We start from the raw sequence: 56,950 nt of genomic DNA on the forward strand, positions 1-56,950 counted from the left end.
ACGAACTGCGTTGGCAAATGGAAGAGCAGGAGCGGGGCACGGGTTCTTGGAGGACGCCCCACTATGCCAAACGGAATGGAAACTTGTACCCGACCCACGGTTTGGGTCCTGTTGCCCAATATATGAGCTTGGCGAGACAAGAAGATACCTTTGGCAGTTTGGTTTCTTTCTCTACGCCCGCAAGAGGACGCGAGCTGTATGCAGAAAAAAATTATCCAGCCGATCATAAATGGAACAAACTCGATTTTAAAGGAGGAGATTTGAATACGTCCATAATTAAAACCTCCCTTGGGAAAACCATTATGGTGCAATGGGACGAGACCAGCCCAAGGCCCTATTCCCGATTGAACTTGGTGCAGGGAACCAAAGGTGCGTTGGCAGGATTTCCGACCCGCGTAGCGCTGGAAGGTGGCGTGGAAGGGCTCACCAAGGACCATCACTCTTGGGTACAAGGAGAACAATTGGAAAAATTATACGAAAAATACGACCACCCACTCTACAAAAGATTGAACGAAGCAGCCAAAGGAAGTGGACACGGCGGAATGGACGGCATTATGGTATATCGAATTGTGGAATGCCTGCAACAAGGACTTCCGTTGGACCAAAATGTGTACGAAGGATGTTTGTGGAGTGCCGTTTCTCCTTTAAGCGAGCGTTCAGTGGCAAGTGGGGGAGCACCGCAACCCTTTCCAGATTTTACCAGAGGCAACTGGAAAGAAACAGCGCCTTTGGAGATTATAAGCTAAGTAGACCAAGATTAATGATTGAAATAAAAGTCCCGGCCCGAATCTGTTTTTACGGAGACCATCAAGATTATTTGGGATTGCCCGTCATTGCAGGTACCATTGACCGCTTCATCAATTTAAAGGCGAACCCGAATTCTGATAGGAAATACCTTTTGAAGTTGTTGGATTTAAAGGACGAGTTGTCCATTTCTTTGGATGATGGTTTGAAACAAGTGCAAGCCGATGATTACTTCAGGTCGGTAATGGTAGTTTTAAAAGAGCAAGGTTTCCAACTTGACCAAGGTTACGACATCGAAATTTCAGGAAACATTCCCGTGAATGCAGGATTATCCAGTTCTTCGGCCTTGGTAGTGGCCTGGATCCGTTTTTTGGTGGCGACACAGGGGAAATCGGAAGATATCAGTGATTATCAAATTGGGAGATGGGCGTATGAGGCCGAAGTGTTGTTTTTTGATCAACCCGGAGGTTTGATGGATCAGTACACCATCGCACAAAAAGGACTTATTTATATCGACACCCAAAGTGGGGAAAGCACACGTTTGAATGCTGATTTGGGCAAACTGTTGGTTGCTGAATCGGGCGTTCCAAAAAAAACCTTGGAAGTGCTCAAAAATGCACGAGTGTACGCACAAGAAGCGGTGGATGCCGTTAAAAAGGTACATCCTGAATTTGTTTTGGAAGAATCATGTTTGAGTGATTATGAAAAATACATCGACTTGGTGCCAGAGGAGTTTCAGGGGTATTGGTATGCCACGATTTACAACTATCACATCACTTTGGAAGCAAAAAAAGAGCTGTTGAAGCCAAACCCAAATATTTCAGCTTTGGGAGATTTAATGAACCAGCACCAAATCATTCTTCAAAATCAAATCAAGAATACACCATCGGAAATGGTGGAAATGATGGATGTTGCCCGTGAGATGGGTGCATTGGGAACAAAAATAATCGGTTCGGGAGGTGGAGGTTGTATGGTGGCCATGGTAACTGATGCTGTCGAGGAACAGGTAAAACAGGCGTTTTTGGACAAAGGCGCCAAAGCGGTGTATGCTGTAGAATTAACAAGTTAATGCAAATGGAGAATACAAGTTTGATCATTATGGTGGGAGGGGAGTCTTCCCGAATGAAGCGGAGTTTAAAAACTAAGGAGGGCCAAAAAGGGATCATGGACAATATCCCCCATAAAAGTTTGATTCCCGTAGGGAAAAATGGAAGGCCCTTCTTGTACTACTTGGTACAGAATGCCGTGGAAGCAGGTTACGCCAAACTGTATTTGATCACTAGTCCCGAGAACCAAGCATTTCAAAGTTTGATTGATAATAAGGATCTTCCTGTCGGGTTGGAAGTGTTTTTGGCAGTGCAAAGTGTGCCCGAGGGAAGAAAAAAACCATTGGGTACCGCCGATGCCCTTCAACAATGTTTGGACCAATACCCAGAGTTGAAACAGACCATTTTTACCGTTTGCAATGGGGATAACCTATACTCTGTGGGTGCTTTAAAAGATTTGAGACAAGACAGAACAGCACCACATGCCTTGATCAGTTATGGCAGTTCAGGCTTTGACTATACCGAAGAGCGCATTGCCAAATTTGCCGTGATGGACATTTCTTCGGATGGATTTCTACAGCAGATCATTGAAAAACCAAATGTATGGGATGTGCCCAAATATAAAGATGCCTCAGGCGAGCTTCGGGTGAGCATGAACATTTTTAGTTTTTCCGGAGAAACCATATATCCGTATTTAAAAAATTGCCCTGTAGACCCTGTCCGAGATGAAAAGGAACTCCCCAAAGCAGTAGCTATTTTGGTTGGCGAACAACCACGGAGCGTACTTTGTATACCCCGCTCCGAACACATTCCAGATTTAACGGATGCCAATGATATTCAATTATTTAAAAATTTAGAGTAACTTAAAGGCATATAATCCCATTCTTGCATCGAGCAAAGTTTAATTTTTGGAAATGGAATCGTATGCAACGGCATTGTTATATGCTACACCATTTTTTATTGGCCTAGTACTTTTTGAGATACTTTACGGCCGATTTGTAAAAGATCAGAAACACAATCTCATGGATACCGTGAGTAGCCTTAGCTCGGGTTTGACCAATGTGGTGAAAGATTCTTTGGGGCTTGTGCTCATTCTGGTCAGTTATCCTTTTTTATTGGAGCATTTGGCGCTTATTGAAATTAAGGCAACTTGGTTGGTTTGGGTGGTGGCCTTTATTGCTTTGGACTTTGCGGGCTACTGGAATCACAGGTTAAGCCATCATATCAACTTTTTTTGGAACCAACATGTGATTCATCACAGTAGCGAGGAATTTAATTTAGCGTGTGCGCTTCGGCAGCCTATTTCCAATTTGTTGGGCTATTATGCGCTATTATTGGTTCCGGCCGCTCTTTTGGGTGTTCCCCACCAAGTTATTGCTGTACTGGCACCTATTCATCTTTTTGCTCAGTTTTGGTATCATACCCAGTATATTGGAAAAATGGGCTTTTTGGAATACGTGATTGTTACTCCCTCGCAACATCGGGTGCATCATGCCATCAATAAAGAGTACATTGATAAAAACCTCGGACAGATTTTTTGTGTTTGGGACCGAATGTTCGGGACTTTTCAAGAGGAATTGGATGAGGTTCCACCGCAATACGGAGTGCTGAAACCCGCCAACACATGGAATCCCATCATTATTAACTTTCAACATTTATGGCGATTGACCCAAGATGCATGGCGAACCAAAAACTATTGGGATAAGTTACGAATCTGGTTTATGCCTACGGGTTGGCGGCCACAGGATGTAAAAGAGAAATATCCTGTTGCCATTATTGAGAATGTATATAATTTCAGGAAGTATAAACCTCAAGCATCCTCTTCCCTTAAAGGATATTCACTCTTTCAACTGGCCATTACCACCATTTTGATGCTTTTTATGTTCTACAACTACTCAGATATTGGTTTTGAGGGACTCTTGTTGTTCGGTGCGTTTATTTTTGTGGGTATTTATGGATACACTACCTTGATGGATCGTAAAAATTATGCAGTTTGGATTGAAGTGATTCGAGGAGTAGGGGGATTGGTCTTGATTTATTTTACTAGGGACTGGTTCGGAATCAATGCGTATCTTTCCATGGGAAGCTATTTTGTGGCTTTTTATTTTTTGATCACCATTTTTGGAGGTATCTACTTTACCTACTTTGAGAAGTCGTTTATTGCTACAGATTTGGCTTCTTAGAGTATTTTTAGTTCTTTCTCCACTAGTTCCACATATTTTTCCATGGCCTCCTCTACACTGATTCTTTTGGCTTGAAACAGCGCGTTGGCCTTAAATGCATTAATGAGTGGGGTTCTGCTCCCTGGATTGTCGAAATTTTTGTTCGCTATCTTAAAATAGGCGTACAGTTTTAATAACAGGTCCGCTGGTAGTGGGTCTGTGTAGTCGTTAACAAAGTCAACGGCATCGTTGAACCTTTTATGTAGCTCTTTGTCAATCATCCAAAGGTCTTACGGAAGCAATACAGGTACGTGCCCCAACTACTTTTTGGTTTAGTTTAACAGTGATGTCACAATCAAGGGGCAATAAAAGGTCAACCCGAGAACCAAATTTTATAAAACCTGAATCTTCCCCTTGGGTTACTTGTTCGCCTTCTTCGGCATAGTTTACAATTCTACGTGCCATGGCACCGGCAATCTGCCTGTATCCTATTTCGCCAAATTTAGGGGTGTGCAGTATTATGGTGGTACGTTCGTTATCGGTACTGGATTTTGGGTGCCAGGCCACCAAATATTTTCCAGGGTGGTATTTGGAATAGGTCACCGTGCCACTGGCAGGGTATCGGGTTACATGTACATTGGTTGGCGACATAAATATGGATACCTGTTTTCTTCTTTCTTTGAAGTATTCGGGTTCATCAACTTCTTCGATAACAACGACCTTACCATCAACGGGGGCCAGGATTTCATCAAAATTGGGGGAGACCAATCTTTTCGGGTTTCTAAAAAACTGCAGAATTGCAATCAAAAGAAACAATGCGGCTATTTGAACGGCAAAACGAATCCATTCCACATCAATATAATACTGTGCGACCAATACGGCAGCTACCACTAGAAAAAAAGTGGTGATAATAATTTTTTGCCCCTCTTTATGAAACATAGGAGAATATATTTAAAATCAAATAAGCAAAAGGCGCAGCGAACACCAAGCTATCCAGTCGATCCCAAATTCCGCCATGCCCGGGTAAAATAGCTCCGCTATCCTTTACCCCGGCCATTCGTTTGAATTTTGATTCCAATAAATCGCCCAAACTCCCTGCGACCACTATTAAACAGGCCATTGCCATCCACTCTGTTACAGAAAGCTTTGTTTCGTACCAGGATAAAAAGTAAGCGGCCACCAGTGCAAAAATAAGACCTCCTACAGAACCTTCAATAGTTTTTTTGGGTGAAACTGCAGGAAATAATTTTGAGCGGCCCAAAGTTCTTCCGACCAAATAGGCAAATGTGTCGTTTACCCATATTAAAATAAAGATGCCCATGATCAAAAATTGTGCAAACTCATCATGTTTATATGGTATCATGGTCAAAAAAATACATCCGCCCCCGATGTAAAAAAGGCCGATGGTAAATTTTTGAAGGTTATTGAATTTTCTCGGTTTTTTCGAAAACAGGAACATTAACAGTGCTAGGTCCACTGCTATGGTGCAAAGCATCAACAAGTTTACCGCTGTGCTATCGTTGGTCAAGTAGATAAAAACCCACCAAAGTGCCAAATATGCTGCAAACATATAATACCCCTTAAGGCGAACTATACGCTTATATTCATAGAGGCAGGCCAAACCAAATGCCATAAAAAGAAAGTCGAAAGCGTCCGAACTTAAAAATACCGCGCCTAGCAGAAGTACCACATAAATCACCCCTGTTATGGAGCGTCTTAAAATTTCTCTCATGTATTTAGAAATCTTCTAGGAGTAAAAGATATACATTTTTTGAGGCACTTCCGTAGGAAAGAAAGTCATCTTTGTTTTCCTCGGTAGCTTGAAAGTGCTTTAATGTGGTAATATTATTGGGAATATTATTTTGATAACGTTCTTTAATTATTTTAAGTGCTTCGCTTATGGAATCCACCAATTGACTGGTAGTGGCGAACACCACCAAATTGGAAGGGAGTTCATTTAATTTTTTTTCCTTGATTTGATTGGAGCATACCAAAATGGAACCATTGTGCGCAACAAGGTGTTCACAGGTGGTGAAGAAAATCTCACTTTCGTTACGGTTGTTCGTGAAATCTATATTTTCTGAAGCAAAACGGGTTTCCAATCTTGGATCCATAGAATAGAAAAGATGGTTTTGCCAATCGTTTTCGGAAACAATATTTTTGAGAGCTTCGGAGATTTCGGCAAAGTCTTCACAGTAAATAAATTTTCCTCCATTTTTTTTAAAGTAGATGGTAAATTTCTCATCTACGGGAATTTTTAAATCGGGCATGTGGTCGCCACGGGTTTCCGCAGTTTCCTTGGAAACCTTTTTTCCTCCTCCGAATAGTTTTTTAAAAACTCCCATTTATGGCATTGTGTTCTTTGCTACTGAATCAATATAATTCTTTTGATTAAACTTTTATATCAAGGGTTTATTCTGCGGGTTCAAGTTTTTCTTCCTCTTTTTCAAAAGGCCTCCTACCAAATATTTTTTCCAGATCGTCTTTAAAAATAACTTCTTTGTCCAAAAGTCTTTCGGCAAGTTCGGTAAGCTTGTCCTTGTTGTCGGCCAACAATTTAATAGCTCTTTTGTATTGCTCTTCAATCATTTTGGAAATTTCCTGATCAATTTTTTGAGCAGTCTGCTCACTATATGGTTTGGTAAATCCATATTCGTTCTGGCCAGATGAGTCATAATAGGTGATATTCCCCAATTGATCATTTAGCCCATAAATAGTGACCATGGCGCGAGCTTGTTTGGTTACTTTTTCCAAATCGCTTAACGCACCTGTGGATATTTTATCAAACATTACTTTTTCTGCTGCTCTACCGCCCATAGTGGCGCACATTTCGTCCAACATTTGCTCTGGACGTACAATTAAACGTTCTTCGGGCAAATACCATGCAGCTCCCAAGGATTGTCCACGGGGAACAATGGTGACTTTTACCAAAGGCGCAGCGTGTTCCAACATCCAGCTTACCGTTGCGTGTCCAGCTTCGTGGTATGCGATGGTTTTCTTTTCCTCAGGGGTAATGATTTTGTTTTTCTTTTCCAGACCTCCAACAATTCTATCCACGGCATCCAAGAAATCTTGCTTGGTCACTGCTTTTTTCTCTTTACGGGCTGCGATAAGGGCAGCTTCGTTGCAAACGTTGGCAATATCGGCTCCGGAGAACCCAGGGGTTTGCTTGGCCAAAAAGTCCAAGTCCAAGGTTTCAGCGGTCTTGATCGGGCGAAGGTGTACTTCAAAAATTTCTTTTCTTTCGTTCAGGTCGGGCAGGTCAACATAAATTTGACGGTCAAAACGTCCTGCGCGCATTAAAGCTTTGTCCAATACATCGGCACGGTTGGTTGCGGCAAGTACGATTACGTTGGTATTGGTGCCAAAACCATCCATCTCGGTCAATAACTGGTTCAAGGTGTTTTCACGCTCATCGTTGGAACCTGTAAAGTTGTTTTTTCCTCTTGCACGTCCAATGGCATCAATCTCATCAATAAAAATAATGGCTGGAGATTTGTCCTTTGCTTGTTTGAACAAATCGCGCACTCTTGATGCCCCAACGCCTACGAACATTTCAACAAAATCGGAACCTGATAGCGAGAAGAAAGGTACTTTGGCCTCACCTGCCACGGCTTTTGCCAATAATGTTTTACCGGTTCCGGGTGGACCTACCAACAGGGCTCCCTTTGGTATTTTACCACCTAAAGAGGTGTATTTGTCAGGATTTTTAAGGAATTCTACGATTTCCTGTACTTCTTCTTTGGCTCCTTCGAGACCTGCCACATCTTTAAAAGAGGTGCGGGTATCTGTTTTTTCATCGAACAATTTGGCTTTGGATTTTCCAATGTTGAAAATCTGTCCGCCTGCGCCACCACCTGCACCGCCAGACATTCTGCGCATAAGGTAGATCCAAATACCAATAATAAGGGCAAATGGAAGCAGGGTTAAGAATATTTCGCCGATTACGTTGGATTCCGTGTCAAACTCAACAATAGTGTCGAGGTTGTTCTCTTTTTTGATTTCCGTGATTTCGTTTTGGAAAATCTGTAAATCACCATAATCCAGCACATACTGGGGTACCAATCCTGTGGAAGGGAACAAAGGTTTTTCGGCCACGCCTTTATGGACATCTTTGTTCAGTGCTTCCTCGGTAAGGAAAACCTTGGCCTGACGTGTATTTGTAATGATGACGATTTTGGAAATATCACCATTGCGCAAAAATTCCTGTAATTCGGAGGTTGTGGTTTTTTCGGTGCTTGAAAAACTGCTTCCTCCAAAAAATTGGAAGCCAATGATCAAGGCGATTACCACACCATAAATCCACCACGAACTTAAACGTGGCTTCTTTGGAGTATTATTATTTGGGTTGTTTTCTTTTGCCATTTTTTCTTAAGAATTGTAACTGCTTTCCACCATAGTGACTTTGGCATCTCCCCAAAGTCCCTCAATGTCATAAAATTCCCTAATATGTTTTTGAAATACATGTACCACAACGTTAACATAGTCCATCAGCACCCATTCTGCGTTTTCAGAGCCTTCGACATGCCAAGGCTTGTCGTGTATGGCCTTGCTAACTTTTTTTTGGACGGAGGATACAATTGCGTTTACATGTGTGTTGGAAGTACCGTTACAGATGATAAAGTAGTCGCAAACTGTATTTTCGATTTCCCTAAGGTCAAGTAGGTTTATATCAACTCCTTTAACGTCTTCTATTCCTTCTAGGATCAAGGCAATCAATTCATCTGCGCTAGCTTTCGTTTTCTGCATTCAAAAATTTTAGTTTTTACAAAGTTATGTTTTTTTTGTTTTCTTAGCCCTAGTTTTTAACAAATCATAAAGGCTTGCTACATTGGGACAACATTTTCAAATACTCAAACTTGATGCCACGGACTCCACAAATTTGTATTTGAAGGATTTACTGCGCTCGGAAAACCCTTCGGATTATACCGTTGTTGTTACGGATAAACAACTTAAAGGGAGAGGACAAATGGGGGCTGTATGGCAATCTTGTGGGGGTAAAAACCTTACTTTCAGTGTGTTGAAAAAATTTGATTCTTTGAGCGTTCAACACCAATTTGTTTTAAACATTGCGATTTCCTTGGCGGTTTTTGATGCCGTAACGGAACTCTCTGTGCCCAATGTTAAGGTGAAATGGCCCAACGACATTATGTCAGGTTCCATGAAAATATGTGGTATTTTGATAGAAAATATACTTAAGGGGGCCAAGGTGGGGCATTCGATCATCGGAATAGGGCTAAATGTGAACCAAACGGATTTTGAGGGGTTGGACAAAGCATCATCATTAAAGTCGACAACGGGCCGTAACTTTGATTTGGAGGAGCTCCTTCACATAATTTTGGAGCGTATCGGGTTTCATTTGGAGAAAATAGAAACAAAAACTGTTTCTCAACTATTGCCTGCATACGAGAAGGTGCTTTTTAGAAAGGATAAGCCCTCTACCTTTGCCAATGCCCAGGGAAAAATGTTCATAGGATATATCCGCAGGGTGTCACCTTCGGGCAAATTAGTGCTCGAATTGGAGGATAGGGTATTTAAAGCATTTGATTTAAAGGAGGTAAGCCTGCTTTACTGACCTATTTTATCCAGATTATTGGACAAAGTTCCCATAAAATTGGTAATCGGCGCCTTGATCATCATGGCCATCATGGCATTGAACTCACCTTCAAAATTTAATGCTACCTCGCTTTCATTTTCTCCTAAGGATTCAATGTCGGCAGTTAGTGTAAAAGGAAGTTTGTCGCTTGCCGCACCCAAAACAACTTTGTCATGCGGGTTTTGCTCCTTCAGCCTAAGTACAATTTCCGGCATGCCTTTCAACGCAAATTTGAATGTGTTTTCGTCCAATACTTCAAATTTGTCAATATTCTCAGGCATCAAGGTTTCAAAGTTTTTGATGTCCGTCAAGAACTCAAATACTTCTTTATCGCTTTTGGCTACTTTCTTTTTTGAGGCTTCAATGTGCATGGTAAAATATTATTTCCATTCTTGTGGATTGGATCTCCACTCCAATAGGGTTTGTAGTTGTGTTTCTTGGATGTAGTTGGTATCCGAAGCTTGCTCGATCAGGTTTTCGTAATCGGACAAGGTATGGAGTTCCACGCCTTCTTTTTTAAAATTCTCAACGGATACAGGGAAACCATAGGTAAAAATGGCGATCATTCCCTTGATGTCGGCTTGTTGTTCCTTCAAAGCCTGTACGGCATTAAGGCTGCTGTTTCCAGTACTGATCAAATCTTCGATGACCACAACGCTCTGGCCGGGTTCAAAATATCCTTCAATCTGGTTTTGCCTACCGTGTTCTTTGGGTTTTGGCCTTACATAAACAAAGGGAAGTCCCAAAGCTTCTGCGACCAAAATGCCAATTCCGATGGCTCCTGTGGCCACACCGGCAATCACATCCGGCTTTCCGTAAAGCTCTTCAACTTGCTTTGCAATTTCTTCCCTGACAAAGCTTCTTACCTCGGGGTAGGAGAGCATAATTCTATTGTCGCAATAAATAGGAGATTTCCAACCTGAAGCCCATGTAAAAGGATTTTCAGGTTCCAACTTAATTGCATTAATTTGTAATAACAGTTCAGCTGTTTTTTTTGCGATTTGTTTATCTAAAACCATTGCGCAAATGTATGAAGTTTTTGTTAATGAGGCCCCACTGATTTTAACAAACGAGCGCCCTCAGGATTCCAATGGTAATTTGTTCTCTTTGGATGGTGATTCTATTGTTGAGGCAATTCGGTTATTGTCCAAAAAGAAGTTGAAAAAAGCGTATCTCTACCATCCTGATGATAAAAAAATCCTAAAGCTTTTTATGCACAAGATTCCAGTAGTGGTTGCCGGCGGTGGATTTGTAATTAATAAAAAGGGCAAGGTTCTTTTTATTTACAGAAACGGAAAGTGGGATTTGCCAAAGGGAAAAGTGGACAAGGGAGAATCCATAGAAAATGCTGCGATCAGGGAAGTTGAGGAGGAAACCGGTGTAAAAAATCTTGTGATTGAAAGATTTCTTCACACAACGTTCCACATATTTAAAAGAAACGGGGAATACCGATTGAAGCAGACGCATTGGTTTATTATGTCGACCGATTACACCGGAAAATTGGTGGCCGAAAAAGCCGAAGGCATCAAAAAGGTAAAGTGGAAAGGCCCCAAAAAAACCAAAAAGGCATTAAAGAACTCTTACCATAACATTAAGGTGTTGTTTGATGATTGGCCTTTTAATTAGTTAACAAACCTGCGGCTTCACTGTTTTTTGCTATTCTGAAAATAGGGTAGGTGAGGTAGGCTTCTTCAAAATGTACAGAACGTTCAAAAATCCAATTCAATTGTGCGTACCAATTGTTGGCAAAATTAAGGTCGTTTTCTTTTTTCATTTCAAACCCCCGAAGTAACAAAGAGTCTTTTTGCAGCATTTCCAAAGCTACATCTTCAAAAACGTAAGGGGAGAACCCTTCTTTGCGTTGCAGTACGGTATCAAAAAAGTTCCAGTTAAAGAATGAGTCGGCTCCCTGCGGTTCCAATGTCTCCAAAAGAAATCTGATTCCTGGTTGACGGGTGGGCACCAACAGATCACCTTCCCTAAAATGAACTTTTTTAATGATTTTTTCCACTTGGGTGTCGGAGTGCAGGTAATGACCTTCATAAGGTTCATTTCTGGTATTGTAATCCACTATTTTGTAAACTTCTACGGAAAGGGTGGTATCTTTTGCTATGGATGAATATTGAATTTTGTTGGCATCCAACCGCTCTATGACCTTTTTCCAACTCTTTTTTACGATATAGGCTTCTGGAACCTTAACTGTGTCCACTGGATAAAAGTAATCTTGGTATACCGTCTCTTTGGTGAACGGCTTATCTCGGTTGTACTTTAATCTTGGAAGTCCGGTTACTTCGCTAGTGATCTGTTCAGCTTCAAACCCTTTAAAATTTAGGGCACTGGTTTTTGTGGTGTCCACTTGCCAGTTAAAATAATATTCGGCAAGGTCCAGGTTTTTTTCCAAAGTTTCTTTTCGGAGGGATTTTATGTCCTCGTGCTCAACTTCTACTACATCAATAAGACTCTGCATTAGGGCATAAGTACCTTCAACACGTTGTTTGTAGGGTTTTAACATGTGTGTTTCTACCATTAAACCCAAGGTGCTCCATAGTGTTGTATATCCTGTAGAGTATCGGGGGTGATCCATAAATTGGGTAAATCCCATTTCGGGAGGGACATTGAATACATTTACATAAGGGGTAATGTCCCATTCCTTTTCCGCTAAAGAATTTTCAAGAGCTGGCATTAAAGTATTGTGCAGGTATTTGCCCATTTCACCGCCCAATTTATTGTGTTGGGTAAAAAGGTGGGTCAAGGTGTATTGGTAATCTGCTCCATTGCTTACATGGTTATCTATAAAAACATCGGGTTTTACCCTATGGAATATCTGCGCAAAGGTCTTGGCGTTTTGGGTATCCATTTTGATGAAATCCCGATTAAGGTCGTAATTGCGGGCATTTCCCCGAAACCCATATTCAAAAGGTCCATTTTGATTGGCCCTGGTGGTGGAGTTGCGATTAAGTGAGCCACCCACGTTATAGATGGGAATGGTGACCAATACCGTATTTTTGGGTGTGGGCAGTTTACCGGTGGCCAAGTCCCTGTAAAGCATCATGGTGGCATCTATACCATCACTTTCGCCCGGGTGTATTCCATTGTTTATTAGGATAATGGTTTTTTCCTTGCGAATATTTTCATAATTAAAATCCCCATCTGGGTTAAATGTTACCGTGTGCAGCGGGTAACCGCTATCCGTTTTCCCAATGGTATGAATGTTTATCTCGGGAAATTCACGGGCAAGGGCAATGTAATAGTCAATGGTTTGTTTATAAGTGGCCGTTTCCTTTCCGTCCGATGATTCATAATGGGTCGGATACGAGGGCTTTTCATCCTGCGTTTCAGATTCGCAGGAGATCAAAAGAAAAAGAGCCGTTAAGAAAATTATATACTTCAAAATATTATGGGAACTTTGGTTCGCACAAAAACCTGTTTGGCGGTACCAAAAATACAGAATATTATAATTTAAGAAGCTACGTTGATACAAACAAGGTCGGTTGGCTCAATTTTAAAAATAGGTTTGTTCTTAAAATTGAGGACATGTGGACACTTGTCTTTGAAACTATTCCATTTTTTGTAGTCTGCAGGATCAATGGAAGATGTAATCATATTGATTACGACATGCCCATCAACATCCAAAGCGATAAATTCATCAAGAAACCCCCAACCGTCCATAATGGGCATATTGATGTCGAGAAAAATGACATCTGGAATGTTTTCTCCTTTCTCTTGTCTTTCCTTTATGGCTTCATAAGCTTCGTGCCCGTTTTGAAATATTTGAACATCATCACAATGAGTAACCGATCGTAACATTTTTTTAATGCCAAATACGGTAATGGGATCATCGTCCACAATAAAAATACAACTAACTTTCTTCATTAAAATAAACATTGAACGTAGTGCCCTTGTCAACTTCGCTTTGCACTGTTATACTTCCGCCCATGGCCTCAATTTGGTTCCTTACAAGGTATAGGCCAAAGCCTTTGGCATCTTTTCTGTTGTGGAATGTTTTGTACATTCCAAAAATTTTGTCACCGTATTTGTCTAAATTTATTCCCAGTCCATTGTCGGAAACGCTCAACTCTATCCCTTCGTTGGACTTTATGGCATTTATGGTAATCAATGGTTCTCTATTGGGACTTTTATATTTGATTGCGTTGGAAACAAGGTTCAATACAATGCTGTCCAAATAGGCAGGTACGCAGTTCACCTCAATATTTTCCGATATATTGTTTATAACTTGAGATTTATTTTCTTCCAAAAGGGCAGAAAGGTTTTCTAGTACCTTTGTGACATTATTTTTTAGATTGAGCGGTTTTTTTGTTACCGATGTTTTGGTGTTGACGTCTACCACTTGGTTTAAGTTTTCCAAGGTTTCCAACAAGTTGTCCGAAGCCTGTGAGAGCATTTTTAAAATACGTTTACGTTCTTCAGCATCCTTTTCCGAGTTTAAAAAGCCCAGAAGCATGGAGAAATTAGCGGAATGTGACCTCAAATTATGGGAAACAATATGTGCAAAACTGATAAGTTTTTGGTTTTGCATAGAGGTGATATTGATTAAATTCCGCAACTGTTCCTCTTTCTTTTTTATATTGGTAATGTCCAAACTCATTCCAATGAGTCCACAAACTTTCCCATCTAGGTCAAAATATGGAATTTTAGATGTAAGAAAATAAATGGTTTTTCCATGCACAGTACTAGCGGTCTCTTTCCCTATTATTGGAGTTAGGTGCTTCATCACCTGAAGATCTTCTTCCCTGAAAATTTTGGCCGTTTCTTCGCTGTATAGGTCAAAATCGGTTTTACCAATGACTTGTTCTGGTTTTTTATTGAGAAACTGGCACTCCCCCTTGTTGACCAACACTTTTCTGGATTCCAAATCTTTCACATACACATTCAATGGAAGGCTATCTACCAATGTGGAGAGCAATTGTTGGTGTTCCTTTACTTTGGTTTCGGCCGTTACCTGATCATGTATGTCCTTTATAGTGCCAAAAACCTTAACTGCTTTTCCGTTTTCTATAATCGGTTTTCCTGTTATACGGACCCATCTTTCTTCACCATGGAATGTAACAATCATTAACTTGACATCATAAGATTGATGGCTTAGGGCAATTTTATGGAAAAGCATGGATGCTTTATTTCGGCTATACCCTGGTTTATAGAAATTTATGGCCTCTATTATGGTTGGTTCGAAGCACTCGGGTACTTGGTGAATTCGTTTTGTTTCCTTGCACCAAGTAAGTTTCTCTTCATCAATTTCATACTCCCACCAACCTGTTTTGGATACTTCGACCTTTGTTTCCAGAATATTGTTCAACCAATCTATCTGTTGTTCTTTTTCAACTTCGGAGGTAATATCGTCAGTTTGGACAATGGTCCCGATCACATTCTCCTTTTCATCGAACCATGGGGCAAAATAGCTTTTCAAATGGCGGGTGCCCTTGCTGCTTTTTATTTTATGTTTAAGGGAAAAGGGGGTATGCTCCTTGAGCTTTTTCTCTAGATCTAAAATCTCTGGATATAATGGAAAAATTTTGGTTTGGTGGTTCTTGTCTTGTAAGGATTGACCAAAAATTTCGAGCCATGAACAGGAGGCATCCTGTACGATGCCTTTCTTGCAAAGGAGAGCGGTTGCCTTTGGCAACTGTTTTAGTAAATAAAATTGGTCAACTCTTTCAACTGCTTTCAAAACTCGGGGGATGTTTAAAAACGTTCTACCGCTAAGAAATTTCTGACCAAATGTATAATTATTGAATTGTCAGGTAGATTTATTGTTGTGAAAGCATGGATAAATGTTGTATTCGATGGGTTAGTTATGGTTTGAAAAATTCACAAAAGAAAGAATTTACCTACGGTCAATTATTGAAAAAGGAAATGATTTTATTTTTTTACCACAACAGTGTCAGGTACTAAGCCAGTATAGTCGCCGCCATTTCTAATAACATCGCGAACTATGGAAGAGCTGATGTAAGATTTGCCGGAAGATGTCAATAAAAAAACTGTTTCGATTTCCGACAGTTTACGGTTGGTGTGGGCAATGGCTTTTTCAAACTCAAAATCTGCTGGATTGCGCAATCCTCTTAATATAAAATTGGCTTCTATTTTTTTACAAAAATCTACGGTCATTCCCTTGTAGGTGGTCACTTTGATTTTTGGTTCGTCTTTAAACGCTTCTTCTATAAATTTAACGCGTTCTTCCAGCGAAAACATATATGTTTTATCCGCGTTGATCCCGATGGCAATCACCAATTCATCGAACAGGGTGACCCCTCTTTTAATAATATCGTAATGCCCTAAAGTAAGTGGGTCAAAGGAACCAGGAAACAATGCGCGTCTCATGTTATGGAATAAAGTTTTTTAAAAATAAGGTTTCTATCGCAAAGCTTCAACAATAGCGCTATCAAAAAGTGCCTCAAGGGAAATTCCTGCTGTTTTGGCCTGCTGTGGCAGAAGGCTTTCCTCGGTAAGTCCCGGGGTTGTGTTTATTTCGAGCAGATGTGGTACATCACCAATAAAAATAAACTCACTTCGAGTGTAGCCTTTTAAACCCAAGGTCTTGTAGATATATTCCGCCAATTCCCTCACATTGGCCTCCTGTGTATTGGAAATCCTTGCGGGTGTAATCTCTTGCGATTTGCCCATGTATTTGGCCTCAAAATCAAAAAAATCGTTTTCAGAAATAATCTCGGTCGCTGGGAGCACTGTTACTTCGTTCCGATAGGTAATCACACCGACTGATACTTCGGTGCCATCCAAAAAAGATTCTATAATAATTTGTGTGTCTTCTTTAAATGCATTTGCTATGGCCGTGTTCAAATCCTCCTTTTTATGCACTTTGGATATTCCGTAGCTGCTGCCCGCCCTGTTGGCCTTAACAAAGCAAGGAAGCCCTACTTTTCTCACAATGGCGTCCTCGTCCACCGATTGCCCTTTGTTCAAATAATAGGAAGTTGCACAAGGCACTCCATAGGGCTTTAGCGTACTCAGCAAATCCCGTTTGTTAAAAGTCAGCGCAGCTTCGTAATGGTTGCAAGAGGTTTGTGGAATGCCCAAAAGTTCAAAGTAAGCCTGCATTAGGCCATCTTCGCCCGGTGTTCCGTGGATGGCGTTGAAAACACAATCAAAATTAACCTTGTCCCTGTTGACCTTGATACTGAAATCTGATTTATCAATAGGTATCTCATTATCGGATGCATCCAAATAAAACCATTTCTCTTTGGTAATCACGATTCGGTACGCATTGTACTTTTTTTTATCCAGATATTTGTACACCACATTTCCACTTTTAATGGAAATATGGTACTCGCTGGAATAGCCGCCCATAATTATGGCAATGTTCTTTTTCATTGACTTGTAAAATATCACAAAGCCAAAATAAAGAAAAAAGGGTTGGCTTTCCTATATTTGTTCCGTTAAGGTGAACTACATGAAGAATTTTTTCAAATTTTTAAAAAGCAAGACTTTTTTGATTCAGCTTGGATTGGCAGCTTTGGCCGTTGTGGTCTTGGTGTTTCTTACTTTGCAATGGCTAAAGAACACCACCAACCATGGTGAATTTGTAGAAGTGCCCGATTTTTCCAAAATGTCGGTTATGGAGATGCGAAAAGCAGTCGAGGAAGCGGGACTCAGATATCAAGTGTTGGATTCTTCCAACTTTAACCCCGATTATCCCAGATTTTCCATTTTGGATCAAAATCCGCCCGCAGGGAACAAGGTTAAATCCAACCGAAAAATATATTTTACGGTAAACCCTTCTGGATACAAAAAGGTGACCGTCCCGGATATCATCCAAGTTACCCAACGGAATGCCGCTTCCATGCTCAAGGCCGTAGGTTTGGATGTGGAGCGCGTTACCTATATTGATGAGTTGGGGAAGGATATGGTGTACAACATGAAATACAAAGGAAAATACATAAAACCGGGAGATAAACTGCCCAAAACCTCCAAAGTGGAGTTGATTTGCGGAAATGGCACCATACCCGGTAGTGCTAGGGTACAGGCAGATTCCCAATAAACATGAATACTCCGGACAATCAAGATGAACTATCTCAAGATGAGCTGTACGAGCATCATGGTTTTGTGGCCTCCAAAGGTCAGGAACCTTTGCGCGTGGATAAATTCCTGATGAACTTTATCGAAAACGCTACGCGGAACAAAATTCAGCAAGCGGCCAAAAAAGGCCATATTTGGGTGAACGGTACCATTGTAAAACAAAATTACAAAGTAAAAGCGGGTGATGAGGTAAAAGTGATGTTCGAACATCCGCCCTATGAGTTTTTGTTAACGCCAGAAGACATTCCTTTGGACATTGTTTATGAGGATGATGTGCTTTTGGTGGTGAACAAGCCTGCCGGTATGGTGGTGCATCCTGGTCATGGTAATTACTCGGGCACATTGATTAATGCGCTTGTATACCATTTTGAAAACTTGCCGAACAATAGTTCCGATAGGCCCGGATTGGTACATCGCATCGATAAGGATACTTCTGGATTGCTGGTCATCGCCAAAACAGAATCCGCAATGACCCATTTGGCCCAGCAGTTTTTTGACAAGAGCAGTGAGCGTGAATACGTGGCCTTGGTTTGGGGCAATGTGGAAGAAGATGAAGGCACCGTAGAAGGTCATATAGCTCGAAACCCTAAAAACCGCCTGCAAATGATGGTTTTTCCAGAAGGTGACGAGGGTAAAGATGCCGTAACTCATTATAAGGTATTGGAACGTTTTGGCTACGTTACTTTGATTTCCTGCAAGCTGGAAACGGGAAGAACACATCAAATTAGGGTGCACATGAAATATATTGGGCATACCCTGTTCAACGATGAACGCTATGGGGGCGACAAAATTTTAAAGGGAACTACCTTTACCAAGTACAAACAATTTGTGGATAATACCTTTAAGGTGCTGCCCAGACAGGCCTTGCACGCCAAAACACTTGGCTTTGAACATCCTGTAACGGGTGAGTTTATGCGTTTTGATTCCGAACTGCCCGAGGATATGGTAAATTGTATTGAAAAGTGGCGTGGCTATGCCAAGCATCACGAATCATAGGTTTCTTCAATCTTAAGATTGAAAACACCATTGGAATACCCTTCCAAATAAATAAAATCCTCGCTATTTTTACTAAAAATTAGAACAAGATGAAGATTGTGATATCTCCTGCAAAGTCACTTGATTACGATACGGCTTTGCCCACATCAAAATATAGTCAACCCCAATTCTTGGAACAAGCAAAAAAATTGAATGCAGTTTTAAAGAAGAAAAAACCAAAAGCATTGTCGAGGTTGATGTCCATTTCCGATAAGCTGGCGGACTTGAACTGGGAACGCAATCAACAATTTTCACTGCCCTTTACAGTTGATAATGCACGACCTGCCGTTTATGCTTTTAATGGCGATGTGTACCAAGGTTTGGATGCCTACACCATCTCTGAAGATAAATTAGGTCGTTTGCAGGATACTTTAAGAATTTTGTCCGGTTTATACGGCGTACTTAAACCTTTGGATTTGATTCAGCCCTACCGATTGGAAATGGGCACACAATTAAAGGTGGGCCGCAAAAAGAATTTGTACGAATTTTGGAAAAAACAGCTCACCGATTACCTGAACAATGAATTGGCCGAGGATGAGTTGTTCGTGAACTTGGCGAGCAACGAATACTTTAGTGCTGTGGACGATAAGAACCTTAAGGTTCCCGTGATTGCACCTGTCTTTAAAGATTGGAAAAATGATAAGCTGAAAGTCATTAGTTTTTTCGCCAAAAAAGCGCGTGGTTCCATGGTCCGTTATATCTTGGACACAGGAGCCGAAACGCTGGACGATATCAAGAATTTTGACTACGACGGCTATCTTTACAGTGAGGAGCACACGGTAAAGAAAAACGAACCCGTGTTCATCCGATAAAAAACTTTGGTAAAATCCGAAGTAATCTTTAAGTTATAGTCGATTCAGGGCATGTTGTTACGATTGAATTGCACATGCCTTAAATTGTGATACACTTAAATTTAACCCAGAGGTTACACATTATTCACGACCTTTGGGTGTTTGTCTATTTTTAACACTAACATAAACCAAATTCATGCAGCAGACTAAACGGTTAGAAGAGTTTAAAAAATCGGTAACCAATAAGTTTAATATCTATAATAGCCTTTTCCTTAGCTTGCCATACAAGAACGTAGAAAATGTGGGAATTCTTATCCCTCTTTTGCTCGATCAGTGCGAGAAAGGGCTAAAGGCAGGCAAGGAACCCCAAGAGATTCTGGATGTATTCTTTTCCAACTTCGTGGATATTCAAGACGAACGGGAACGATTGGATTTTATGTTCCGTATCATTCAATACGTAGAGCGCCAAGTGGTGCTGTACGATAGTGTTGAGGATTCCGCATTTCCCAAACTTCAGGAGTACAGTAGTTCGTTGACCATTAAGGATTATTTTGAGTTGGTAAACCGTACCAAAAACTGGGACAAGGTCTCCAAAAAATTATCAACCTTTAGTGCGCGTATTGTTTTAACGGCACATCCCACGCAGTTTTACACCCCGGCCGTTTTGGACATCATTGCAGAGCTTCGTTCGTTGATTGATGAAGATAGGATTCATGATATTGATGTAACCCTGCAACAATTGGGTTTGACCTCTTTGATCAATGCTAAAAAACCTACGCCCTTGGATGAGGCGAAAAATATCATCTATATTCTTCGTAACACCTATTATGATGCTGTTGGAGAACTCTACCAATATGTAAAAGGCAACATTAAGGATGAAAAGTTTGAGAACTACAACCTTATGAAGCTTGGATTTTGGCCAGGGGGTGACCGAGATGGAAACCCATTTGTAACGGCCGATATCACCAAACAAGTGGCCGACGAACTCAGGCTCACCTTAATGAAGTGCTATTACAACGAATTGAAGGACCTCCGTAAAAAATTGACCTTTAAAGGAATGCAAGGGCATCTTAATGAGTTGAGCGGTAAAATGTACCAGGCCATGTTCGATCCCAATGCGGCAATTTCCTACGAAGGCATTATTGAACATTTAAGTGCAGTGAGAGAAGAGCTGATCGAACATTATCACGGCTTATATTTGAATGAGTTGGATCAGTTTATAGATAAGGTCCACATCTTTAAAACACATTTTGCAACCTTGGATATCCGTCAAGATCACAGCAAACATAAATTGGTGGTGGAAACCGTGCTTAAAAAGCAAGGGGCCATCAAGGAAAGTTTGGATGAACTCAAGGAAAAGGAGTTGGTGGATTTATTGCTCCAAGGTGATTACAAACTTAATCCAAAGGATTTTGATGATGACATTGTAAAAGATACCATTCTCAATATTCAAAACTTGAAAGCAATTCAGGATAAAAACGGTGAAGATGGATGTAACCGTTATATCATCAGTAATTCCGAAGATATTTTTTCCGTGTTGTTCGTATTTGGATTGTTCAGATGGTGCGGTTGGGACGAGAAAGAAATCACTTTTGATATTGTTCCATTGTTCGAAACAATGAACGGTATGGATGCTTCCGAGGAAGTGATGCAAACCTTGTTCGATATTCCACAATATAGAAAGCACCTGGAACGAAGAAGAGATATCCATACGATCATGCTCGGATTTTCCGATGGTACCAAAGATGGAGGTTACTTAAAAGCCAACTGGTCTATTTTGAAGACCAAGGAAACCTTGAGTAAAGTCTGCAAGAAAAACGGGATCAATGCCATTTTCTTTGATGGTAGGGGAGGGCCACCGGCAAGGGGTGGAGGTAAGACCCATAGGTTCTACGCCGCCCAGACCAAGGATGTGGCCAATCACGAGATTCAGCTTACCATTCAAGGGCAGACCATTACCAGTACCTACGGAACCAAGGAGCAGTTTATTCATAATTCTGAGCAAATGCTCACAGCCGGGATAAGCAACAACCTTTTTGGTAAAGAGCACACCATTTCTGCAGCGCAACGTAAACTTATTGAAGAACTTTCCGAACTAAGTTTTGGAAAGTATGATTCGTTGAAGCAACACGAAAAATTTATTCCGTATTTAGAGAATAGGAGTACTTTAAAATATTATACCAAAGCCAATATAGGTAGTAGGCCTGGTAAACGTGGGAACAAAAAGCAGTTGACACTATCCGACCTACGCGCCATTTCGTTTGTAGGTTCTTGGAGCCAGTTAAAACAGAATGTCCCGGGGTATTTTGGGTTAGGTTCCGCCCTTATGCAGTTAAAAGAAGAAGGGCGATTGAACGAGGTTAAAAAACTTTACAAAGAGGTTCCTTTCTTTAAAGCGTTAATGCTGAACAGTATGATGTCCCTGGCCAAAACCAATTTTGATTTGACCAGTTATATGAAGGATGATCCCGAATTTGGGGACTTCTGGAACATTTTACACGATGAATTCCAATTGTCAAAAAAGATGTTGCTACAGATTTCCGGTCTTAAAATTTTGATGGAAGACGAAGCCGTATCAAGAGAATCGGTGAAAATCAGGGAAAAGATTGTATTGCCATTGTTGGTGATTCAGCAAAATGCCTTGTATCACATTACCCAAAATTCAGAATACAAAGAACTCTACGAAAAAATTGTAACGCGTTCGTTGTACGGAAACATTAATGCAAGTAGGAACTCGGCTTAGTTTCTGATTTGTTCTCAAATCTAATAGTAGCAATCAGTATGGTGTAAAATTTAAAAGCATCATACTGATTGTTTATTTTTACCCAAATACGGAATACTTTCAATTTTGAGCTCACAACTTTTTAAGCATACCCATCCCTATGACCCCTTTTTATTGTCAGAGGCGACCAAACTGATTGTAGGTACCCTGCCGCCACCTCGTTTTACCACAGGAGAACTTAAGGCACAAGATGTTGATTTCTGTTATGGCAGTTGCAATGGACAACTTTGGCCCATTCTTGATAGAATCTTCGATTTGGGGCTGAAATATGAAACCTCAAATGAAGCCGTTGAGCAACGCAAGCGTTTTCTGATTGAAAATAAAATTGGGGTCTGCGATATTGTAGAAAGTGCCGAACGCGAAAAAATTGATGCCTCCGATTTGGGTATGCAAAATGTGGTTCTTCGGGATTTGGTCGGGTATTTGCAAGCGTACCCCAACATTCAAACAGTGTTGTTCATGGGTGGCAACAGCAAAAATGGTCCGGAATATTTCTTTCGCAGACAGTTGAAAGCGCATGGTCTTAAACTGAAAGTAGTATCCAATGAGGTGCCTCGAATCCATCATTTGAAACTTTCAAGTCCAATGTCAGTTCAAGCAGAGTCGAGAATGGTTAAGACCGTCTCATTGACGGCACCTTCGGGAGCTGCCAACCGAGCCGTTGGAAGTTTACAGGCCTACAAAGATTTAAAAAACAAAAACCCTGATTTCAATACCCTTGATTTTAGGGTGATGCAATATCGGGAGTTTTTTATTGATTAGGGATAGTACCTAAGACCCATCCCAAAATCTATTCGTCCACTTCCTTGGGGGCGTTGGTTTTTTGGCAATTCAATTTCTTCAGTAGAGGTTCCATCATCAAAGGTGACTTTCTTCACCCTTCCCGCTGTTATTCCTATTTGCAGTCCCAACGACCAATTTTCGGCAATACCAATGTCATATCCCACTTCAGAAACAAATCCTATGGCATTTCCTGTGATTTTGACTGGATTGGAATAATCTTGCTCATTTTTGTAAGATAGGTAGCCTATAGAGGAATTTAGAAAGAAAGCATTCTTTTTGGATTGATTTAAAAATCTCAAACTGAACTGAGGTCCTATAAAATTGACAGTTATATCATCTCTGTAGACTATTGATGGGTCTTCGAACGCACCAATTAATTCATTGTTGGCATTGTAATAGCTATATCTGACACCTAATCCAAAATATTCATCGAACAAATAAATAGTGCTACCCTCTATATGATACCCTGACCTTAGTTTGTCAAAATAGTTGTTCAGTTCAGAAGATCCTGAATCATAATCTTTTCCCGGGTCATAACTATACCCCGCATTGACTCCGATTCTAAAACCTGAATTTTTATTGGACCCGGGTATTTCATCTTTAGAAATATTGGGTTCCTCATAAAAATCATATCTATATGATGCCACATTCTTTAAAGGAATCAATGTACTTTGTACTTCGCTATTCTTTTTGAAGACAAAAAAAATTTGATCCCTTTTTACTTTGGTGATTTTACAATTGATTGAATCGTTGGATGTAGTAACTATTAAATCTTGGGAAAAGCCAAATTGGCACACAAAGGGAATAATTAAAATTATGTAGAGGTTTTTCATGGATATGGTGATATATTATTCAGATAATCTTAAAATAAGTGCGTCAATTCTATGGCAAGTGCTCCAAAAATTGGGCTTTTTGTGTTTTGTGATTCTAATGCCATTGCCGCCAGCCTTTCTAGCTTCCAGTTTGGCCTTGTCCAAAACAGTTTCATAGTTACATTTTGTACTAAACCCAGTATCTCCTACTTTCACAATTCCAAGTACTTCAGCATCATCAGGTTGTTTGTCATTGATTTGAAGCACAACTACCTCTTCTTCATAGTTAAGCGTTTCGTACTCCTTTCTAATAGAGGTAGATATTTTTGGGCTGCATGAGCCTAGACAAAAAGCAATTCCCAAAACCAGTTTTGTAATATTTTTCACATTTCGGTTTTCTAGAAAACGATTAAATGTCTAATCTGGTATATTTTTATTCATTTTAGAAGAAAGAATCCCATAAAACGCCTTAATACCATAGGCCAACTGACCAATTTTGATATTCTCGTTTGGGCTATGTTGGTTGTTATCAGGGTTCACTACAGGTACAATAAAGGCAGGAATTTTCAATTCGTTGATAAAAGGCGAGATTGGCACTGTGCCACCCATGGTACGGATTTGAATGACCTCTTCCTCAAAACTTTTGTTTAAAGTGTTTACGATAAACTTGCCATAAGGATTATCCAGATCGGTGCGGAAAGCATCGGTTACGCTTCCTTCGGCTACGGTTATAATTTTATCAAACTGCATACGCTCCTCTTTGGAAGGTATATGGTCCAATACTTTGTATCCCTGTTTAGTGATATGGTCCTTTACTAAGTTTTTAAGACGATCTCCATCACTCTCTACTACCAACCTCAAATCCAGTTCAGCGGTAGCGCTTTCAGGAACAATGGTTCGTGCCTTGTCGCCAACCCAGCCCGAGCCCAATCCACGAATGTTCAAGGATGGGTATTGCAGGGCTTCTTGATAATAACTGCCCACTTTTTCGGCAGTTTTAAACTGAAGTTTCTCTGCAATGGCCTCGTCACTATCAGGAACACTTTTTAATATGGAATCAGTTTTTTCGTCAATGGAAATACCATCGTAATAGCCGGGAATGGTCACTCTACCTTCGGTATCTTTCATGGTGGCCAGTAATTGTGCCAATTGGAACCCTGGATTTGGAGCGTAATTACCATAATGTCCACTATGCTGTGGTTTTATGGGCCCATAGGTGGTAAGTGTCAAGGTGGTGATGCCACGGCACCCATAAACCACCGTTGGATTTTCCGAAGCATGAACAGGTCCGTCTACGATCATCAAAAAATCGGATTCCAAAAGTTCGCGGTACTGCTTCACGGCAGCGGGCAAGGGTTTGCTGCTCTTCTCCTCTTCACTGTCCAAAATCACTTTTATGTTAAAAGGAATTTCTTTGCCATCTTTCTTTAATAAATCCATGGCGTTCAAGAGCATCACAATAGGTGATTTATCATCCGAAGTAGATCGCCCAAATAAACGCCAATCGTAGTTGATATCGTCACCCAGTTCATCAAAGGAAACCGTTTCAAACCCACCATCTTTCGGTGCTTTCAAAACCACCTGGTAAGGATTGGGTTGATCCCATTTGGATGGGTCTACGGATTGCCCATCAAAATGCATATAAATAAGTACCGTAGGTTTTTCACCGCTCACAGGCGTGGCCGCAAAAAACAGAGGAAGCCCCTCTGTATCCAAAACGGCAGTATTGAAGCCCCTGTCCCCGAACTTTCGTTTTAGCCACATAATGTTTCGGTCAATATCCGCAGCATCCAGCGCATCGTTGGGAATGGCTATAAATTCACGAATCTCGTTAATGGCATGTGCCACCTGTGATTTTACGGCAACATCATCTTGCGCCGAAAGGGAAAAAGTTAACAACAGGGAAACTAGGGATAGTATTTTTTTCATGAGACAAATCAGCATTGATTTTAAAAGCTGAAATTTAACCAATTTGCCTCACAAAGTCACCAATACCGTCCACTCCATTTTCTGTTAAATGTTTGATGAAGGCCGAACCAATGATAGCTCCTTTGGCTTTTTCCGTTGCTTGAACAAAAGTTTCCGCATTACTAATGCCAAACCCAACAATTTGAGGGTTTTTCAACTGCATGTTGGCAATACGCTCAAAATAGGCTGATTGTTCCGTTCCAAAACCTTGTTTGGCTCCCGTAGTACTCGCGGAACTTACCATATAAATAAAACCCTCGGAGGCTTCATCAATAGCTTTGATACGTTCATCGCTAGTTTGTGGGGTAATTAAAAAGACGTTGATCAGTCCGTGTTTTTTGAAAATGGCTTCGTATTCCTCGTTGTAAACATCTAAAGGAAGGTCTGGTAGAATGAGTCCATCAATACCAATTTCTTCACATTTAGTGCAAAACTCCTCCACACCATATTGAAGTACTGGATTAAAATAACCCATTAGGATCAAAGGAATGGAAACCGTTTTGCGAATGTCTTTTAATTGCTCAAAGAGCAAAGCCGTGTTCATTCCATTTTTTAACGCAGCGGTGGAGCTTTCCTGAATGGTTGGGCCATCGGCCAAAGGGTCACTGAACGGAAGCCCTATTTCGATGAGGTCGACCCCACTTTTTTCCAAATCTTCGATGATTTTAACGGTGTCGTTCAAATTGGGATAACCAGCCGAAAAGTATATGGAGAGGATTTTTTTGTCCTCTTGTAGTTTTTGTTTGATTCTGTTCATTTTAATTTTTTTCGATTATACACAATTGTACCAGAGGTCAATCCAAATGTCATATCGAGCGCAGTCGAGATGTTTTTGTCTGCCTTTCGACTGCGCTCAAGAGGACAAAAACAAAGCATAGGTACAAATCTTAAAGGCCACTGGTACAATTACGGATATACAATTAATTTTTCATTGGATTCCTGCTTTCTCAGGAATGACATAAAATTATAATTTAAAATAATCAATATAGTTCTGTAAATCTTTGTCGCCACGTCCGGATAGGTTTACCACCACCACATCATCTGGATTGAATTTCCTGTCCTCAAAAATGGCGAGGGCATGGGAAGATTCAATAGCTGGGATAATACCTTCCAGTTTGCAAAGCTCCAAACCAGCCTTCATAGCGTCATCATCGGTAATGGAAATAAACTCACCCCTGCCAGACGTGTACAAATGTGCGTGCATGGGCCCTACACCCGGGTAATCCAATCCTGCCGAAATGGAGTAGGGTTCGGTAATCTGTCCATCTTGGGTCTGCATCAACAAGGTTTTGCTACCATGGATAATGCCTACTTTGCCTAAGGCGGAGGTGGCAGCACTTTCACCCGAATGAATGCCTTTTCCTGCGGCTTCCACGGCAATGATGCCTACGTCCGGAGTATCAAGATAATGGTAGAACGCTCCCGCAGCATTACTTCCGCCACCTACACAGGCTACCACATAATCAGGTTTTTCGCGTCCTTCTTTTTCTTGAAGTTGACTTTTGATTTCTTCGGAAATTACAGATTGAAATCGTGCTACCATATCCGGGTATGGGTGGGGACCGACCACGGAACCAATAATGTAATGCGTATCCACGGGATTGTTAATCCAATCCCTGATAGCTTCGTTGGTGGCATCTTTTAAGGTTTTACTGCCCGATGTTGCGGGCCTGACCTCTGCGCCCAACATTTTCATACGGGCAACGTTAGGTGCTTGGCGGGCAATATCTATTTCACCCATATAAACTATGCATTCAATCCCCATAAGAGCACAGACCGTAGCAGTGGCCACACCATGTTGTCCAGCACCAGTTTCTGCAATGATTCGGTTTTTGCCCAACTTTTTGGCCATCAGTATTTGCCCAATGGTGTTGTTGACTTTATGGGCTCCGGTATGGCACAAATCTTCGCGTTTCAGATAGATTTTTGTGTTGTATTTTTCGGATAGACGGTTGGCGAAATAAAGCGGTGTGGGCCTGCCCACATAATCTTTCAGCAATTGATGGAATTCTTCTTTGAACGAAGGTTCTTCCATAATACTGAGGTAGTTCTGCCGAAGCTCTTCGCAATTGGGATACAGCATTTCCGGGATAAATGCTCCCCCGAACTCACCATAATACCCCCGTTCATCCGCATGATAGCTCTTCATAGGTTTCTTTTTTTAGTTGCGACCGCTCTCTAGCGATTCGATGAATATTTTTAAATCTTCTATATTTTTTAATCCAGGCGCTCGTTCAAATTTACTGTTCACATCTATGGCGAAGCAGTTTTTGGAAGCTGGACTGTTTAAAAACTCTTGTAATTTTTCTTTGGAATCCAATCCAATGCCACCACTTAAAAAGTAGGGTTTGTTGGATGGGTAGTTTTGCAAAACGGACCAGTCAAACGCATAGCCATTGCCGCCAGGTAATTTTCCTTTGGTGTCAAAAAGAAAATAATCGCAGACCTCTTCATAATCTTTCAATAGATCAAAATCAAAATCATCCTTGATGGAAAATACTTTAATGATTTCTAGCTTTGTCAGGTCGAGCGCAGTCGAGACCTTATTCTCCTGGGATTCTTTCTGGTTTCTCGACTGCGCTCGAAATGACAGAAAGCTCTTTTTTAGTTTTTGGCAATAATCGGCACTTTCCTTACCATGGAGTTGTACCGCGTTTAATTGATATTGCTCAACTTTTTGGATGACTTCATCCAAAGGTGCGTCTACAAAAACTCCCACTTTTTGGATGGAACTGGGCAATTCGGGCATTTCTCCCGAAAAATATCGAGAGGATGGCTCCCAGAAAATAAAACCCAAATAATCGGGTTGCAATTTTGCTACCTCGATGGGGTTGTGGTTCATGCCGCAGATTTTTAGTCTCATAGTGCTGTTCTTTGTCATTTTGAAATGTCAGATTGAGCCCTTCGACTATGCTCAGGATAAACTAAAGTCGAAATCGAAGTGAGAAATCTAGTGTGAGATTTCTCAATCGCTACGCTCATTTCGAAATGACGTTATTTTTTTAATTCATCAATAAATTTTTTTGCATTTTCACCCGGATTGTCCGTCTTCATAAAATTTTCCCCGATTAAAAAACCTTTATAGCCAAACGCTTTTAAATCCCGAATGGCCTTAACCGAACTAATGCCGCTCTCGGAAACTTTCACAAAATCATCAGGTATTTTAACCGATAATGATTTGCTGATGTCCAAATCAACTTCAAAAGTTTTAAGGTTGCGGTTGTTTACTCCCAACATATCCAAACTTGGCATTAGGGATTTTTCGAGTTCTTCTTCATTATGTACCTCAAGCAATACATCCAGTCCCAAACCTTTGGCCAGTTCGGACAAGGTTTTTATCTCTTCTTTGGACAGAATAGCGGCAATCAATAAAATTACGTCTGCACCATAAGCTTTGGCTTCTATAATTTGATATTCATCTATGATGAACTCTTTTCGCAAAATGGGAATGTTGGTGGATGCCCTTGCGAGCACCAGATCATCCAACGAGCCGCCAAAGTACTTGCCATCAGTGAGTACGGATATTCCGCAGGCACCTGCATTGGTATAACCCTTGGCCACATCCTGTATACTTAAACTTTGATTGATTACAGATTTGGATGGGGAACGGCGTTTGTGCTCCGCAATAATCCCCGAGTTGCTCTTGCGCAATACTTCTGCCAAGGAGACGGAGGTGCGTTCCATCATTACCGAGGCCTCCAATTGGGGCAGGGTTATCAGAGATTTTTTTAAATCGACTTCTTGGCGTTTATCGGCTACTATTTTGTCTAGTATGTTCATGCTGTTTTTGTCATTCCACCCTGATGTGGAATCTAATTTTTTTATTTCTGTTGGATTCCTGCTTTCGCAGGAACGACATTTGTTTTTTTGTCATTCTGAACGCAGTGAAGAATCTCATATAATGACACTATTCATTACTCAATTCTTGCAACTTTCTCAAAGCTTCCAATCCTTTGCCGCTAAGCAACGATTCTTTTGCTTTTTCAAACCCTTCCTTGGGTGTGATGCCTTGTGTAGTGGCAATGGCCACCCCTGCATTGGCGCAAACCACGTTATTTTGGGCCTCGGTGCCCTTTCCTTGCAAAATACTCATGAATATCTGGGCGGATTCAGCTACATCTTCACCTCCGGTTATTTCCTGTTGTGAAATTTTTTCTACTCCAAAGTCAGCGGGCTTCAATATGGCTTCGGTATTGTTGGAAATGGTCTTGGTGTCACCCGTCAACGAGATTTCATCATACCCATCCAACGCGTTTAAAACGGTGAATTTTTTATCCGTATTCTGATAAAGGTAACCATACATTCGCGCCAATTCCAGATTGTACACACCTACCATTTGGTTTTTCGGGAATGCTGGGTTCACCATAGGTCCCAACATATTGAAAAATGTTTTCACGGCCAATTCCCTTCGGATGGGTGCCACATTTTTCATGGCGGGGTGGAAGAGTGGAGCGTGGAGCACGCAGATACCTGCCTCTTCAATGGTTTTCTTTAAAAAATCAGCATCATTACTGAATTTGATGCCCAAAAACTCCATCACATTGCTACTCCCACATTTGGAAGAAACTCCATAGTTTCCGTGTTTGGTCACGTGGATTCCCGCACCAGCCGTTACAAAAGAAGCCAAAGTGGAAATGTTGAAGGTGTCTTTTCCATCCCCGCCGGTTCCGCAAAGGTCGATTGGGTCGTATTCGGCAAGGTCAACAGCCAAGCAAAGTTCCAATAGGGCATCACGGAAGCCTTCCAGTTCCTCAATGGTTACGCTCCGCATCATATAAACGGTTAAAAAAGCGGCTATTTGTGAGGTGTTGTATTCTCCATTGGCAATGTTCACCAAAATTTGCTTGGCTTCCTCCTTGGGGAGTATTTCGTGATTTATTAATTTATTTAATGTCTCTTTCATTTTAGTATTTTATCATTCCACTTGGATGCTGAGCGGAGTCGAAGCATGATGTGGAATCTTTCATTTAATTAGGTTTGTTTGAATTCCTGTTTTCCCTTCGACTCCGCTCAGGGTTCCGTAGGAATGACATGGAATTAGCTTTCCAACCAATTTTTTAGCATTTGTTTTCCTTCGGGCGTTAAAACCGATTCTGGATGAAACTGTACAGCGGTCACGTCGTATTCTTTATGTCGAAGTGACATAATTTGTCCGTTCTCATCTACCGCGGTGATTTCCAGTGTATCGGGTAAATTCGGGTCTACTACCCAAGAGTGGTACCGCCCTACCTGAAGCGTTTTGGGCATATCCTTATAAATAGGATCGTCTTTGGTGATGGTTATGGTGGTGTCAACCCCATGGTAGACTTGGTCTAAATTGATTAAGGTACCTCCAAAGACCTCACTGATGGCTTGTAGGCCCAGACAAACGCCAAAAATACGTTTAGTTGGTGCGTAGGTTTTTATGATTTCCTTTAGCAATCCTGCTTCATCGGGAATTCCTGGTCCAGGAGACAAAACCACATAGTCAAACGGTTCTACCTCGTCCAAAGTAAGTTGGTCGTTTCGTTTTACGGTCACCTCGCAATCCAAATCTTCTAGATAGTGCACCAAGTTGTAGGTGAAGCTATCGTAATTGTCTATCATTAAAATCTTTCTTCCCATGTTTAGATAGTTTCGGCAATTTCCAGCGCTTTGTTCAATGCGCCCAATTTGTTGTAGGTTTCTTGGAGTTCATCGTCCGGGTTGGATGCTGCCACCAAACCTGCCCCTGCTTGGTAATACAGTTCGTGGTCCTTGCTCAAGAATGTCCGGATCATAATGGCGTGGTTAAAGTTGCCATCAAAATCCATGAACCCGATGGCCCCACCGTAATAAGACCTACTGGTTTTCTCGTATTTTTCAATAAGCTGCATGGCCATGTGTTTTGGGGCGCCGCTCAAGGTCCCAGCAGGGAACGTATCGGCGACCACTTTCATGGTAGTGCTGTCCTTTTTCTTTTGCCCGGTCACTTTTGAGACTAAGTGGATAACGTGGGAGAAATATTGTACTTCTCGATAAGTTTCCACTTTTACGGTATTTCCGTTGCGGCTGAGGTCGTTTCGAGCCAAATCCACCAACATTACGTGCTCGCTGTTCTCTTTTTCGTCCTGTGCCAATTTTTTTGCCAGTTCGGCGTCCTTTTCATCGTTACCGGTACGTTTGTAAGTTCCGGCAATGGGATGTATTTCAGCTTTGCCATCTTTTACGATAAGTTGTGCTTCGGGAGAGCTTCCAAATATTTTAAAGTTGCCGTAATCAAAATAGAACAGGTAAGGGGAGGGGTTAATGGAACGTAATGCCCGGTAAACATTAAATTCATCTCCTTTAAACCTTTGTTTGAACCTTCTGGAAAGCACCAATTGAAATACATCGCCACGTTGGCAATGCTTTTTGGCCAAGGCTACCTGGTCTTTGTAATCTTCATCCTTTAGGTTTGATTCTGGCTCACCTTCTTTATTAAAGTTATAGGATGAAAAAGTGCGGACATTGAAAAGTTGTTCAATCTCATCTACATTGCTCTCGGTGTTGTAACAATGTGCGAACAAATAAGCCTCGTTCTTAAAATGATTGATGGCAATGATGTTCTGATACACCGCGTAATAAATATCCGGAATGTTCACCGAATCTTCTTTTTTGGAAATCGCTACGTCTTCAAAATAGCGAACGGCATCGTAGGCCATATACCCGAACAGTCCGTTGTATATAAACTTGAAGTCCTGCCCGCCGGCAGGCAAGGTGTTCTGAGTGGTTTTGAATAGCTTTCCAAAGTTGTGGATGACCTCGGTCACATCGGTTTCAGGTGTAATTTCCGCTACTTCTTTGGTTCCATCTGGAAACCTTTGTGTGATGGTTTCGTTCTCAACCTTGATAGATGCAATGGGATTGCAGCAGATGTACGAAAAGCTGTTGTCGTTAGCGTGGTAATCGCTACTTTCCAAAAGGATGCTGTTTGGAAATTTGTCCCGAATTTTGAGGTAAACACTCACGGGCGTAATGGTGTCCGCAAGAATTTTTTTGTAGTGTGTTGTTAATGAATAAGTCATTTCGTTTCTATTTCCACGCAGGTGGAAATCTTTTTTTGGTTAATCAAAGAAATAGGTTAAATCCTTCCAATCTGGATTGAAATCGTTTATCAGGTTTATTTTCCAGCTCCTATTCCATTTTTTTAATTGTTTCTCTCTTCGAATGGCTGGCATTGGGAAATTAAATTTTTCATAATAGACTAATGTTTTAAGATTATATCTACTGGCAAATTTGCTGCCCACGCCATGTTTGTGCCTGTACATTCTCTTTTTCAAATCGTTTGTATAGCCTATATAAATGGTTCCCATTTTCTTGTTTGATATGATATAGACATAAAAACTCATTTTCAACATTTAGGATTTCCGCCTTCGCGGAAATTATAACTAAAGCCGTAAAAAAGAAAAAGGCCTGTCGTGATGACAAGCCTCTTATATGATAATAATGGGGACTTAGCTCACGACGTTCGACGTAAGTTTATCCACCACCAGTTATTTGCTATTCTGTTAATCATTGCATCAAATATAGGGATGAAATTTTAACGGCACAACATTGTTTTGTTTAAAATTAAAAATCGCGTCCGAGAATTTATCGGACGCGATTTTTTACACACTAAACAGGTGTTGATTACATCTGTAGATCAACTACCAAATCAAATTCGTCATAGATCAATTTATCCTTGGCCGTTCCAATGATTCCTGATCCGTATTTTACATCGTATTTAGTCCTGTCAACCTTCAAAGTCGCAGTTGCTTTGTCTCCATAAACAGAAACGTCGAAAGTGATAGGCTCAGTTGTGCCCTTAATAGTGAGGTCACCTTGTACTTCGTAAGAATTTTTCCCAGTGGATTTGACCTTAGTGAAAGTCAATGAAGCAGTGGGATGATCGGCAGTTCCAAAAAAGTCATCAGACTTAAGATGTCCGTCCAATTTGTCTTTGTACTCACCTTCCAAATCTTGGGTGTTGATACTTGACATATCCACTACAAAGTTACCGCCAACCAATTTCTCACCATCAAATTCCAAGGCACCAGACTCTAGGCTGATAGTTCCATTGTGGGAACCACCTACTTTATAACCTTTCCAGGTTACGGTACTCTCGGTAGTCTTCACTTCTTTGGTTTCTTTTTCGATTGGGTTTGCGATGGCAGAAGCACTAAATAGGGTAACCAATGTTAAACTTAAAATTGTCTTTTTCATGATTGTGTTAAATTTCTGTTTTTAATTGTAAAGGGTTAAAATTTATATAAGCGTAAATAATTCTTCTTTTGATTTTCTCACTTTGGGCAAATGTTGGGTCTCATCTTCTTCGGAACGATAACCCACGGCCAAAACAACTGCTGCGTTGAGGTTTTTACCCTCTAGTCCTAAAATCTCATTGTATTTGTCAGATTCAAAGCCTTCCATAGGGCAGGTGTCTATTTTAAGTTCTGCCGCGGCCTGCATCAAATTGCCGAAAGCAATATATGCCTGTCTAGCGGTCCAATTACTTTTGGTCTCTGTTGGCAGATCTATCAATTTGGATTTCATAAAGTCGGAATATCCTTTTAGTCCTTCTTCGGGGATATTTCTGGTTTCACTCACATTGGCCAAAAAATCGTCGACCAATTCCTCCCCGAATTCAGTGGCATTTGCAAATACGATAACGTGAGATGCATCTGTAATTTGTGATTGATTCCACGAAGCAGGTTTCAATTGTTCCTTTACTTTTTGGTCAGATATGACAAGAACGTGATAGGGTTGCAGTCCATAAGAGGAAGCACTTAAGCGTGTAGCTTCCAAAAGAGTTTCCAAATCTTCGTCCGATACCTTTTTTGTGGCATCGAATTTTTTGGTGGCGTAGCGCCATGTTCTATGTTCTAAAATGTTGCTCATTATGTCTAAAATTTATTTAATAGATGGTTTAACTGTTCCAATTCTTTTTTGTTGAAGTTTTTTAAGATAATGCTATGTGCTTTTTCCAGAGCTTCGTCCATTTGAGAAAGTGCCTTCAATCCTGAGTCTGTAATATAAATTTCTACCTTGCGCCTGTTAGATGGACACACACAACGGTTCACATAACCCTTAGTGATTAGTTTGTCCACCAAACGGGTGGTATTGCTCATTTTGGTCACCATCCTTTCGTTGATGGTAGACAGGTTTGCCGGATTGCCTTGTTGACCTCTTAAAATCCGTAAAACGTTAAATTGTTGCATGGAAACTTCAAAAGGTTTCAAAGTTCCCGTCATAACCTCATTGATCTTGTTTTGAACCAACGACATGTGGATAATCGTCCTAGGTTCCAAGGGAATCTTTTTTGAGGTTTTTATAATTTCTTCAACATTCATGTACAAACAATATTTGTATATACAAATGTATGTCGATTTTTTGTGCCCATCCAAATATTCGACCGATAAATTTTTGTTAAAGAATGGAAAAAAGAACTTACAGTACGTATTTTTAAGCATGTAAAATTCACATAATGAACAAGTTATTTGCTTTAGGGTTGATGGTTTTTATTTTTTTTGGATGTGCCGAAAAGAAAAAGGAAGATAAAGAAGTAGCAGAAACAGCTGATACAGCAACTGTTACGCAGGAAGATAATACGACCGCAGCTGTAAAGTTCCCCGTTTATGACTTTGAAGGGCTAGAACCTTTGTTGCACAAGGAGGACGACAAAACCTACATAATTAATTTTTGGGCTACATGGTGCAAACCCTGTATTAAGGAAATGCCCTATTTTGAAAGGGTGCATGCTGAGCAAAAGGACAATAATGTAGAAGTGATTTTGGTAAGTTTGGATATGCCCAATATGTGGAAGACCCGTTTGGAACCTTATGTGGAAAACAAGGGAATCCAATCCGAAGTGATTATCTTGGACGACCCCAAGCAAAATGATTGGATACCTAAAGTTTCCGAAGGGTGGGGCGGGGCTATTCCCGCTACCTTAATATATAATAAGGATAAGCGAACTTTTTACGAGCGTGGTTTCACGTACGAAGAACTGAACGAAGAGTTGAATACATTCATAAACTAATCGATTATGAAAAAAACAAAGATTTTAGGATGGTCGGCACTGGCGTTGATTTTTGTGGCAGCCTTTGCCATGGGATTCAAGGCTGCGACCGAACATAATTTTGATGCTGGTTATGAAGTTGGTGATATGGCCGCCGATTTCTCATTGAAAAACGTGGACGGAACCATGGTGTCCTTGTCAGATTTTGATAGTGCCAAAGGCTTTTTGGTCATCTTTACCTGTAATACCTGCCCTTATGCACAAGCTTATGAGGACAGGATAATTGCACTGGATGCCAAGTACAAGCCCCAAGGTGTGCCCGTAATTGCCATCAACCCGAACAACCCAAGTGCCAAACCGGGCGACAGTTTTGCAAAAATGAAAGAGCGCGCAGCCGAAAAAGGCTTCACTTTTCCATACTTGTTCGATGAAGGGCAAAAGATATATCCCCAATACGGAGCAACTCGAACCCCACATGTTTTTTTGTTGGAAAAAAAAGATTCAGGAAATATGGTAAAATATATTGGAGCCATTGATGATAATTACCAAGATGCCTCACAAGTAGATGAAAAATTTGTTGAAAATGCTGTGGATGCCATGTTGGCAGGTAATGAAATCAATCCTAAAACAACAAAAGCCATTGGATGCGGTATAAGATAAGCCGCGATAAAAATAAAACAACCAGAAATCCGAAGTAATGCTTCGGATTTTTATTTTTGTACCAATTTAAATTGAAAAAAATGTCAGATTTATCACAAGAAGAATGGGCGGAGCAACTGGAAAATGATGATAACGCCTTTATTTTGGATGTACGTACCCCCGAAGAAGTGGAAGAAGGATACATTCCCGGAGCAACGAACATCGATATTTATTTGGGCCAAGAATTTTTGGACGAAGTAGAAAAACTGGACAAGTCCAAAAACTTTTATGTCTACTGCCGATCCGGAAACCGTAGCGGGCAAGCCTGCGCCATAATGAACAGTATCGGGATTGAAAATGCATATAACTTGGAAGGTGGCTTTATGGAGTGGGAAGGCGAAGTAGTAGAGTAACCCTCCATTTATCCCAAATCAATGCGAGAAGACCTACTATATTTTATTTGGAAGCACAACAAGCTTCCAGCAAAACAGCTATGTACCGGTAACGGCGAAGCCATCGCAATCAAGGCAACGGGGATCCAAAACAGGTTTGCAGGCCCCGATTTTTTCAATGCCAAGGTTGAAATCGGTGGACAGCTTTGGGCCGGTAATGTGGAGATGCACTTGAAATCTTCCGATTGGTATATGCATCATCATGAAACAGATGAAAACTACGACAATGTCATTCTCCATGTAGTTTGGGAGGATGACATTGCTGTTTTTAGGAAAGATGGTTCCCAAATTCCCACCTTAGAAGTGCAACAATATGTTTCCGACCAACTTTTGAGTGGCTACCAAAACCTACTGGAAAATTCACGAAAGAGTTTCATTAACTGCGAAAAGGATTTAGAAGATCTTGATTCCTTTTTGGTGGAAAATTGGTTGCATCGATTGTACATTGAACGGTTGGAGCATAAGTCCAAATTGATACTGAAACTGTTGGAAGCGTCCAAGAATGATTGGGAGGCTGTACTTTTTATGCTCTTGTCCAAGAACTTTGGTTCTAAAGTGAATGGGGCATATTTTTTGGAACAGGCCCAGCAATTGGATTTTTCCATAGTAAGGAAAACAACTAACGAACCATTGCAATTGGAAGCCTTGCTTTTTGGTCACTTTGGACTTTTAAATGTTGATGATTGTTCGGATGCATACTTCCTCCAGCTCAAAAACGAATACCAATATTTGGTTCGTAAATTCGGTTTGATGGAGAATCGATCAAAACCAGAGTTTTTTGGATTGAGGCCCTTAAATTTCCCGACCATTCGGGTTTCGCAATTGGTAAACCTGTATGCTGGCGGCCACAATATCTTTTCAACATTGATGGATTTGAACAAATTGGAAGGTATTTATCAAGCCCTTGACGTTTTTGCTGGACCATATTGGGAAAACCACTACACCTTTGGCAAGATATCCAAAAAGAGAACCAAAAAATTATCCAAAAAGTTTATCGACCTGGTCATCATCAATACCATTTTGCCGCTTAAATTTTGCTATGCAAAGTATGTAGGTAAGGAGTGGAACGAAGAATTGATTGCATTGGTATCGCAATTGGGCAAGGAAGATAATTCCATCATTAAGAACTTTGATAAAATAGGTTCAAAAACACAAAATGCTCTGGAAAGTCAAGCAAAGTTGGAGCTCTACAATAATTACTGCTCTAAAAATAAATGCATGCAATGCGCCATTGGTACACAATTATTGAATAGAAATACATAATTTTAACCATGTCTTTGTTCTACAATACCCTTTACTATTTTCAAAAAAGAGGCTTTGAGGTCTGTCGTCGCATAGCGGAACGACTTGGCATTCGGGCCCGTGTGGTGCGCACAAGCTTTATCTATTTAACCTTTGTTACCCTGGGTTTTGGTTTTGCCCTGTACCTTTTTATTGCATTCTGGCTTCGGATCAAGGACCTGATCTATACAAAAAGAACCTCTGTATTTGACCTCTGATCATGATTAGATTGATACGCTCCAAAATAGTATTGGCACTTTCCTTAATGGTCGTGGTGCTTTTGTTTGGGGTATTCGGTTATAAAATGCTGTCCGATTTTACATGGATAGAGGCCATTTACATGACCATTATTACGGTAACTACCGTGGGATTTTCGGAGGTGAGGCCGTTGGATGCCAATGCAAAGATTTTTACCGTATTTTTAATCGTCACCAGTATTTTTATATTCGGTTTTGCAATTTCTGTGGTTTCGGAATATATCTTGGGAAGAAATTCGCTGGAACTACTAAAAAAGAGAAAAGTGAAGAAACAAGTAGATAGTCTTTCAAGCCATGTTGTGGTTTGCGGTTTTGGTAGAAACGGCATGCAGGCCGCTGAAAAATTGATAGCTTACAAAAAGCCTTTTGTTGTTATTGAAAAAGATAAGGAGATTATTGAAAGGCACGAAGATGATGTGTTGTTTGTGGAGGGCGATGCCAATGAGGATGAGGTGCTACTGCAAGCCGGAATCGATCGTGCACAATATTTGATCACTGCCGTGCCCGACGATGCGGCCAACCTCTTTATAGTGCTGTCCGCAAGGCAACTCAACAAGAATCTGTTTATAATAAGTAGGGCGTCGCAAATCACTTCTATAAAAAAATTGGAATTTGCCGGGGCTAACAAAGTAATTATGCCCGATAAAATTGGTGGGGACCACATGGCTTCTTTAGTGGTAATGCCCGACTTGATCACGTTTTTAGATCAACTCTCCATAGAAGGCGAACATACAACCAACTTGGAAGAAGTGAGCATTGAGGATTTTACCAATCAAATGGATTGCCATTCGCTACGGGATTTGGATTTACGAAGAAAAACTGGCTGCACAATTATAGGTTACATAGACCCGAACGGAAAATATATCATCAATCCAGAGGCAGATATGACATTACAGCCAAAAAGTAAGGTGATTGTTCTGGGAAGACCGGAGCAAATACGAAAATTAAATCAAATGTTTCAGATAGGTTAGTTAAAAAAACATAAAATTTGATAGCGTTGAATTTTTTTTAGATATTGCTGCCTTTACCATACCAAAAACTAACTAATTTCAATATATGAAGTATTTTATTACTCTATTGTCTTTTTTTGCACTAACCACAGGTTTCTCACAAGAATTGACCGTAGTGGGCAAAACCTATAATGTCTCCGATAACATAAATAATGGGGTCATAGAACTTGAAGTTGATGGTGGGGTGGAACCCTATACCTATAAATGGAGCAACCAGAGTACGCCGCTCACATCAAAAAGGGCACAAGGGCTAGTAGAAGGAATACCTTATAGTGTAGTTGTGACCGATGCTGCAGGCAATTCCATTACAAAGGAGTTTGAAATTGAGACAGAATCGATCACTGAAGTTTTCAATGGAACCATGACCCCGGCAGTAAGCGCTTTGGGGTCTGTTCTTTTTTGGGACCCCTTTGCAGCCATTGGAATATACGACCCTGTGGCCTACGCTGATGTAAAATTGATCGGTATTCCAGATTGGAGTAATGAAACCCAGGACAAATTTGTGTTGAAGGAATGGCTCAAAGAAGAAAAGGCAAGTGTTGCCAAAGGTGAGGATATTGCCATTATATCCAGTGACAAACGAGGTGATATAACCATAAAATCCAACGCCAAAGGAAAACTTTTGCAAAAGGTGAAACAGGGGGGGGTAATCTACAACTCCCAGAACCCAGAGCATGTTATAGAACAGGGAGCGCATTATTTTGCTGAAATCGAGTATGACGAACCCATCCCAATGTTGCACCCCAACGGGGACCCGATTATGAAGGGGATTCCTTTTATTGTGATTTGGTTGGTGTTTGGCGCATTGTTCTTTACCCTTAGAATGGGATTCATCAACATTCGTGGTTTTAAACATTCGCTGGATCTGGCCAAAGGAAAATATGACGACCCCGATGCTCCGGGGCAGGTAACCCACTTTCAGGCACTGGCCACTGCAGTTTCCGGTACCGTAGGTCTTGGAAACATTGCCGGTGTTGCAGTTGCTGTTTCGTTAGGGGGCGCAGGAGCTACTTTTTGGATGATTATCTGTGGTTTGTTGGGGATGTCCTCCAAATTTGTGGAGTGTACCCTTGGTGTAAAATATCGTGACATACTTCCTGATGGACGCGTATTTGGTGGCCCTATGAACTATCTGCGATATGGTCTTGAAAAAAGAAACCTGAAAGGATTTGGTAAAGTATTGGCAGGAGTGTTTGCACTACTTGCTGTAGGAGCCTCCTTTGGAGGTGGAAATATGTTCCAAGCCAACCAGTCCTTCGAGCAATTGGCAGGGCAGTTTCCTGTTTTGGCAGGCAACGGATTTTGGTTTGGTGTGGTTACCGCGATTTTGGTCGGTGTGGTCATCATTGGCGGAATTAGTAGTATTGCTAGGGTAACAGGTAAGATAGTACCAATTATGGCCTCTGTTTACATTGTGGCGGCCTTGGCGGTCATTATAATGAACATACAAAATATTGGTCCTGCATTTTCAGCCATTTTTGAAGGGGCATTAAATCCTTCGGCTTTAAAGGGAGGTATAATAGGTGTTTTGGTCGTTGGGTTCCAACGGGCAGCCTTCTCCAATGAGGCCGGTGTGGGTTCCGCGGCCATTGCACATAGTGCCGCCAAGACCAATCATCCCCCATCAGAAGGATTTGTGGCCTTGCTCGAGCCGTTTATCGACACCGTAGTGGTTTGTACCCTTACGGCTCTGGTGTTAATTTTTACCGGAATGCACGAAGTGGAGGGAATGGCCGGTGCTCAGTTGACCTCCGATGCGTTTGGTAGCCAAATCTCTTGGTTCCCTTATGTGTTGGCCTTGGCAGTGTTCCTTTTCGCATTTTCTACCATGATTTCATGGTCCTATTATGGAATGAGGGCTTGGACCTATCTTTTTGGAAAGAGCAAACGTTCCGAAATGGTCTATAAAATGTTGTTCTTGGTATTTGTGGTTGTAGGAGCCTCTGTGAGTTTAGGGGCTGTCTTGGACTTTTCGGACATGATGATCTTGGCAATGTCCTTCCCGAACATCATTGGACTTTACATCTTATCTGGTGAAGTTCGCAAAGATCTGGACGGCTATTTACAGAAATTAAAAGTCGGTCAACTCTTTAAAAAATCAAAAAGTTAAGTTTTAGCATAAACATAGCATGAGAAAACAACCCCACTTCAGGTTCAATAAACAAGAACGGAGTGGGATTTTCTTTTTGTTGCTGATAACGATTGTGTTTCAAGTTGGATATTATTATATAAAGGCCAATCCATCCCCACGGGAAACCAATTTTGTTCTCAGTGTCCATGAACAGTCTAAAATAGATAGTCTTATAAATTATAAGTCTGAAGCAGCTGTGAAAATGTATCCTTTCAACCCCAATTACCTTAGCGATTATAAAGGCTACACTTTGGGATTGTCCACCTCGCAATTGGACAGATTGTTTGCTTTTCGTGAAGAGGGCAAGTTCGTGAATTCAGCCAAGGAGTTTCAAGCCGTGACACAGGTATCGGATTCTTTGTTGAATCAAATTTCACCCTATTTTAAGTTTCCAGATTGGGTGACAAAACATCAATCCATAAAAAAGGTCGCATCAAAACAAAAAATAGCAGTAAAGCTCAGAGATTTGAATGCTGCAACGACGGAAGATTTAAAATCAATTTATGGTATTGGGGAAACACTATCGGAAAGAATCATAAAATTTCGGGATAGGCTAGGAGGTTTCTTGGTAAACGAACAGCTTTACGATGTTTACGGTCTAAAACCAGAGGTTGTGGAAAAAGCGTTGCTTAGGTTCCAAGTGTTGGAGGTACCTTCGATACAAAAAATAAATATTAATAAAGCTAGTGTGGCGGAGTTGTCCCAATTGGTTTATATCGGTAGGTCATTGGCTTTTGATATTGTTGCATACCGAGATAAGAATGGTGCGTACCAATCATTTCAAGAATTGGGTCAAGTCAATAAATTTCCTGCGGAAAAACTAGATAGAATAGCCTTATATTTGTCCTTATAAATAAGGTGGTATGATCGATATGTACTTCACGGAAGAGCATAATTTGTTCCGGGAGAGTTTAAAAGATTTTTTGCAAAAAGAAGTTGTTCCCCACATTGAAGAATGGGAGGATACTGGAAAGATTGATAGGGCTATTTGGAACAAGTTTGGGGAGATGGGCTTTTTTGGGCTAATGACTTCCGAGGCCTATTCGGGTTTGGACCTAGACCTGTTTTATACCACTATTTTTCTGGAAGAACTACAAAAGATCAATTCAGGTGGTTTTGCTGCTGCTATGTGGGCGCATCAATACTTGGCCATGACCTATTTGAACAAACTGGCCGACCATGAGCAAAAGAAAGCTTATCTAGAGCCTAGTGTACTCGGTGATAAAATCGGTTGTTTGGGGGTTTCGGAGCCTTTTGGGGGTAGCGATGTTGCTGCCATGCGCACCACGGCAGAAAAAAAAGATGATGTCTACATCGTGAACGGTTCCAAGACTTTTATTACCAATGGGGTTTACGGCGATTACATTATTCTTGCTGCCAAAACGGACAAGGATGCTGGCCACAAGGGTATCAGTATGTTTGTTATGGATAGGAATGCGAAGGGTGTTACCGCCAGCAAGCTCAACAAGTTGGGGTGGCGTGCTTCTGACACCGCAGAATTGGCCTTTGATAATGTGGAGGTTCCTGCCTCCAATTTGTTGGGTAAGGAGAACGAAGGCTTTGGCTATATTATGGAGGCCTTTTCCTTAGAGCGTTTGGTAATGGGCATAAATGCGCATGCACGGGCCGAGTTTGCCTTGGACTATGCATTGCAATATATGTCCGAACGCGAAGCGTTTGGCAAAGCCATAGACCAGTTTCAGGCCTTGCGACATAGGTTGGTGGACCTGTATTCGGATATGTTGTTGTGCAAACAGTTCAATTATGCCACAGTGGCGCAAATGGAAAAAGGTGCTTATGTTGTTAAAGAAGCGACCATTTCCAAATTGAAGTCCACCAAAATGGCTGATGAGGTCATTTACAACTGTCTTCAGTTTTTGGGCGGTTACGGTTATATTGAAGATTATCCTATGGCACGTTTGAGCCGAGATAGTAGGTTGGGGCCCATTGGTGGTGGTACTTCGGAAATTTTAAAGGAGATTTTGGCCAAAATCATTGTGGATAAAAAGGAGTACAAAAAGCGAACGGTGTAAGATGCTATCAAAAAAATAAAATATTTCTTTAACTGTTGAATATCATTTGTATATTTGCGCTCCAAAATTCTAAAAGAAAGGAGGTTGTAGCCCATGTTAATTATACCAGTAAAAGAAGGAGAGAACATCGATAGAGCTTTAAAGCGTTTCAAACGTAAGTTCGACAGAACAGGTACCATGCGTCAGTTAAGAACAAGACAGCAGTTTACCAAACCTTCTGTACAGCGTAGAGCGCAAATTCAAAAAGCACAATACATTCAAGGATTAAGAGACCAAGAAGAAGTATAGGGCTATCGCTTTAGCAAAATATATCAATCCCGTTCCAATATTGGAACGGGATTTTTCGTTTTAGCCATAGACCAATCGTAATTGCTACCTTTGATATATGTCCGTATCAGCTTTTATATCTTATTTAAGGTTGGAGAAAAATTACTCCGAGCACACTATAAAAGCGTATGAAAAGGATATTGATGCCTTCTCCAGCTTCTGCAAGGAGAATCATTGGGAGTCCAATCTGGAAAACGTTTCTTATCCGTTGATTCGAAATTGGATTGTTGCGCTATCCGACCAAGGAATTTCCAATAGGACCATCAACAGAAAAATATCCTCACTACAAGCTTATTATAAATTTTTGCTGAAGGTTGGAGAGATAGCCATTTCACCATTGGTGAAACATAGGGCGCTTAAAACCAGCAAAAAAGTGGAGGTTCCATTTTCTGAAACGGAGATGGAAACCATTTTATCCGAAATTCCTTTTGATGATGATTTTGAAGGGGAGCGCGATAAACTCATTATAGAACTTTTGTACACCACCGGCATACGAAGGGCCGAATTGGTAAATTTAAAAGTGACGGATGTAAACTTGTCCGGCCATACATTAAAAGTTTTGGGCAAACGGAACAAAGAACGTATTCTCCCATTGTTGCCATCCACCGTGGAGCAGATAAAAAACTATTTGGTCAAGCGAGCTGAACTGGAAAAGGATGTGAATTCCACACATCTAATATTAACAAAAGATGGTCTTAAAATTTATGAAACACTTGTTTATCGAACTATAAATAAGTACTTTAGTTTAGTGTCCCCGAAGGTAAAAAAGAGTCCGCATATACTCAGGCATACCTTTGCAACCCACTTGCTTAATCGGGGCGCAGATTTAAATTCCGTAAAGGAATTATTGGGTCATTCCAGTTTGGCTTCTACGCAGGTGTACACGCACAACAGTATAGCCGAGCTAAAAAAGGTACATTTAAAGGCCCACCCAAGAAACAAGAAATAAAATTCTTGTATTGTTTAACTCCGCTGTCCCAGACAGTACTAAAAACTTCGTCTTATGAAAGTAAACGCACAATCGGTAAATTTTACAGCTGATGGAAAACTCATCGACTTTGTCCAAAAACGAATGGACAAGATGGAAGTGTTCTACGACAAGGTCATTGAATCGGATGTATATTTAAAAGTTGAAAACACAAGTGCTAAAGAAAATAAGATCGTGGAAATCATGGTGTTTGTCCCTCGGGATAAATTCATGGTAAAAAAACAATGTAAGTCATTTGAAGAGGCTGTGGATTCGGCCTGTAGTTCCTTGGAAAGACAGTTGGTGAAAAAGAAGGAAAAACTGAGGGCGAAAGCTTGATGAAAATTTTTCAAAATTTATTTTGAATTAAAATATAAATATATACATTTGCAGTCCGTTAGAAATAGCGGGCTTTTTTAGTGAGTAAAAAGCGGTGAAATGCCGATATAGCTCAGCTGGCTAGAGCAGCTGATTTGTAATCAGCAGGTCGTGGGTTCGAGTCCCTCTATCGGCTCGTAAGTTACTGAAAATAAGGCGGGGGGATACTCAAGCGGCCAACGAGGACAGACTGTAAATCTGTTGGTTTTTACCTTCGCAGGTTCGAATCCTGCTCCCCCCACAAAAGTTGTTCGTCGGAACAACTGGAGAAAGAAGGTTTTTTGAAATAATGGAATCTTTTGGGTGAAAATCCAAAAAAATGCGGGAGTAGCTCAGTTGGTAGAGCGTCAGCCTTCCAAGCTGAATGTCGCCGGTTCGAACCCGGTCTCCCGCTCTAAACTTGAAACTTTGATTTCAAGATGAAGGTTGAAGTTTTGACGAGCTAGACTTGTAACTTTAAACTCTAAACCTGATAACCCATAGGCCGGTGTAGCTCAGGGGTAGAGCGTTTCCTTGGTAAGGAAGAGGTCACGGGTTCAAATCCCGTCATTGGCTCAAAACGATTTGTACACTAATATAAACTAAGATTAAAATTATTTAAAATGGCAAAGGAAACTTTTGATCGTTCCAAACCGCACTTAAATATTGGTACCATTGGACACGTGGATCACGGTAAAACTACATTGACCGCTGCTATTACCACTGTATTGGCCAACGCAGGTTTGTCTGAAACAAGAAGCTTTGATTCTATTGACAACGCTCCTGAAGAAAAAGAAAGAGGTATTACAATCAACACTTCGCACGTTGAGTACCAAACAGAAAACCGTCACTACGCACACGTTGACTGTCCTGGTCACGCGGATTACGTAAAGAACATGGTTACTGGTGCTGCTCAGATGGACGGCGCTATCTTGGTTGTAGCTGCTACGGATGGTCCAATGCCACAAACTCGTGAGCACATCCTATTGGGGCGTCAGGTTGGAATTCCACGTATCGTTGTTTTCTTGAACAAAGTTGACATGGTGGATGATGAAGAGCTTTTGGAGCTTGTTGAAATGGAAGTAAGAGAATTGCTTTCTTTCTATGAGTACGATGGTGACAATGGTCCTGTTATTTCTGGTTCTGCACTTGGTGCTTTGAACGGTGAGCAAAAATGGGTTGACACGGTTATGGAGTTGATGAAAGCTGTTGATGAGTGGATCGAGGAGCCTGAGCGTGAAGTTGACAAAGACTTCCTTATGCCAATTGAAGATGTATTCACCATTACAGGTAGGGGTACTGTTGCTACTGGTCGTATCGAAACTGGTGTTGCCAATACAGGTGATCCTGTTGATATCATCGGTATGGGTGCTGAGAAATTGACATCTACCATCACTGGTGTTGAGATGTTCCGTAAGATTTTGGATAGAGGTGAAGCCGGTGATAACGTAGGCCTTCTTTTGAGAGGTATCGAGAAATCTGATATCAAAAGAGGTATGGTTATCTGCAAGCCAGGTTCTGTTAAGCCACACGCTAAATTTAAAGCTGAGGTTTATATCCTTAAAAAAGAAGAAGGTGGTCGTCACACACCATTCCACAACAACTACCGTCCTCAGTTCTACTTGAGAACTACAGACGTTACTGGTAACATTAACTTGCCTGACGGTGTTGAGATGGTAATGCCAGGTGATAACTTGACAATTACCGTGGATTTGATTCAGCCTGTAGCTTGTAGTGTAGGTCTACGTTTCGCTATCCGTGAGGGTGGTAGAACAGTAGGTGCCGGACAGGTTACTGAGATTTTGGATTAAGTTTCATTTTTATAATAAAATTGCACTCAAGGGTGTTCCGATTTTCTCGGGATACCTTTCAGTGTAATTATAAACGGGTGTAGCTCAGTTGGTAGAGCACTGGTCTCCAAAACCAGGTGTCGGGAGTTCGAGTCTCTCCTCCCGTGCAAGTATAATACATAAAAAATCATGGTCACTTACATAAAGGAATCATTAGAAGAACTTAAGAACAATGTTACGTGGTTGGAAAGAGGTAAAGCTTCCAATCTAATGGTTATTGTAGCTGTTTTTTCCATCTTGTTTGCCTTGGCAACATGGGGGGTGGATTCCTTGTTCAGTAGCTTGATTACGTTGTATTTTGATAAGTTAATAGGATAAAGATCGGTCGATATGTCTGAGGTACTTGAAAAAAAATGGTATGTGGTTAGAGCGGTCAGTGGTCAAGAAAACAAGATCAAAGGCTATATAGAAAGCGAGGTAGAGCGTGCAGGTTTCGGCGATTACCTTGAAGAAGTTCTAGTCCCTACCGAAAAAGTTGTTCAGATCCGGAACGGAAAGAAAATCAACAAAGAGCGTGTTTACTTTCCGGGATATATCATGATAAAGGCCAATCTTGGCGGAGAAATGGTTCACATCATTCGTTCAATTACCAATGTAATCGGTTTCTTGGGCGAAGTTAAGGGTGGAGATCCAATTCCTTTAAGAAAATCCGAAGTAAACCGTATGCTAGGAAAAGTGGACGAGTTGGCTGTTAATACGGACAATGTTGCAATTCCATTTGTGTTGGGAGAAACGGTTAAGGTAATTGATGGACCTTTCAATGGTTTTAACGGAACTGTTGAGAAAATCAATGAAGAAAAGCGTAAGCTAGAAGTGATGGTGAAAATTTTCGGAAGAAAAACACCATTGGAGCTAAGCTATATGCAAGTAGAAAAAGTATAATTAGAGCTGTTACATATATAAAGCTGTGTTGCTTCCAATTGACACACTTTAAATTTAATTAGAAACAATGGCAAAAGAAGTAGATAAGGTAGTTAAATTACAAGTTAGGGGAGGTGCTGCGAACCCATCGCCACCGGTTGGACCCGCCTTAGGTGCTGCTGGTGTTAACATCATGGAGTTCTGTAAGCAGTTTAATGCTCGTACACAGGACAAACCAGGCAAAGTATTGCCGGTCGTTATCACCGTTTACAAGGATAAATCTTTCGATTTTGTTGTAAAAACACCACCTGCGGCAGTTCAATTGATGGAAGCAGCTAAGATTAAAAAAGGATCTGGCGAACCTAACAGGGTTAAAAACGGTTCAGTATCATGGGATCAAGTAAAAGCAATCGCGGAAGACAAAATGGTCGACCTTAATGCTTTTACAGTGGAGTCTGCAATGAGTATGGTTGCAGGTACGGCTAGATCAATGGGACTGAAGATAGCCGGGCAAAGACCTTTTTAAAATCTTAAAAAGCAGTAATTAAATGGCAAAGTTGACTAAAAAGCAAAAAGAGGCCCAGTCCAAGATAGATAAGAACAAACTCTATTCTCTGGAAGAGGCATCAGCTTTAGTAAAAGAAATAACCAATGTAAAATTCGATGCTTCCATTGATTTGGCAGTTCGTTTGGGTGTAGATCCAAGAAAAGCGAATCAAATGGTGCGTGGCGTGGTTACCCTTCCTCACGGAACAGGTAAAGACGTAAAGGTTTTGGCATTGGTGACACCAGACAAAGAGGCAGAAGCTACAGAAGCAGGTGCTGACTTTGTGGGGTTGGACGAATATTTGGAGAAAATTAAAGGCGGTTGGACCGATGTTGATGTGATTATCACCATGCCAAGTGTTATGGGTAAACTGGGACCATTAGGTAGAATTTTGGGGCCTAGGGGTTTAATGCCCAATCCAAAGACCGGAACAGTAACTATGGATGTTGCCAAGGCAGTTTCCGATGTTAAGGCCGGTAAAATTGACTTTAAAGTGGACAAAACAGGTATTGTACACGCTGCAATCGGAAAAGCTTCTTTCTCTGCGGACAAAATCGCAGGAAATGCTAGGGAGTTGATTGACACCTTGGTGAAAATGAAGCCTTCTGCTTCTAAAGGTGTGTACATGAGAAGTATTTACTTGTCCAGTACCATGAGTCCTAGTATTCAATTAGATCCAAAAGCAGTTCAATAACTGGTAGTTCAATTTTTTTAACTATGACAAGAGAAGAAAAAGCAACAGTAATAAAAGACTTGACTGCACAGTTGACTGATAATCCTAACATTTACTTGGCGGATATATCAGGGTTGAATGCCGTGGACACCTCTAATTTGAGAAGAGCGTGTTTTAAGGCGAACATTAAGCTTGCGGTTGTAAAGAACACCTTGCTTGCAAAAGCAATGGAAGCTTCTGATAAGGAATTTGGTGAACTTCCCGACGTGTTGAAAGGCAATACATCTTTGATGTTGTCCGAAACCGGGAACGCACCTGCGAAACTTATCAAGAACTTTAGAAAAAAATCAGAAAAGCCCGTGTTGAAAGGCGCCTTTATAGCAGAGGCAATTTACATCGGGGACAACTACCTTGATGCACTTGTTGACATCAAGTCCAAAGAGGAAGTTATCGGGGATATCATCGGATTGTTACAATCACCGGCCAAAAACGTTATTTCTGGGCTTAAGTCCGGAGGTGGTAAATTGGCAGGTATCCTTAAAACCTTATCTGAGAAAGAATAATTCGCGCACAATAAACTAAGTATATTTTTAAACATTTTTATTAAACGATAGAAAAATGGCAGATTTAAAAGATTTTGCAGAACAGTTGGTAAACCTTACAGTAAAAGAGGTAAATGAATTGGCCGACATTTTAAAAGAAGAATATGGTATTGAGCCTGCTGCTGCTGCAGTAGCCGTTGCCGGTGGTGCTGCCGCTGGTGGAGGTGAAGGCGAAGCTGCTGAGGAAAAATCAGAATTTGATGTAATCCTTACAGCTGCCGGTGGTTCTAAATTGGCAGTCGTAAAATTGGTTAAGGAATTGACCGGTCTTGGGCTAAAAGACGCTAAAGAAATCGTTGACAGCGCACCAAAAGCTGTTAAAGAAGGTGTTGCCAAAGATGAGGCAGAAGGTATCAAAAAATCATTGGAAGAAGCAGGAGCAGAAGTTGAGCTTAAATAATCGCTTTTCCCATAAGAACTTGGTTAAGGTCTTTCCATTTTTTGGTTAGACCTTAGCCTATTTATATAAGGAGTGTATAAAGCCATACACGAACCCACATAGTATTCACGATCAAAATTTGTCCATAGATGTTCACAAACACTATTGAAAGAGTTAATTTCGCATCCGCTAAGAACATACCGGAATATCCGGATTTCTTGGACATTCAGATAAAATCGTTCCAAGACTTTTTCCAGCTTGAAACTAAATCTGACGAAAGAGGAAACGAAGGTCTCTACAACACCTTCATGGAGAATTTTCCAATCACAGATACCAGAAACCAGTTTGTACTTGAGTTTTTGGATTACTTCATTGATCCACCAAGATATTCCATCCAAGAATGTATAGAGCGTGGGCTTACTTATAGCGTACCTTTAAAGGCACGTTTAAAATTGTACTGTACCGATCCAGAACACGAAGATTTCGAAACTATCGTACAGGATGTGTATTTGGGAACCATCCCTTACATGACTCCTAGCGGAACTTTTGTGATCAACGGTGCAGAACGCGTTGTAGTTTCCCAGTTGCACAGATCTCCAGGGGTTTTCTTTGGACAGTCTTTCCACGCAAATGGAACAAAATTGTATTCAGCCAGGGTAATTCCTTTCAAAGGATCTTGGATTGAATTCGCCACCGACATCAACTCGGTGATGTATGCCTACATTGATAGGAAGAAAAAATTACCGGTAACCACTTTGTTCCGTGCCATCGGTTTTGAAAGGGACAAGGATATTTTGGAAATCTTCGACCTTTCGGAAGAAATAAAAGTTTCCAAGACCGGACTTAAAAAAGTATTGGGCCGTAAATTGGCCGCCAGGGTGTTGAACACATGGCATGAGGATTTCGTGGACGAGGATACGGGAGAAGTGGTTTCCATCGAACGAAACGAAATTGTACTTGATCGTGATACCGTTTTGGAAAAAGAGCATATCGATGAAATCATTGATGCCGATGTGAAGACCATTTTGCTTCACAAGGAGAACAATGCACAATCCGATTACGCCATCATCCACAACACCTTGCAAAAAGACCCTACCAACTCTGAAAAAGAAGCGGTAGAGCACATTTACAGACAATTGCGTAATGCAGAGCCGCCAGATGAAGAGACAGCTCGTGGGATTATCGACAAATTGTTCTTCTCCGACCAACGTTACAACCTAGGTGAGGTAGGGCGTTACAGAATGAACAAGAAGTTGGGCTTGGATATTGGAATGGACAAACAAGTGTTGACCAAAGAAGATATCATCACCATTATCAAGTATTTGATCGAGTTGATCAACTCCAAAGCAGAGATTGATGATATTGACCACTTGTCCAACCGTCGTGTAAGAACCGTAGGTGAGCAATTGTCCTCTCAATTTGGTGTAGGTTTGGCGCGTATGGCACGTACCATCCGTGAGCGTATGAACGTTCGTGACAACGAGGTGTTTACCCCGATCGATTTGATCAATGCGAAGACATTGTCGTCCGTGATCAACTCCTTCTTCGGAACCAACCAGTTGTCCCAGTTCATGGATCAGACCAACCCGTTGGCAGAGATTACACACAAAAGAAGATTATCCGCATTGGGGCCAGGCGGTCTTTCCCGAGAAAGAGCCGGTTTCGAGGTGCGTGACGTTCACTATACACACTACGGAAGATTGTGTCCGATCGAGACACCTGAAGGACCGAACATTGGTTTGATCTCTTCTTTGTCCGTATTTGCCAAGGTGAACAATATGGGCTTCTTGGAAACCCCTTACCGTAAAGTAGAAGATGGAAAAGTAGATACGAAAAATCATATCTACCTAAGTGCAGAGGAAGAAGAGGGAATGAAGATTGCCCAAGCCAACATTCCATTAGGGGATGATGGTACCATTGAAAGGGAAAAGGTAATTGCCCGTGAAGAAGGCGATTTCCCGGTTGTGGATCCAACAGAGGTAAAGTACACAGACGTTGCACCGAACCAGATTGCATCCATTTCCGCATCCTTGATTCCTTTCTTGGAGCACGATGATGCGAACCGTGCCTTGATGGGATCAAACATGATGCGTCAAGCAGTTCCATTGTTGAGACCGGATTCTCCAATTGTAGGTACAGGTCTGGAAAGACAAGTGGCTACAGATTCTCGAGTATTGATCAATGCGGAAGGAGATGGGGTTGTGGAATATGTGGATTCACAGAAAATCACCATAAAATATACAAGGACCGAAGAAGAGCGCTTGGTAAGTTTTGACGATGACTCGAAGACCTACCAATTGGTGAAGTTTAGAAAAACAAACCAAGGGACAAGCATCAACTTGAAGCCAATCGTAAGAAAAGGCGACAAAGTGAAAAAAGGTCAAGTGCTTTGCGAAGGTTATGCTACCGAAAAAGGTGAATTGGCCTTGGGTAGAAACATGAAGGTTGCCTTTATGCCTTGGAAAGGATACAACTTTGAGGATGCGATCGTGATTTCCGAAAAAGTGGTTCGTGAGGATATCTTTACCTCCATCCATGTTGATGAGTATTCGTTGGAAGTAAGGGATACCAAATTGGGTGCAGAGGAATTGACCAACGATATTCCAAACGTATCCGAAGAAGCCACCAAGGATTTGGACGAGTACGGTATGATCCGTATCGGTGCCGAAGTGAAGCCAGGGGATATTTTGATCGGTAAGATTACTCCAAAAGGAGAATCCGACCCAACTCCTGAAGAAAAATTGTTGCGTGCCATCTTTGGCGACAAAGCAGGTGACGTAAAAGATGCTTCATTGAAAGCTTCTCCATCTTTGAGAGGTGTGGTTATCGACAAGAAATTGTTCTCTCGTTCCATCAAGGACAAGAGAAAACGTTCCGAAGACAAAGAAGCCATTGCCAGATTGGAGATGGACTACGAAGTGAAGTTCCAACAGCTGAAAGATGAATTGATCGAGAAATTGTTCAGTTTGATCAGCGGAAAAACATCGCAAGGTGTAATCAACGATTTGGGTGAAGAAGTACTTCCAAAAGGAAAGAAATACACCATTAAAATGTTGAACGCTGTGGACGATTTTGCCCATTTGGTTGGAGGAAGTTGGACAACAGATGACGCTACCAATGCTTTGGTTGCCGACTTGTTGCACAACTACAAAATCAAATTGAACGATATTCAAGGTAACCTGAGAAGGGATAAATTTACCATCTCCGTAGGGGATGAGCTTCCTGCAGGTATCATGAAGTTGGCCAAAGTTTATATCGCCAAAAAGCGTAAGCTTAAAGTAGGTGATAAAATGGCCGGTCGTCACGGTAACAAAGGTATTGTGGCGCGTATCGTTCGTCAAGAGGATATGCCATTCTTGGAAGACGGAACCCCAGTGGACATTGTATTGAACCCACTTGGTGTACCATCAAGGATGAACATTGGTCAGATCTACGAAACCGTATTGGGTTGGGCCGGACAAAAATTGGGTCAAAAATATGCGACCCCGATTTTCGACGGAGCCTCATTGGATGAAATCAACAAGCTTACCGATGAAGCAGGCGTGCCAAGATTTGGACACACCTACCTATATGACGGTGGAACAGGTCAGCGTTTCGACCAACGTGCAACCGTTGGTGTCATCTACATGTTGAAACTAGGTCACATGGTAGACGACAAGATGCACGCAAGATCTATTGGACCATACTCATTGATCACTCAGCAACCATTGGGTGGTAAGGCACAGTTTGGTGGTCAGCGTTTTGGAGAGATGGAAGTTTGGGCATTGGAAGCCTACGGCGCATCATCTACCCTTAGGGAGATATTGACCGTTAAGTCGGATGATGTTATCGGAAGGGCCAAGACCTACGAGACCATCGTAAAAGGTGAGACCATGCCAGAACCTGGGTTGCCAGAATCTTTCAACGTATTGATGCACGAACTTAAAGGTTTGGGCTTGGATATCAGATTGGAAGAGTAGAACACTATATACATTAATTATATCATCACCATATTGTTATGGCTAGAATAAAAGATAATAACGCACAAAAAAGGTTCAACAAAATTTCCATAGGATTGGCCTCTCCAGAGTCAATTTTGGCCGAGTCCCGTGGCGAGGTGTTGAAGCCGGAAACCATAAACTATAGAACGCACAAACCAGAGCGTGATGGATTGTTCTGCGAGCGTATTTTTGGTCCTGTAAAGGATTACGAATGTGCCTGTGGTAAATACAAGAGAATCCGTTACCGTGGAATCGTTTGTGACCGTTGTGGTGTTGAAGTGACGGAGAAAAAAGTACGTAGAGACCGTGTAGGGCACATTAATCTTGTGGTTCCCGTGGCACACATCTGGTACTTCCGTTCGCTGCCAAACAAAATAGGATACCTTTTGGGACTGCCTTCCAAAAAGTTGGACATGATTATATACTACGAAAGGTATGTGGTTATCCAGCCAGGTATTGCCAAAGGTCCAGAAGGTGAGGAAATCAACAAAATGGATTTCTTGACCGAGGAGGAGTACTTGAACATTTTGGAATCCATTCCTACCGAGAACCAATACTTGGAGGATACCGATCCCAACAAGTTCATTGCCAAAATGGGTGCCGAATGTTTGATTGACATTTTGTCCAGAATCGATTTGGAACAATTGTCCTACGAACTTCGTCATAAGGCAAACACAGAGACTTCAAAACAGCGTAAGACCGAAGCCTTGAAGCGTCTTCAGGTAGTTGAGGCTTTACGTGAGTCACAAAACAACAGGGAAAACAACCCTGAGTGGATGATTATGAAGGTGATTCCGGTGATTCCACCAGAATTGCGTCCGTTGGTGCCATTGGATGGGGGGCGTTTCGCCACATCCGATTTGAACGACTTGTACCGCAGGGTGATTATCCGTAACAACCGTTTGAAGCGTTTGATGGAAATCAAAGCACCAGAGGTGATTTTGAGGAACGAAAAACGTATGCTTCAGGAAGCGGTGGATTCCCTTTTCGATAACACAAGAAAAGCATCTGCGGTAAAAACAGAATCCAACAGACCATTGAAATCCCTTTCCGATTCATTGAAAGGTAAGCAAGGTCGTTTCCGTCAAAACCTTTTGGGTAAACGTGTGGATTACTCCGCTCGTTCCGTAATTGTTGTTGGGCCGGAATTGAAATTGTACGAATGTGGTCTTCCAAAAGATATGGCAGCCGAGCTTTACAAGCCATTCATCATCCGTAAGTTGATTGAAAGAGGTATTGTAAAGACCGTTAAATCTGCCAAAAAGATTATCGACAAGAAGGAACCCGTAGTTTGGGACATTCTTGAAAACGTCCTTAAAGGACACCCTGTATTGTTGAACCGGGCCCCCACATTGCACAGATTGGGTATCCAAGCGTTCCAGCCTAAACTTATTGAAGGTAAGGCGATTCGTTTGCATCCATTGGCATGTACCGCATTTAACGCGGATTTTGATGGGGACCAGATGGCAGTTCACTTGCCATTGGGGCCAGAGGCTATTTTGGAAGCACAATTATTGATGTTGGCTTCACAAAACATCCTTAACCCAGCCAACGGTTCTCCGATTACCGTACCATCACAGGATATGGTTTTGGGATTGTACTACATGACCAAAGAGAAAAAATCTACCAAAGAAGAACCTGTTTTGGGTGAAGGACTTACCTTCTATTCTTCTGAAGAAGTAGAGATTGCCTTTAACGAGAAAAAAGTTTCGCTTAATGCCGGAATCAAGGTAAGAGCCAAAGACTTTAACGAAGAAGGGGAATTGGTCTATCAAATTATAGAAACCACGGTAGGTCGTGTATTGTTCAACACAGAAGTGCCAGAACAAGCAGGATTCATCAACCAAGTATTGAACAAGAAAGCCCTAAGAAATATTATTGGGGACATTCTTGCGGTGACAGATGTACCTACAACCGCTGAGTTTTTGGACAAGATCAAGGCCATGGGATACGATTTCGCCTTTAAAGGTGGTCTATCCTTTAGTTTGGGGGATATCATCATTCCAGCAGAAAAGCAGGATATGATCGGCGAGGCAAACGAGCAGGTCGATGGTATTATGATGAACTATAACATGGGTCTTATCACCAACAATGAGCGATATAACCAGGTTATTGATGTTTGGACATCTACCAATGCCATGTTGACCGAATTGGCCATGAAGCGAATTCGTGAAGATAAACAAGGATTCAACTCGGTATATATGATGTTGGATTCTGGTGCAAGGGGTTCCAAAGAGCAGATTCGTCAGTTGACCGGTATGCGTGGTTTGATGGCCAAGCCTAAAAAATCTACCGCAGGTGGTGGGGAGATTATCGAAAACCCGATTCTTTCGAACTTTAAGGAAGGATTGTCGATTTTGGAATACTTTATCTCTACCCACGGTGCGCGTAAAGGTCTTGCGGATACCGCTTTGAAAACGGCGGATGCAGGTTACTTGACCAGACGTTTGGTGGACGTTTCACAAGATGTTATCGTTAATAGCGAAGATTGTGAAACCTTGAGAGGTATCGAGGTAGAACCATTGAAGAAAAACGAGGAGATTGTTGAAACCTTGGGCGAAAGGATTTTGGGCAGGGTATCGTTACACGATGTGTACAACCCATTGACCGAAGAACTTGTGCTGAAAGCAGGACAAGAAATCAACGAAGCCGACGTGAAAAGGGTGGAGGCAGCTCCAATCGAAAAAATAGAAGTAAGATCTCCATTGACATGTGAGGCTCCACAAGGAATCTGCGCCAAATGTTACGGTAGAAACCTTGCTACCAATAAAATGGTACAACGAGGTGAAGCCGTAGGTGTTGTTGCAGCACAGTCCATTGGTGAGCCCGGTACACAGTT

At 41.3% G+C, this 56,950-nt stretch carries 59 protein-coding genes and 5 tRNA genes (2 of these 64 only partly in view); 37 read left to right on the top strand and 27 right to left on the bottom strand.

The features are described from left to right. The 4 genes in view from MURRU_RS10395 to MURRU_RS10410 are tightly spaced (at most 52 nt apart) and all read left to right on the top strand, a layout consistent with a single transcriptional unit that may run on beyond the window. On the top strand, nt 1–746 hold the 3' portion of the coding sequence (locus tag MURRU_RS10395) for a Gfo/Idh/MocA family protein (RefSeq protein WP_014033427.1). Its footprint begins 643 nt before the window's first position; only the last 746 of its 1,389 coding nucleotides appear in the window; its start codon lies off the left edge, out of view; the stop codon is at nt 744–746. A 14-nt stretch (nt 747–760) separates the two neighbouring features. Then, entirely contained in the window at nt 761–1,813 is a 1,053-nt protein-coding gene (locus MURRU_RS10400; protein ID WP_014033428.1) for a GHMP family kinase ATP-binding protein, read from the top strand. A 5-nt stretch (nt 1,814–1,818) separates the two neighbouring features. After that, entirely contained in the window at nt 1,819–2,652 is an 834-nt protein-coding gene (locus tag MURRU_RS10405) for a sugar phosphate nucleotidyltransferase (protein WP_148261500.1), read from the top strand. Nucleotides 2,653–2,704: 52 nt separating this feature from the next. After that, nucleotides 2,705–3,973 (top strand): sterol desaturase family protein, encoded by a 1,269-nt coding sequence (locus MURRU_RS10410; RefSeq protein ID WP_014033430.1) that lies wholly within the window; start codon nt 2,705–2,707, stop codon nt 3,971–3,973. Here the strand turns inward: MURRU_RS10410 and MURRU_RS10415 are convergent. From MURRU_RS10415 to rsfS, 6 genes are all read right to left on the bottom strand, one after another. Beyond that, nucleotides 3,970–4,233: an acyl-CoA-binding protein gene (locus MURRU_RS10415; protein WP_014033431.1), complete on the bottom strand. Its 264-nt coding sequence runs from the start codon at nt 4,231–4,233 to the stop codon at nt 3,970–3,972. The genes MURRU_RS10410 and MURRU_RS10415 overlap by 4 nt on opposite strands. After that, a complete protein-coding gene (locus tag MURRU_RS10420; protein WP_014033432.1) occupies nt 4,226–4,891 on the bottom strand; it encodes a phosphatidylserine decarboxylase family protein in 666 nt (221 codons plus the stop codon). The genes MURRU_RS10415 and MURRU_RS10420 overlap by 8 nt, the downstream gene beginning before the upstream one ends. Beyond that, a complete protein-coding gene (locus MURRU_RS10425; RefSeq protein WP_014033433.1) occupies nt 4,881–5,684 on the bottom strand; it encodes a phosphatidate cytidylyltransferase in 804 nt (267 codons plus the stop codon). Before MURRU_RS10425 ends, MURRU_RS10420 begins: the two co-directional genes overlap by 11 nt. A gap of 4 nt (nt 5,685–5,688) precedes the next feature. Then, nucleotides 5,689–6,297, bottom strand: a complete 609-nt coding sequence (locus tag MURRU_RS10430) for an LUD domain-containing protein (RefSeq protein ID WP_014033434.1) — start codon at nt 6,295–6,297, stop codon at nt 5,689–5,691. A gap of 67 nt (nt 6,298–6,364) precedes the next feature. Continuing rightward, entirely contained in the window at nt 6,365–8,317 is a 1,953-nt protein-coding gene (gene ftsH / locus MURRU_RS10435) for an ATP-dependent zinc metalloprotease FtsH (protein ID WP_014033435.1), read from the bottom strand. A 6-nt stretch (nt 8,318–8,323) separates the two neighbouring features. Then, nucleotides 8,324–8,701 carry a ribosome silencing factor gene (rsfS, locus tag MURRU_RS10440; RefSeq protein WP_014033436.1) on the bottom strand — a complete coding sequence of 126 codons (378 nt, stop codon included), beginning with the start codon at nt 8,699–8,701 and terminating at the stop codon, nt 8,324–8,326. Between the two features lie 82 nt (nt 8,702–8,783). On the opposite strand from rsfS, the gene MURRU_RS10445 reads away from it, so the two are divergent. Next, entirely contained in the window at nt 8,784–9,527 is a 744-nt protein-coding gene (locus tag MURRU_RS10445) for a biotin--[acetyl-CoA-carboxylase] ligase (RefSeq protein ID WP_014033437.1), read from the top strand. On the opposite strand, the gene MURRU_RS10450 is transcribed toward MURRU_RS10445, so the two are convergent. Together MURRU_RS10450 and pyrE are read right to left on the bottom strand one after the other, a co-directional pair. Then, complete coding sequence (locus tag MURRU_RS10450) at nt 9,521–9,919, bottom strand: orotate phosphoribosyltransferase (RefSeq protein WP_014033438.1); 399 nt, start codon at nt 9,917–9,919, stop codon at nt 9,521–9,523. The genes MURRU_RS10445 and MURRU_RS10450 overlap by 7 nt on opposite strands. A gap of 9 nt (nt 9,920–9,928) precedes the next feature. Further along, entirely contained in the window at nt 9,929–10,567 is a 639-nt protein-coding gene (gene pyrE, locus MURRU_RS10455; RefSeq protein ID WP_014033439.1) for an orotate phosphoribosyltransferase, read from the bottom strand. A 7-nt stretch (nt 10,568–10,574) separates the two neighbouring features. Between pyrE and MURRU_RS10460 the strand changes: the two genes are divergently transcribed. Continuing rightward, a complete protein-coding gene (locus tag MURRU_RS10460; RefSeq protein WP_014033440.1) occupies nt 10,575–11,174 on the top strand; it encodes an NUDIX hydrolase in 600 nt (199 codons plus the stop codon). Here the strand turns inward: MURRU_RS10460 and MURRU_RS10465 are convergent. From MURRU_RS10465 to MURRU_RS10485, 5 genes are all read right to left on the bottom strand, one after another. Beyond that, on the bottom strand, nt 11,167–12,939 hold the full coding sequence (locus tag MURRU_RS10465) for a M14 family metallopeptidase (RefSeq protein WP_014033441.1): 1,773 nt from the start codon (nt 12,937–12,939) through the stop codon (nt 11,167–11,169). The two genes, MURRU_RS10460 and MURRU_RS10465, sit on opposite strands and share 8 nt — an antisense overlap. Nucleotides 12,940–13,007: 68 nt before the next feature. Further along, the gene (locus MURRU_RS10470) at nt 13,008–13,421 is read right to left on the bottom strand and encodes a response regulator (protein WP_041801462.1); all 414 of its coding nucleotides are present in this window, start codon (nt 13,419–13,421) and stop codon (nt 13,008–13,010) included. Next, entirely contained in the window at nt 13,408–15,234 is a 1,827-nt protein-coding gene (locus MURRU_RS17385; protein WP_014033443.1) for a PAS domain-containing protein, read from the bottom strand. Before MURRU_RS17385 ends, MURRU_RS10470 begins: the two co-directional genes overlap by 14 nt. Before the next feature lie 191 nt (nt 15,235–15,425). Continuing rightward, nucleotides 15,426–15,884, bottom strand: a complete 459-nt coding sequence (coaD, locus tag MURRU_RS10480) for a pantetheine-phosphate adenylyltransferase (RefSeq protein ID WP_014033444.1) — start codon at nt 15,882–15,884, stop codon at nt 15,426–15,428. A 33-nt stretch (nt 15,885–15,917) separates the two neighbouring features. Further along, the gene (locus MURRU_RS10485) at nt 15,918–16,892 is read right to left on the bottom strand and encodes a D-alanine--D-alanine ligase (protein ID WP_014033445.1); all 975 of its coding nucleotides are present in this window, start codon (nt 16,890–16,892) and stop codon (nt 15,918–15,920) included. A 79-nt stretch (nt 16,893–16,971) separates the two neighbouring features. Between MURRU_RS10485 and MURRU_RS10490 the strand changes: the two genes are divergently transcribed. The 5 genes from MURRU_RS10490 to MURRU_RS10510 all read left to right on the top strand — a co-directional run bounded on the left by MURRU_RS10490 (nt 16,972) and on the right by MURRU_RS10510 (nt 22,967). Further along, nucleotides 16,972–17,559: a PASTA domain-containing protein gene (locus tag MURRU_RS10490; RefSeq protein WP_014033446.1), complete on the top strand. Its 588-nt coding sequence runs from the start codon at nt 16,972–16,974 to the stop codon at nt 17,557–17,559. A 2-nt stretch (nt 17,560–17,561) separates the two neighbouring features. Continuing rightward, nucleotides 17,562–18,593 carry an RluA family pseudouridine synthase gene (locus MURRU_RS10495; protein ID WP_014033447.1) on the top strand — a complete coding sequence of 344 codons (1,032 nt, stop codon included), beginning with the start codon at nt 17,562–17,564 and terminating at the stop codon, nt 18,591–18,593. Between the two features lie 89 nt (nt 18,594–18,682). Continuing rightward, nucleotides 18,683–19,444, top strand: coding sequence for a peroxide stress protein YaaA (yaaA, locus tag MURRU_RS10500; RefSeq protein WP_014033448.1), 762 nt, complete (start codon nt 18,683–18,685; stop codon nt 19,442–19,444). Between the two features lie 175 nt (nt 19,445–19,619). Then, the gene (locus MURRU_RS10505; RefSeq protein ID WP_014033449.1) at nt 19,620–22,166 is read left to right on the top strand and encodes a phosphoenolpyruvate carboxylase; all 2,547 of its coding nucleotides are present in this window, start codon (nt 19,620–19,622) and stop codon (nt 22,164–22,166) included. A gap of 105 nt (nt 22,167–22,271) precedes the next feature. Then, a complete protein-coding gene (locus MURRU_RS10510; RefSeq protein WP_014033450.1) occupies nt 22,272–22,967 on the top strand; it encodes a uracil-DNA glycosylase family protein in 696 nt (231 codons plus the stop codon). Here the strand turns inward: MURRU_RS10510 and MURRU_RS10515 are convergent. The 14 genes from MURRU_RS10515 to MURRU_RS10580 all read right to left on the bottom strand — a co-directional run bounded on the left by MURRU_RS10515 (nt 22,964) and on the right by MURRU_RS10580 (nt 35,097). After that, nucleotides 22,964–23,821, bottom strand: a complete 858-nt coding sequence (locus MURRU_RS10515) for an autotransporter outer membrane beta-barrel domain-containing protein (protein WP_014033451.1) — start codon at nt 23,819–23,821, stop codon at nt 22,964–22,966. The genes MURRU_RS10510 and MURRU_RS10515 overlap by 4 nt on opposite strands. Before the next feature lie 15 nt (nt 23,822–23,836). After that, nucleotides 23,837–24,187 carry a hypothetical protein gene (locus MURRU_RS10520; protein ID WP_014033452.1) on the bottom strand — a complete coding sequence of 117 codons (351 nt, stop codon included), beginning with the start codon at nt 24,185–24,187 and terminating at the stop codon, nt 23,837–23,839. A gap of 30 nt (nt 24,188–24,217) precedes the next feature. Further along, complete coding sequence (locus tag MURRU_RS10525; protein WP_041801464.1) at nt 24,218–25,729, bottom strand: M20/M25/M40 family metallo-hydrolase; 1,512 nt, start codon at nt 25,727–25,729, stop codon at nt 24,218–24,220. Between the two features lie 34 nt (nt 25,730–25,763). Next, the gene (gene trpA / locus MURRU_RS10530; RefSeq protein WP_014033454.1) at nt 25,764–26,525 is read right to left on the bottom strand and encodes a tryptophan synthase subunit alpha; all 762 of its coding nucleotides are present in this window, start codon (nt 26,523–26,525) and stop codon (nt 25,764–25,766) included. Nucleotides 26,526–26,732: 207 nt separating this feature from the next. Next, nucleotides 26,733–27,917, bottom strand: a complete 1,185-nt coding sequence (gene trpB / locus MURRU_RS10535) for a tryptophan synthase subunit beta (protein ID WP_014033455.1) — start codon at nt 27,915–27,917, stop codon at nt 26,733–26,735. 12 nt (nt 27,918–27,929) lie between these two features. Beyond that, entirely contained in the window at nt 27,930–28,631 is a 702-nt protein-coding gene (locus MURRU_RS10540) for a phosphoribosylanthranilate isomerase (protein ID WP_014033456.1), read from the bottom strand. Nucleotides 28,632–28,762: 131 nt separating this feature from the next. Next, nucleotides 28,763–29,548 (bottom strand): indole-3-glycerol phosphate synthase TrpC, encoded by a 786-nt coding sequence (gene trpC / locus MURRU_RS10545; RefSeq protein WP_014033457.1) that lies wholly within the window; start codon nt 29,546–29,548, stop codon nt 28,763–28,765. Between the two features lie 127 nt (nt 29,549–29,675). Then, nucleotides 29,676–30,671: an anthranilate phosphoribosyltransferase gene (gene trpD, locus MURRU_RS10550; RefSeq protein WP_014033458.1), complete on the bottom strand. Its 996-nt coding sequence runs from the start codon at nt 30,669–30,671 to the stop codon at nt 29,676–29,678. 134 nt (nt 30,672–30,805) lie between these two features. Further along, entirely contained in the window at nt 30,806–31,372 is a 567-nt protein-coding gene (locus MURRU_RS10555; RefSeq protein ID WP_014033459.1) for an anthranilate synthase component II, read from the bottom strand. Between the two features lie 2 nt (nt 31,373–31,374). Continuing rightward, entirely contained in the window at nt 31,375–32,793 is a 1,419-nt protein-coding gene (locus MURRU_RS10560; protein WP_014033460.1) for an anthranilate synthase component I family protein, read from the bottom strand. Between the two features lie 39 nt (nt 32,794–32,832). Continuing rightward, a complete protein-coding gene (locus MURRU_RS10565) occupies nt 32,833–33,117 on the bottom strand; it encodes a GIY-YIG nuclease family protein (RefSeq protein ID WP_014033461.1) in 285 nt (94 codons plus the stop codon). Between the two features lie 280 nt (nt 33,118–33,397). Then, entirely contained in the window at nt 33,398–33,970 is a 573-nt protein-coding gene (locus MURRU_RS10570) for a YceI family protein (RefSeq protein ID WP_014033462.1), read from the bottom strand. Nucleotides 33,971–34,012: 42 nt separating this feature from the next. Beyond that, complete coding sequence (locus tag MURRU_RS10575) at nt 34,013–34,645, bottom strand: NAD(P)H-dependent oxidoreductase (RefSeq protein WP_014033463.1); 633 nt, start codon at nt 34,643–34,645, stop codon at nt 34,013–34,015. Nucleotides 34,646–34,650: 5 nt separating this feature from the next. After that, on the bottom strand, nt 34,651–35,097 hold the full coding sequence (locus tag MURRU_RS10580) for a MarR family winged helix-turn-helix transcriptional regulator (protein ID WP_014033464.1): 447 nt from the start codon (nt 35,095–35,097) through the stop codon (nt 34,651–34,653). Nucleotides 35,098–35,231: 134 nt separating this feature from the next. On the opposite strand from MURRU_RS10580, the gene MURRU_RS10585 reads away from it, so the two are divergent. The 26 genes from MURRU_RS10585 to rpoC form a co-directional block, all read left to right on the top strand. Then, entirely contained in the window at nt 35,232–35,786 is a 555-nt protein-coding gene (locus tag MURRU_RS10585) for a TlpA family protein disulfide reductase (protein ID WP_014033465.1), read from the top strand. Nucleotides 35,787–35,792: 6 nt separating this feature from the next. After that, nucleotides 35,793–36,425: a thioredoxin family protein gene (locus MURRU_RS10590; protein ID WP_014033466.1), complete on the top strand. Its 633-nt coding sequence runs from the start codon at nt 35,793–35,795 to the stop codon at nt 36,423–36,425. 80 nt (nt 36,426–36,505) lie between these two features. Beyond that, nucleotides 36,506–36,817 (top strand): rhodanese-like domain-containing protein, encoded by a 312-nt coding sequence (locus MURRU_RS10595; RefSeq protein WP_014033467.1) that lies wholly within the window; start codon nt 36,506–36,508, stop codon nt 36,815–36,817. Nucleotides 36,818–36,838: 21 nt separating this feature from the next. Further along, a complete protein-coding gene (locus tag MURRU_RS10600; RefSeq protein ID WP_014033468.1) occupies nt 36,839–38,119 on the top strand; it encodes a DUF2851 family protein in 1,281 nt (426 codons plus the stop codon). 8 nt (nt 38,120–38,127) lie between these two features. Further along, nucleotides 38,128–38,355, top strand: a complete 228-nt coding sequence (locus MURRU_RS18085) for a PspC domain-containing protein (RefSeq protein WP_014033469.1) — start codon at nt 38,128–38,130, stop codon at nt 38,353–38,355. Between the two features lie 2 nt (nt 38,356–38,357). After that, nucleotides 38,358–39,365 (top strand): potassium channel family protein, encoded by a 1,008-nt coding sequence (locus MURRU_RS10610; protein WP_014033470.1) that lies wholly within the window; start codon nt 38,358–38,360, stop codon nt 39,363–39,365. A gap of 85 nt (nt 39,366–39,450) precedes the next feature. After that, the gene (locus MURRU_RS10615; protein ID WP_014033471.1) at nt 39,451–41,514 is read left to right on the top strand and encodes an amino acid carrier protein; all 2,064 of its coding nucleotides are present in this window, start codon (nt 39,451–39,453) and stop codon (nt 41,512–41,514) included. A 19-nt stretch (nt 41,515–41,533) separates the two neighbouring features. After that, nucleotides 41,534–42,388 (top strand): ComEA family DNA-binding protein, encoded by an 855-nt coding sequence (locus MURRU_RS10620; RefSeq protein WP_014033472.1) that lies wholly within the window; start codon nt 41,534–41,536, stop codon nt 42,386–42,388. Nucleotides 42,389–42,398: 10 nt separating this feature from the next. Then, entirely contained in the window at nt 42,399–43,568 is a 1,170-nt protein-coding gene (locus tag MURRU_RS10625; protein ID WP_014033473.1) for an acyl-CoA dehydrogenase family protein, read from the top strand. 93 nt (nt 43,569–43,661) lie between these two features. Beyond that, on the top strand, nt 43,662–43,856 hold the full coding sequence (gene rpsU / locus MURRU_RS10630; protein WP_014033474.1) for a 30S ribosomal protein S21: 195 nt from the start codon (nt 43,662–43,664) through the stop codon (nt 43,854–43,856). A gap of 97 nt (nt 43,857–43,953) precedes the next feature. Further along, complete coding sequence (locus MURRU_RS10635; protein WP_014033475.1) at nt 43,954–44,844, top strand: tyrosine-type recombinase/integrase; 891 nt, start codon at nt 43,954–43,956, stop codon at nt 44,842–44,844. Between the two features lie 54 nt (nt 44,845–44,898). Continuing rightward, on the top strand, nt 44,899–45,201 hold the full coding sequence (gene hpf / locus MURRU_RS10640; protein WP_014033476.1) for a ribosome hibernation-promoting factor, HPF/YfiA family: 303 nt from the start codon (nt 44,899–44,901) through the stop codon (nt 45,199–45,201). Between the two features lie 101 nt (nt 45,202–45,302). Further along, nucleotides 45,303–45,376 (top strand) — tRNA-Thr (locus MURRU_RS10645). Between the two features lie 22 nt (nt 45,377–45,398). After that, nucleotides 45,399–45,481 (top strand) — tRNA-Tyr (locus MURRU_RS10650). A gap of 80 nt (nt 45,482–45,561) precedes the next feature. After that, nucleotides 45,562–45,634: transfer RNA gene (locus MURRU_RS10655), tRNA-Gly, on the top strand. 89 nt (nt 45,635–45,723) lie between these two features. After that, a tRNA-Thr gene (locus MURRU_RS10660) sits at nt 45,724–45,795 on the top strand. Between the two features lie 47 nt (nt 45,796–45,842). Beyond that, the gene (gene tuf / locus MURRU_RS10665; protein ID WP_014033477.1) at nt 45,843–47,030 is read left to right on the top strand and encodes an elongation factor Tu; all 1,188 of its coding nucleotides are present in this window, start codon (nt 45,843–45,845) and stop codon (nt 47,028–47,030) included. A gap of 73 nt (nt 47,031–47,103) precedes the next feature. Beyond that, a tRNA-Trp gene (locus tag MURRU_RS10670) sits at nt 47,104–47,176 on the top strand. Nucleotides 47,177–47,198: 22 nt separating this feature from the next. Further along, nucleotides 47,199–47,387, top strand: coding sequence for a preprotein translocase subunit SecE (gene secE / locus MURRU_RS10675; RefSeq protein ID WP_014033478.1), 189 nt, complete (start codon nt 47,199–47,201; stop codon nt 47,385–47,387). 12 nt (nt 47,388–47,399) lie between these two features. Continuing rightward, complete coding sequence (gene nusG, locus MURRU_RS10680) at nt 47,400–47,951, top strand: transcription termination/antitermination protein NusG (protein ID WP_014033479.1); 552 nt, start codon at nt 47,400–47,402, stop codon at nt 47,949–47,951. A 67-nt stretch (nt 47,952–48,018) separates the two neighbouring features. Next, on the top strand, nt 48,019–48,456 hold the full coding sequence (gene rplK, locus MURRU_RS10685) for a 50S ribosomal protein L11 (protein WP_014033480.1): 438 nt from the start codon (nt 48,019–48,021) through the stop codon (nt 48,454–48,456). 22 nt (nt 48,457–48,478) lie between these two features. Continuing rightward, the gene (gene rplA / locus MURRU_RS10690; protein ID WP_014033481.1) at nt 48,479–49,171 is read left to right on the top strand and encodes a 50S ribosomal protein L1; all 693 of its coding nucleotides are present in this window, start codon (nt 48,479–48,481) and stop codon (nt 49,169–49,171) included. 23 nt (nt 49,172–49,194) lie between these two features. After that, the gene (rplJ, locus tag MURRU_RS10695; protein ID WP_014033482.1) at nt 49,195–49,713 is read left to right on the top strand and encodes a 50S ribosomal protein L10; all 519 of its coding nucleotides are present in this window, start codon (nt 49,195–49,197) and stop codon (nt 49,711–49,713) included. Nucleotides 49,714–49,768: 55 nt separating this feature from the next. Then, nucleotides 49,769–50,152, top strand: coding sequence for a 50S ribosomal protein L7/L12 (gene rplL, locus MURRU_RS10700; protein WP_014033483.1), 384 nt, complete (start codon nt 49,769–49,771; stop codon nt 50,150–50,152). A 128-nt stretch (nt 50,153–50,280) separates the two neighbouring features. Then, on the top strand, nt 50,281–54,090 hold the full coding sequence (gene rpoB, locus MURRU_RS10705; RefSeq protein ID WP_014033484.1) for a DNA-directed RNA polymerase subunit beta: 3,810 nt from the start codon (nt 50,281–50,283) through the stop codon (nt 54,088–54,090). Between the two features lie 38 nt (nt 54,091–54,128). After that, nucleotides 54,129–56,950: the 5' portion of a DNA-directed RNA polymerase subunit beta' gene (gene rpoC / locus MURRU_RS10710; RefSeq protein ID WP_014033485.1), read on the top strand. It continues 1,477 nt past the right edge of the window; the window shows 2,822 of its 4,299 coding nt (coding positions 1–2,822); the start codon lies at nt 54,129–54,131; its stop codon lies beyond the right edge, outside the window.

This window comes from Allomuricauda ruestringensis DSM 13258 (assembly GCF_000224085.1).
Classification (GTDB): Bacteria; Bacteroidota; Bacteroidia; order Flavobacteriales; family Flavobacteriaceae; genus Flagellimonas; species Flagellimonas ruestringensis.

What these genes read in the sequence shown, in the direction of transcription:
- MURRU_RS10400 (WP_014033428.1), top strand. Translation starts at nt 761, where the DNA reads ATGATTGAAATAAAAGTCCCGGCCCGAATCTGTTTTTACGGAGACCAT.
- MURRU_RS10405 (WP_148261500.1), top strand. Translation starts at nt 1,819, where the DNA reads ATGGAGAATACAAGTTTGATCATTATGGTGGGAGGGGAGTCTTCCCGA.
- MURRU_RS10410 (WP_014033430.1), top strand. Translation starts at nt 2,705, where the DNA reads ATGGAATCGTATGCAACGGCATTGTTATATGCTACACCATTTTTTATT.
- MURRU_RS10415 (WP_014033431.1), bottom strand. Translation starts at nt 4,233, where the DNA reads ATGATTGACAAAGAGCTACATAAAAGGTTCAACGATGCCGTTGACTTT.
- MURRU_RS10420 (WP_014033432.1), bottom strand. Translation starts at nt 4,891, where the DNA reads ATGTTTCATAAAGAGGGGCAAAAAATTATTATCACCACTTTTTTTCTA.
- MURRU_RS10425 (WP_014033433.1), bottom strand. Translation starts at nt 5,684, where the DNA reads ATGAGAGAAATTTTAAGACGCTCCATAACAGGGGTGATTTATGTGGTA.
- MURRU_RS10430 (WP_014033434.1), bottom strand. Translation starts at nt 6,297, where the DNA reads ATGGGAGTTTTTAAAAAACTATTCGGAGGAGGAAAAAAGGTTTCCAAG.
- ftsH (WP_014033435.1), bottom strand. Translation starts at nt 8,317, where the DNA reads ATGGCAAAAGAAAACAACCCAAATAATAATACTCCAAAGAAGCCACGT.
- rsfS (WP_014033436.1), bottom strand. Translation starts at nt 8,701, where the DNA reads ATGCAGAAAACGAAAGCTAGCGCAGATGAATTGATTGCCTTGATCCTA.
- MURRU_RS10450 (WP_014033438.1), bottom strand. Translation starts at nt 9,919, where the DNA reads ATGCACATTGAAGCCTCAAAAAAGAAAGTAGCCAAAAGCGATAAAGAA.
- pyrE (WP_014033439.1), bottom strand. Translation starts at nt 10,567, where the DNA reads ATGGTTTTAGATAAACAAATCGCAAAAAAAACAGCTGAACTGTTATTA.
- MURRU_RS10460 (WP_014033440.1), top strand. Translation starts at nt 10,575, where the DNA reads ATGTATGAAGTTTTTGTTAATGAGGCCCCACTGATTTTAACAAACGAG.
- MURRU_RS10470 (WP_041801462.1), bottom strand. Translation starts at nt 13,421, where the DNA reads ATGAAGAAAGTTAGTTGTATTTTTATTGTGGACGATGATCCCATTACC.
- coaD (WP_014033444.1), bottom strand. Translation starts at nt 15,884, where the DNA reads ATGAGACGCGCATTGTTTCCTGGTTCCTTTGACCCACTTACTTTAGGG.
- MURRU_RS10485 (WP_014033445.1), bottom strand. Translation starts at nt 16,892, where the DNA reads ATGAAAAAGAACATTGCCATAATTATGGGCGGCTATTCCAGCGAGTAC.
- MURRU_RS10490 (WP_014033446.1), top strand. Translation starts at nt 16,972, where the DNA reads ATGAAGAATTTTTTCAAATTTTTAAAAAGCAAGACTTTTTTGATTCAG.
- MURRU_RS10495 (WP_014033447.1), top strand. Translation starts at nt 17,562, where the DNA reads ATGAATACTCCGGACAATCAAGATGAACTATCTCAAGATGAGCTGTAC.
- yaaA (WP_014033448.1), top strand. Translation starts at nt 18,683, where the DNA reads ATGAAGATTGTGATATCTCCTGCAAAGTCACTTGATTACGATACGGCT.
- MURRU_RS10505 (WP_014033449.1), top strand. Translation starts at nt 19,620, where the DNA reads ATGCAGCAGACTAAACGGTTAGAAGAGTTTAAAAAATCGGTAACCAAT.
- MURRU_RS10515 (WP_014033451.1), bottom strand. Translation starts at nt 23,821, where the DNA reads ATGAAAAACCTCTACATAATTTTAATTATTCCCTTTGTGTGCCAATTT.
- MURRU_RS10525 (WP_041801464.1), bottom strand. Translation starts at nt 25,729, where the DNA reads ATGAAAAAAATACTATCCCTAGTTTCCCTGTTGTTAACTTTTTCCCTT.
- trpA (WP_014033454.1), bottom strand. Translation starts at nt 26,525, where the DNA reads ATGAACAGAATCAAACAAAAACTACAAGAGGACAAAAAAATCCTCTCC.
- trpB (WP_014033455.1), bottom strand. Translation starts at nt 27,917, where the DNA reads ATGAAGAGCTATCATGCGGATGAACGGGGGTATTATGGTGAGTTCGGG.
- MURRU_RS10540 (WP_014033456.1), bottom strand. Translation starts at nt 28,631, where the DNA reads ATGAGACTAAAAATCTGCGGCATGAACCACAACCCCATCGAGGTAGCA.
- trpC (WP_014033457.1), bottom strand. Translation starts at nt 29,548, where the DNA reads ATGAACATACTAGACAAAATAGTAGCCGATAAACGCCAAGAAGTCGAT.
- trpD (WP_014033458.1), bottom strand. Translation starts at nt 30,671, where the DNA reads ATGAAAGAGACATTAAATAAATTAATAAATCACGAAATACTCCCCAAG.
- MURRU_RS10555 (WP_014033459.1), bottom strand. Translation starts at nt 31,372, where the DNA reads ATGGGAAGAAAGATTTTAATGATAGACAATTACGATAGCTTCACCTAC.
- MURRU_RS10560 (WP_014033460.1), bottom strand. Translation starts at nt 32,793, where the DNA reads ATGACTTATTCATTAACAACACACTACAAAAAAATTCTTGCGGACACC.
- MURRU_RS10565 (WP_014033461.1), bottom strand. Translation starts at nt 33,117, where the DNA reads ATGAGTTTTTATGTCTATATCATATCAAACAAGAAAATGGGAACCATT.
- MURRU_RS10570 (WP_014033462.1), bottom strand. Translation starts at nt 33,970, where the DNA reads ATGAAAAAGACAATTTTAAGTTTAACATTGGTTACCCTATTTAGTGCT.
- MURRU_RS10575 (WP_014033463.1), bottom strand. Translation starts at nt 34,645, where the DNA reads ATGAGCAACATTTTAGAACATAGAACATGGCGCTACGCCACCAAAAAA.
- MURRU_RS10580 (WP_014033464.1), bottom strand. Translation starts at nt 35,097, where the DNA reads ATGAATGTTGAAGAAATTATAAAAACCTCAAAAAAGATTCCCTTGGAA.
- MURRU_RS10585 (WP_014033465.1), top strand. Translation starts at nt 35,232, where the DNA reads ATGAACAAGTTATTTGCTTTAGGGTTGATGGTTTTTATTTTTTTTGGA.
- MURRU_RS10590 (WP_014033466.1), top strand. Translation starts at nt 35,793, where the DNA reads ATGAAAAAAACAAAGATTTTAGGATGGTCGGCACTGGCGTTGATTTTT.
- MURRU_RS10595 (WP_014033467.1), top strand. Translation starts at nt 36,506, where the DNA reads ATGTCAGATTTATCACAAGAAGAATGGGCGGAGCAACTGGAAAATGAT.
- MURRU_RS10600 (WP_014033468.1), top strand. Translation starts at nt 36,839, where the DNA reads ATGCGAGAAGACCTACTATATTTTATTTGGAAGCACAACAAGCTTCCA.
- MURRU_RS18085 (WP_014033469.1), top strand. Translation starts at nt 38,128, where the DNA reads ATGTCTTTGTTCTACAATACCCTTTACTATTTTCAAAAAAGAGGCTTT.
- MURRU_RS10610 (WP_014033470.1), top strand. Translation starts at nt 38,358, where the DNA reads ATGATTAGATTGATACGCTCCAAAATAGTATTGGCACTTTCCTTAATG.
- MURRU_RS10615 (WP_014033471.1), top strand. Translation starts at nt 39,451, where the DNA reads ATGAAGTATTTTATTACTCTATTGTCTTTTTTTGCACTAACCACAGGT.
- MURRU_RS10620 (WP_014033472.1), top strand. Translation starts at nt 41,534, where the DNA reads ATGAGAAAACAACCCCACTTCAGGTTCAATAAACAAGAACGGAGTGGG.
- MURRU_RS10625 (WP_014033473.1), top strand. Translation starts at nt 42,399, where the DNA reads ATGATCGATATGTACTTCACGGAAGAGCATAATTTGTTCCGGGAGAGT.
- rpsU (WP_014033474.1), top strand. Translation starts at nt 43,662, where the DNA reads ATGTTAATTATACCAGTAAAAGAAGGAGAGAACATCGATAGAGCTTTA.
- MURRU_RS10635 (WP_014033475.1), top strand. Translation starts at nt 43,954, where the DNA reads ATGTCCGTATCAGCTTTTATATCTTATTTAAGGTTGGAGAAAAATTAC.
- hpf (WP_014033476.1), top strand. Translation starts at nt 44,899, where the DNA reads ATGAAAGTAAACGCACAATCGGTAAATTTTACAGCTGATGGAAAACTC.
- tuf (WP_014033477.1), top strand. Translation starts at nt 45,843, where the DNA reads ATGGCAAAGGAAACTTTTGATCGTTCCAAACCGCACTTAAATATTGGT.
- secE (WP_014033478.1), top strand. Translation starts at nt 47,199, where the DNA reads ATGGTCACTTACATAAAGGAATCATTAGAAGAACTTAAGAACAATGTT.
- nusG (WP_014033479.1), top strand. Translation starts at nt 47,400, where the DNA reads ATGTCTGAGGTACTTGAAAAAAAATGGTATGTGGTTAGAGCGGTCAGT.
- rplK (WP_014033480.1), top strand. Translation starts at nt 48,019, where the DNA reads ATGGCAAAAGAAGTAGATAAGGTAGTTAAATTACAAGTTAGGGGAGGT.
- rplA (WP_014033481.1), top strand. Translation starts at nt 48,479, where the DNA reads ATGGCAAAGTTGACTAAAAAGCAAAAAGAGGCCCAGTCCAAGATAGAT.
- rplJ (WP_014033482.1), top strand. Translation starts at nt 49,195, where the DNA reads ATGACAAGAGAAGAAAAAGCAACAGTAATAAAAGACTTGACTGCACAG.
- rplL (WP_014033483.1), top strand. Translation starts at nt 49,769, where the DNA reads ATGGCAGATTTAAAAGATTTTGCAGAACAGTTGGTAAACCTTACAGTA.
- rpoB (WP_014033484.1), top strand. Translation starts at nt 50,281, where the DNA reads ATGTTCACAAACACTATTGAAAGAGTTAATTTCGCATCCGCTAAGAAC.